This is a genomic window from Ideonella sp., assembly GCF_041918995.1.
GTDB lineage: Bacteria > Pseudomonadota > Gammaproteobacteria > Burkholderiales > Burkholderiaceae_C > Ideonella.
Genome location: NZ_JAYRUN010000006.1, coordinates 167,510 through 219,282, shown reverse-complemented (window position 1 = coordinate 219,282; position 51,773 = coordinate 167,510). Strand labels below are relative to the sequence as shown.

General features: G+C 73.2%; 49 protein-coding genes (1 of these 49 cut by a window edge). 17 read left to right on the top strand and 32 right to left on the bottom strand.

Annotated elements, in window-relative coordinates:
* Positions 1–97: 97 nt before the first annotated feature.
* Together ACE3UN_RS07750 and ACE3UN_RS07745 are read right to left on the bottom strand one after the other, a co-directional pair.
* Complete coding sequence (locus tag ACE3UN_RS07750; protein WP_374674345.1) at positions 98–1,342, bottom strand: sorbosone dehydrogenase family protein; 1,245 nt, start codon at positions 1,340–1,342, stop codon at positions 98–100.
* Between the two features lie 58 nt (positions 1,343–1,400).
* Positions 1,401–2,546 (bottom strand): substrate-binding domain-containing protein, encoded by a 1,146-nt coding sequence (locus tag ACE3UN_RS07745; RefSeq protein WP_374674344.1) that lies wholly within the window; start codon positions 2,544–2,546, stop codon positions 1,401–1,403.
* A 181-nt stretch (positions 2,547–2,727) separates the two neighbouring features.
* Here ACE3UN_RS07745 and ACE3UN_RS07740 point away from each other — a divergent pair, with 181 nt between their 5' ends.
* The 6 genes from ACE3UN_RS07740 to ACE3UN_RS07715 all read left to right on the top strand — a co-directional run bounded on the left by ACE3UN_RS07740 (position 2,728) and on the right by ACE3UN_RS07715 (position 8,543).
* Positions 2,728–3,204: a 4Fe-4S dicluster domain-containing protein gene (locus ACE3UN_RS07740; protein ID WP_374674343.1), complete on the top strand. Its 477-nt coding sequence runs from the start codon at positions 2,728–2,730 to the stop codon at positions 3,202–3,204.
* Positions 3,205–3,233: 29 nt separating this feature from the next.
* Entirely contained in the window at positions 3,234–5,081 is a 1,848-nt protein-coding gene (locus ACE3UN_RS07735; protein ID WP_374674342.1) for an aldehyde ferredoxin oxidoreductase family protein, read from the top strand.
* 19 nt (positions 5,082–5,100) lie between these two features.
* Positions 5,101–6,378, top strand: coding sequence for an NAD(P)/FAD-dependent oxidoreductase (locus ACE3UN_RS07730; protein ID WP_374674341.1), 1,278 nt, complete (start codon positions 5,101–5,103; stop codon positions 6,376–6,378).
* 1 nt (position 6,379) lies between these two features.
* Positions 6,380–6,634 carry a MoaD/ThiS family protein gene (locus ACE3UN_RS07725; RefSeq protein WP_374674340.1) on the top strand — a complete coding sequence of 85 codons (255 nt, stop codon included), beginning with the start codon at positions 6,380–6,382 and terminating at the stop codon, positions 6,632–6,634.
* Positions 6,631–6,951 carry a hypothetical protein gene (locus ACE3UN_RS07720; protein WP_374674339.1) on the top strand — a complete coding sequence of 107 codons (321 nt, stop codon included), beginning with the start codon at positions 6,631–6,633 and terminating at the stop codon, positions 6,949–6,951. The genes ACE3UN_RS07725 and ACE3UN_RS07720 overlap by 4 nt, the downstream gene beginning before the upstream one ends.
* Before the next feature lie 443 nt (positions 6,952–7,394).
* The gene (locus ACE3UN_RS07715; RefSeq protein ID WP_374674338.1) at positions 7,395–8,543 is read left to right on the top strand and encodes an ABC transporter substrate-binding protein; all 1,149 of its coding nucleotides are present in this window, start codon (positions 7,395–7,397) and stop codon (positions 8,541–8,543) included.
* Here ACE3UN_RS07715 and ACE3UN_RS07710 read toward each other — a convergent pair.
* The gene (locus ACE3UN_RS07710; protein WP_374674337.1) at positions 8,533–9,663 is read right to left on the bottom strand and encodes an acyltransferase family protein; all 1,131 of its coding nucleotides are present in this window, start codon (positions 9,661–9,663) and stop codon (positions 8,533–8,535) included. The two genes, ACE3UN_RS07715 and ACE3UN_RS07710, sit on opposite strands and share 11 nt — an antisense overlap.
* 225 nt (positions 9,664–9,888) lie before the next feature.
* Between ACE3UN_RS07710 and ACE3UN_RS07705 the strand changes: the two genes are divergently transcribed.
* Both ACE3UN_RS07705 and ACE3UN_RS07700 read left to right on the top strand, forming a co-directional pair.
* Positions 9,889–10,158, top strand: coding sequence for a hypothetical protein (locus ACE3UN_RS07705; protein WP_374674336.1), 270 nt, complete (start codon positions 9,889–9,891; stop codon positions 10,156–10,158).
* A gap of 7 nt (positions 10,159–10,165) precedes the next feature.
* The gene (locus tag ACE3UN_RS07700; RefSeq protein WP_374674335.1) at positions 10,166–11,176 is read left to right on the top strand and encodes a metal-dependent hydrolase; all 1,011 of its coding nucleotides are present in this window, start codon (positions 10,166–10,168) and stop codon (positions 11,174–11,176) included.
* Positions 11,177–11,192: 16 nt separating this feature from the next.
* On the opposite strand, the gene ACE3UN_RS07695 is transcribed toward ACE3UN_RS07700, so the two are convergent.
* The 4 genes from ACE3UN_RS07695 to ACE3UN_RS07680 are packed head-to-tail and all read right to left on the bottom strand — an operon-like array spanning position 11,193 to position 15,412.
* On the bottom strand, positions 11,193–11,792 hold the full coding sequence (locus ACE3UN_RS07695; protein ID WP_374674334.1) for a DUF2894 domain-containing protein: 600 nt from the start codon (positions 11,790–11,792) through the stop codon (positions 11,193–11,195).
* A 32-nt stretch (positions 11,793–11,824) separates the two neighbouring features.
* Positions 11,825–12,484 (bottom strand): OmpA family protein, encoded by a 660-nt coding sequence (locus ACE3UN_RS07690; RefSeq protein WP_374674333.1) that lies wholly within the window; start codon positions 12,482–12,484, stop codon positions 11,825–11,827.
* Positions 12,485–12,489: 5 nt separating this feature from the next.
* Positions 12,490–14,658, bottom strand: a complete 2,169-nt coding sequence (locus ACE3UN_RS07685) for a hypothetical protein (protein ID WP_374674332.1) — start codon at positions 14,656–14,658, stop codon at positions 12,490–12,492.
* Entirely contained in the window at positions 14,651–15,412 is a 762-nt protein-coding gene (locus ACE3UN_RS07680; RefSeq protein WP_374674331.1) for a DUF3348 family protein, read from the bottom strand. Before ACE3UN_RS07680 ends, ACE3UN_RS07685 begins: the two co-directional genes overlap by 8 nt.
* Positions 15,413–15,556: 144 nt before the next feature.
* On the opposite strand from ACE3UN_RS07680, the gene ACE3UN_RS07675 reads away from it, so the two are divergent.
* The 4 genes from ACE3UN_RS07675 to ACE3UN_RS07660 all read left to right on the top strand — a co-directional run bounded on the left by ACE3UN_RS07675 (position 15,557) and on the right by ACE3UN_RS07660 (position 17,364).
* Positions 15,557–16,159, top strand: a complete 603-nt coding sequence (locus tag ACE3UN_RS07675; RefSeq protein ID WP_374674330.1) for a cytochrome c oxidase subunit 3 — start codon at positions 15,557–15,559, stop codon at positions 16,157–16,159.
* Positions 16,156–16,455 (top strand): cytochrome C oxidase subunit IV family protein, encoded by a 300-nt coding sequence (locus ACE3UN_RS07670; RefSeq protein WP_374674329.1) that lies wholly within the window; start codon positions 16,156–16,158, stop codon positions 16,453–16,455. The genes ACE3UN_RS07675 and ACE3UN_RS07670 overlap by 4 nt, the downstream gene beginning before the upstream one ends.
* Positions 16,456–16,561: 106 nt before the next feature.
* Entirely contained in the window at positions 16,562–17,005 is a 444-nt protein-coding gene (locus tag ACE3UN_RS07665; protein ID WP_374674328.1) for a hypothetical protein, read from the top strand.
* Positions 17,002–17,364 carry a hypothetical protein gene (locus tag ACE3UN_RS07660; protein ID WP_374674327.1) on the top strand — a complete coding sequence of 121 codons (363 nt, stop codon included), beginning with the start codon at positions 17,002–17,004 and terminating at the stop codon, positions 17,362–17,364. The genes ACE3UN_RS07665 and ACE3UN_RS07660 overlap by 4 nt, the downstream gene beginning before the upstream one ends.
* A gap of 22 nt (positions 17,365–17,386) precedes the next feature.
* On the opposite strand, the gene ACE3UN_RS07655 is transcribed toward ACE3UN_RS07660, so the two are convergent.
* The gene (locus ACE3UN_RS07655) at positions 17,387–18,313 is read right to left on the bottom strand and encodes an ion transporter (RefSeq protein WP_374674326.1); all 927 of its coding nucleotides are present in this window, start codon (positions 18,311–18,313) and stop codon (positions 17,387–17,389) included.
* Between the two features lie 139 nt (positions 18,314–18,452).
* Between ACE3UN_RS07655 and ACE3UN_RS07650 the strand changes: the two genes are divergently transcribed.
* A complete protein-coding gene (locus tag ACE3UN_RS07650) occupies positions 18,453–21,959 on the top strand; it encodes an LpqB family beta-propeller domain-containing protein (RefSeq protein ID WP_374674325.1) in 3,507 nt (1,168 codons plus the stop codon).
* 27 nt (positions 21,960–21,986) lie between these two features.
* On the opposite strand, the gene ACE3UN_RS07645 is transcribed toward ACE3UN_RS07650, so the two are convergent.
* The 7 genes from ACE3UN_RS07645 to ACE3UN_RS07615 form a co-directional block, all read right to left on the bottom strand.
* Entirely contained in the window at positions 21,987–23,564 is a 1,578-nt protein-coding gene (locus ACE3UN_RS07645) for a methyl-accepting chemotaxis protein (RefSeq protein WP_374674324.1), read from the bottom strand.
* 128 nt (positions 23,565–23,692) lie between these two features.
* The gene (locus ACE3UN_RS07640; protein ID WP_374674323.1) at positions 23,693–24,589 is read right to left on the bottom strand and encodes a Rossmann-like domain-containing protein; all 897 of its coding nucleotides are present in this window, start codon (positions 24,587–24,589) and stop codon (positions 23,693–23,695) included.
* Positions 24,586–26,097 carry a VWA domain-containing protein gene (locus ACE3UN_RS07635; RefSeq protein ID WP_374674322.1) on the bottom strand — a complete coding sequence of 504 codons (1,512 nt, stop codon included), beginning with the start codon at positions 26,095–26,097 and terminating at the stop codon, positions 24,586–24,588. Before ACE3UN_RS07635 ends, ACE3UN_RS07640 begins: the two co-directional genes overlap by 4 nt.
* A gap of 65 nt (positions 26,098–26,162) precedes the next feature.
* Positions 26,163–27,614 (bottom strand): AAA family ATPase, encoded by a 1,452-nt coding sequence (locus ACE3UN_RS07630; protein ID WP_374674321.1) that lies wholly within the window; start codon positions 27,612–27,614, stop codon positions 26,163–26,165.
* Positions 27,615–27,734: 120 nt separating this feature from the next.
* Positions 27,735–28,589 (bottom strand): substrate-binding domain-containing protein, encoded by an 855-nt coding sequence (locus ACE3UN_RS07625; RefSeq protein ID WP_374674352.1) that lies wholly within the window; start codon positions 28,587–28,589, stop codon positions 27,735–27,737.
* An 8-nt stretch (positions 28,590–28,597) separates the two neighbouring features.
* Positions 28,598–29,419, bottom strand: a complete 822-nt coding sequence (locus ACE3UN_RS07620) for a phosphate ABC transporter ATP-binding protein (RefSeq protein ID WP_374674320.1) — start codon at positions 29,417–29,419, stop codon at positions 28,598–28,600.
* The gene (locus tag ACE3UN_RS07615) at positions 29,416–30,141 is read right to left on the bottom strand and encodes an ABC transporter permease (protein WP_374674319.1); all 726 of its coding nucleotides are present in this window, start codon (positions 30,139–30,141) and stop codon (positions 29,416–29,418) included. Before ACE3UN_RS07615 ends, ACE3UN_RS07620 begins: the two co-directional genes overlap by 4 nt.
* Positions 30,142–30,247: 106 nt before the next feature.
* Here ACE3UN_RS07615 and glp point away from each other — a divergent pair, with 106 nt between their 5' ends.
* On the top strand, positions 30,248–31,561 hold the full coding sequence (gene glp / locus ACE3UN_RS07610; protein WP_374674318.1) for a gephyrin-like molybdotransferase Glp: 1,314 nt from the start codon (positions 30,248–30,250) through the stop codon (positions 31,559–31,561).
* Positions 31,562–31,582: 21 nt separating this feature from the next.
* Here glp and mobA read toward each other — a convergent pair whose 3' ends face one another.
* From mobA to ACE3UN_RS07550, 12 genes are read right to left on the bottom strand one after another with little or no spacing between them, the layout of a single operon-like run.
* The gene (gene mobA, locus ACE3UN_RS07605) at positions 31,583–32,194 is read right to left on the bottom strand and encodes a molybdenum cofactor guanylyltransferase MobA (RefSeq protein WP_374674317.1); all 612 of its coding nucleotides are present in this window, start codon (positions 32,192–32,194) and stop codon (positions 31,583–31,585) included.
* A 23-nt stretch (positions 32,195–32,217) separates the two neighbouring features.
* The gene (locus tag ACE3UN_RS07600; protein WP_374674316.1) at positions 32,218–32,850 is read right to left on the bottom strand and encodes a molecular chaperone; all 633 of its coding nucleotides are present in this window, start codon (positions 32,848–32,850) and stop codon (positions 32,218–32,220) included.
* Between the two features lie 10 nt (positions 32,851–32,860).
* Positions 32,861–35,044 (bottom strand): 4Fe-4S binding protein, encoded by a 2,184-nt coding sequence (locus ACE3UN_RS07595; protein ID WP_374674315.1) that lies wholly within the window; start codon positions 35,042–35,044, stop codon positions 32,861–32,863.
* Positions 34,950–35,615 (bottom strand): DUF3306 domain-containing protein, encoded by a 666-nt coding sequence (locus tag ACE3UN_RS07590; RefSeq protein ID WP_374674314.1) that lies wholly within the window; start codon positions 35,613–35,615, stop codon positions 34,950–34,952. The genes ACE3UN_RS07595 and ACE3UN_RS07590 overlap by 95 nt, the downstream gene beginning before the upstream one ends.
* A complete protein-coding gene (locus ACE3UN_RS07585; RefSeq protein ID WP_374674313.1) occupies positions 35,612–36,151 on the bottom strand; it encodes a DUF3305 domain-containing protein in 540 nt (179 codons plus the stop codon). The genes ACE3UN_RS07590 and ACE3UN_RS07585 overlap by 4 nt, the downstream gene beginning before the upstream one ends.
* Before the next feature lie 20 nt (positions 36,152–36,171).
* On the bottom strand, positions 36,172–37,110 hold the full coding sequence (locus ACE3UN_RS07580) for a formate dehydrogenase accessory sulfurtransferase FdhD (RefSeq protein WP_374674312.1): 939 nt from the start codon (positions 37,108–37,110) through the stop codon (positions 36,172–36,174).
* Positions 37,111–37,135: 25 nt separating this feature from the next.
* Positions 37,136–37,573, bottom strand: a complete 438-nt coding sequence (locus tag ACE3UN_RS07575; RefSeq protein WP_374674311.1) for a hypothetical protein — start codon at positions 37,571–37,573, stop codon at positions 37,136–37,138.
* Between the two features lie 36 nt (positions 37,574–37,609).
* Positions 37,610–38,770, bottom strand: coding sequence for a formate dehydrogenase subunit gamma (locus tag ACE3UN_RS07570; protein ID WP_374674310.1), 1,161 nt, complete (start codon positions 38,768–38,770; stop codon positions 37,610–37,612).
* 34 nt (positions 38,771–38,804) lie between these two features.
* Positions 38,805–39,149 (bottom strand): hypothetical protein, encoded by a 345-nt coding sequence (locus tag ACE3UN_RS07565; RefSeq protein ID WP_374674309.1) that lies wholly within the window; start codon positions 39,147–39,149, stop codon positions 38,805–38,807.
* Entirely contained in the window at positions 39,146–39,787 is a 642-nt protein-coding gene (gene fdh3B / locus ACE3UN_RS07560) for a formate dehydrogenase FDH3 subunit beta (protein ID WP_374674308.1), read from the bottom strand. The genes ACE3UN_RS07565 and fdh3B overlap by 4 nt, the downstream gene beginning before the upstream one ends.
* 17 nt (positions 39,788–39,804) lie before the next feature.
* Complete coding sequence (locus ACE3UN_RS07555; protein WP_374674307.1) at positions 39,805–42,801, bottom strand: formate dehydrogenase subunit alpha; 2,997 nt, start codon at positions 42,799–42,801, stop codon at positions 39,805–39,807.
* A 59-nt stretch (positions 42,802–42,860) separates the two neighbouring features.
* Positions 42,861–43,073, bottom strand: a complete 213-nt coding sequence (locus ACE3UN_RS07550) for a formate dehydrogenase (RefSeq protein WP_374674306.1) — start codon at positions 43,071–43,073, stop codon at positions 42,861–42,863.
* A 169-nt stretch (positions 43,074–43,242) separates the two neighbouring features.
* Here ACE3UN_RS07550 and ACE3UN_RS07545 point away from each other — a divergent pair, with 169 nt between their 5' ends.
* Positions 43,243–44,607: a sigma-54-dependent transcriptional regulator gene (locus ACE3UN_RS07545; protein ID WP_374674305.1), complete on the top strand. Its 1,365-nt coding sequence runs from the start codon at positions 43,243–43,245 to the stop codon at positions 44,605–44,607.
* Positions 44,592–46,610 (top strand): cache domain-containing protein, encoded by a 2,019-nt coding sequence (locus ACE3UN_RS07540; protein WP_374674304.1) that lies wholly within the window; start codon positions 44,592–44,594, stop codon positions 46,608–46,610. Before ACE3UN_RS07545 ends, ACE3UN_RS07540 begins: the two co-directional genes overlap by 16 nt.
* Positions 46,611–46,621: 11 nt before the next feature.
* Here ACE3UN_RS07540 and ACE3UN_RS07535 read toward each other — a convergent pair whose 3' ends face one another.
* A complete protein-coding gene (locus ACE3UN_RS07535; RefSeq protein ID WP_374674303.1) occupies positions 46,622–47,320 on the bottom strand; it encodes an arylesterase in 699 nt (232 codons plus the stop codon).
* Here ACE3UN_RS07535 and ACE3UN_RS07530 point away from each other — a divergent pair.
* Positions 47,319–48,008: an ABC transporter ATP-binding protein gene (locus tag ACE3UN_RS07530; protein WP_374674302.1), complete on the top strand. Its 690-nt coding sequence runs from the start codon at positions 47,319–47,321 to the stop codon at positions 48,006–48,008. The genes ACE3UN_RS07535 and ACE3UN_RS07530 overlap by 2 nt on opposite strands.
* 137 nt (positions 48,009–48,145) lie before the next feature.
* Here the strand turns inward: ACE3UN_RS07530 and chrA are convergent, their stop codons facing one another.
* The 4 genes from chrA to ACE3UN_RS07510 form a co-directional block, all read right to left on the bottom strand.
* A complete protein-coding gene (gene chrA, locus ACE3UN_RS07525) occupies positions 48,146–49,525 on the bottom strand; it encodes a chromate efflux transporter (RefSeq protein WP_374674301.1) in 1,380 nt (459 codons plus the stop codon).
* Entirely contained in the window at positions 49,522–50,472 is a 951-nt protein-coding gene (locus ACE3UN_RS07520) for a chromate resistance protein ChrB domain-containing protein (RefSeq protein ID WP_374674300.1), read from the bottom strand. Before ACE3UN_RS07520 ends, chrA begins: the two co-directional genes overlap by 4 nt.
* 158 nt (positions 50,473–50,630) lie before the next feature.
* Complete coding sequence (locus ACE3UN_RS07515; RefSeq protein ID WP_374674299.1) at positions 50,631–51,428, bottom strand: peptidylprolyl isomerase; 798 nt, start codon at positions 51,426–51,428, stop codon at positions 50,631–50,633.
* A 149-nt stretch (positions 51,429–51,577) separates the two neighbouring features.
* Positions 51,578–51,773 carry the 3' portion of a BolA family protein gene (locus ACE3UN_RS07510; RefSeq protein WP_374674298.1) on the bottom strand. Its footprint extends 80 nt past the window's final position, so only the last 196 of its 276 coding nucleotides appear in the window; its start codon lies beyond the right edge, outside the window; it ends in the stop codon at positions 51,578–51,580.

Here is a 51,773-nt window from a genome sequence, read left to right as displayed (position 1 = left end):
CAGCGTGCGGCACGCGGGGCCCGGCCGCGATCGGCCGGCGGCGGGTGGCCCTGTCGGACAACGCCGCACGCGGCGACGGCGCCGACGGGCGGCGGTGTCAGCGTGGCGGCGTGATGCGGTAGATGCGTCCCAGCGTGTCATCCGACACGAACAACGCGCCGTCGGGGCCGAAGGCCAGGCCCACCGGCCGCCCATGGACCACGCCGCTGCCCTTGTCCAGGAAGCCGGTCAGGAAGTCCTCCACGGCGTTCGGCCCGCCATGGGGGCCGAAGCGCACGCGCACCAGCTTGTAGCCCACCGGTTCGCGCCGGTTCCACGACCCGCGCAGCGCCACCAGGGCGTCGCCCTGCCACGCCTCGGGCCAGCCGCGGCCGAAGGGAACGAAGCGCATCGCCATCGGGGCCGAGTGCGCCGGCAGCGTGAGCGTGGCCGGGGCCGTGAGCGCGCAGTACTCGCTGCGCGGCATGGGGCGGCCGATGGGCGTGGGGTCGCCCGGTCGCAGGGCCATGCGCGCGGGCGGGGCCTGGGTCATGCCGTCCACATGGCGGTCGGCGTAGCAGATCGGCCAGCCGTAGTTGGCGCCGGGCAGGATGTGGTTGAGCTCTTCGGGGGGCAGGGTGTCGCCGCGGAAGTCCGAGCCGTGGTCCATGCCCCAGAGCGCCCGCGTGCTGGGGTGCCAGTCGTAGCCGATGGTGTTGCGCAGGCCGTTGGCCACCACCTCGCGCTGGCTGCCGTCGGGCGCATAGCGGATCAGCGTGCCGCGCTCCAGCTGGTTCTCCTCGGCGCAGTCGTTGCAGCTGCTGCCGATGGACACGTACATCCAGCCATCGGGGCCGAAGCGCACCATGCGGTTGGGGTGCTGGCCGCCGTCGGGCAGGCCGGTGACCAGACGCTCGCGGCCGCCGCCGCCCGCCGGCACGCGCCACAGCGTGGTGGACGAGGCGAGGACCAGTGAACCGTCGCGCCAGGCGATGCCGTGCACCCCCTCCAGACCGCGGACGACGGTGCGCTGCTCGTCGGCCTGGCCGTCGCCGTCGGTGTCGCGCAGCGCCAGCACGTCGCCTTCGTCGCGCCGGGTGACGTACAGGGTGCCATCGGGGCCGGTGTCCAGCATGCGCGGGTGGCCCAGCGCCGACGCGAACACCTGCAGCTGGAAGCCCGGCGGCAGCTGCCACGACGGTGCAGGCGCCCCGAGCCCGGTGGCTGCCGTCTGCAGGGTGTGGCGGTGCACCAGCGCACGCTGGCGTTCTTCAGCCGGCAGCGGCTCGGCCAGGGCCGTGGCGGCCAGCAGGCCGGCCAGGCAGGCCGCGATCGCGGCCGGGGTGAGCAGGGTGGGTGCCATGGGGGCCTCCGGGTGGACGGGCGGAAACGCCCGGCCGTCCCGGCAACCCGCATGCCGTTCACGCCGTGGAGGACACCGGCTCGGGCGGGCGGGCGGGCGACGGCTTGGCCGTGCGGTAGTGCCACCAGGGCAGCGCCCGGGTCAGCGGCAGCACCTCGCCGGCGTGCGGGGCGGGCGTGTAGCCGGGCAGGGCGGCCAGCGCCTCGCGCCACGCGGCGCTGGCCAGCACGGCGCGCAGCTTGGCCACGCCGGGGTGGTCCAGCGCGTCCTTCAGGCAGACCAGGAAGTAGTCCTCGGTCACCAGCGGCACGAAATCCAGGCCGAAGGCGGCGGCCGCGGCCTCCACGCCCAGGCCGGCGTCGCCTTCGCCGCTGGCCACGGCGGCGGCCACGGCGTTGTGGCTGTCCTCGGCCACGCCACGTGCCGCGAAGGGGGCCGCCGGCAGGTGCTGCGAGGCCACGAGGTGGTCGGTGAGCAGCCGCGTGCCCGAGCCCGGCTGGCGCGGCACGAAGCGCACGCCGGCCGCCGCCACGTCGGCCAGGCTGCGCAGCGCCAGCGGGTTGCCGGGCGCCACGATGAGCCCCTGCGTGCGGCGCGTGCAGCCGATGAGCTTGTGCCGTCCCGGCCTGAGCAGCGGCTTCAGGCCACGCGCGAACGGGTTGCTCGCCTCGGCCAGCGGCGGCACGTGGAAGCCCGCCACCAGGCAGCGGCCCTCGGCGAGGTCGCGCAGCGCGTCCAGGCTGCCGGAAAAGCGCAGGTCCACGTGCAGCCGCTCGCTGCGGCTGGCGTGCTCGCGCAGCAGCGGCAGCGCCAGGTCGTGGCTGGCGTGGACGGTGAGCACCTGCTGGCTGCCGTCCAGCGCCTCGGCCAGCACCCGCTCGAGTTCGGCGCGCAGGGCCTCGATGTGCGGCGTCAGCCGCGCCCGGGCGCGCGCCTCGGCCCACAGCAGCCGCTCGGCGAAGGGCGTGAGGCGGGCGGGCTGGCCGCGCACCCAGTGCACCAGCGGTTCGCCCAGCGTGTCCTCCCAGCGCTTGAGCGAGCCCCACACGTGCCGGTAGGACGCCCCCAGCGCCGTGGCGGCGTGCTGGATCGAGCCGCTGTCCCGCACGGCGCTGAGCAGCTCGAACAGCGGGTTGTGCAGGTCGGCGCCGCGCTGGTCCTCGGGTTCAAAGCTGTATTGGAGTCGGACGCCACGGCTGCGCATGCCGGCACGATACCGCAGGGCCCGCGCGCTTCGGCTGTCACAGGATGGAGCAGTTCCCCGCGCGCTCAGGGTTAGCCCTGGGTGGTTGCCCGCTGGCTGTATGCAGATGATTGCATATGCCCTGTGCGCCGCCGGCGTGCCGTGGCGCACCCGAGTGTCTGCAACCCGCGAGTCCACCGTCATGCAGAAGAGCCTTCACATCAACCCCGACAAGTGCACCGGCTGCCTCCAGTGCGAGATGGCGTGTTCCTACGAGAACTACGCCGTGTTCGCGCCGGCGAAGTCGCGCATCAAGGTGTTCAACTTCCACGAGACGGGCCGCAAGGTGCCCTACACCTGCACGCAGTGCGACGAGGCCTGGTGCCTGCACGCCTGCCCGGTGGAGGCGATCACGGTGAACGCGCTCACGGGCGCCAAGGTGGTCAACGACAGCACCTGCGTGGGCTGCAAGGTCTGCACCATCAGCTGCCCCTTCGGCACCATCAACTACGTGCAAGAGACCGGCAAGGTCCAGAAGTGCGACCTGTGCGGCGGCGACCCGGCCTGCGCCACCGCCTGCCCCACCGGCGCCATCACCTACGTGGACGCCAACTGGACCGGCATCGACAAGATGATGGCCTGGGCCGACAAGCTGGGCAACCAGCCCTCTGCCGCCTGAAGCGCGCGCACTCAAGAAGGAGCCACACGATGTCCTGGGCTGGAAAGATCCTGCGCGTCAACCTCACCGAAGGCACGGTCACGAGCGAGCCGCTGCGCATGGACTGGGCGAAGCTGTACCTCGGCTCGCGCGGTCTGGCGAGCAAGTACCTCATCGACGAGATCGACCCCAAGGTCGATCCTCTGTCACCTGCCAACAAGATCATCTGGGCCACGGGCCCGCTCACCGGCACCATGGCCTCCACGGGCGGCCGCTACACGGTCGTCACCAAGGGGCCGCTGACGGGGGCCATCGCCTGCTCCAACTCGGGCGGCTACTGGGGCGCCGAGCTCAAGACGGCCGGCTGGGACATGATCATCTTCGAAGGCGCCAGCCCCAAGCCGGTGTATCTGTACGTCAATGACGATGTCGCCGAGCTGCGCGACGCGTCCGCGCTGTGGGGCCACAGCGTGTGGGAAACCGAGGAGACGCTGAAGAAGCTGCACCAGGACCCGCTGCTGCGCATCAGCTCCATCGGCCTGGCCGGCGAGAACCAGGTGCTGTTCGCGGCCGTGGTGAACGACCTGCACCGCGCGGCCGGCCGCTCGGGCGTGGGCGCGGTGATGGGCAGCAAGAACCTGAAGGCGGTGGCCGTGCGCGGCACCAAGGGCGTGGGCAACCTCGCCGACCCGCCAGGCTTCTTCCGCGTCACCGCCGAGAAGAAGAAGATCCTGCACGACAACGCCGTCACCGGCCAGGGCCTGCCCACCTACGGCACCCAGGTGCTGATGAACGTGATCAACGAGATCGGCGCGCTGCCCACCCGCAACCACCGTGACGTGCAGTTCGAGGGTGCCAAGGACATCTCCGCCGAGGCCATGGCGGCGCCGCGCGCCACCGACGGCAAGAAGCACCTGGTGACCAACCAGGCCTGCTTCGGCTGCACCATCGCCTGCGGCCGCATCAGCAAGATGGACAAGGGCCACTTCACGGTGGAGAACAAGCCGCAGTACTGGGGCGCCTCCGGCGGCCTGGAGTACGAGGCGGCCTGGGCGCTGGGCGCGGCGAACGGCGTGAACGACCTGGAGGCGCTGCAGTATGCCAACCTGCTGTGCAACGAGCAGGGCATGGACCCGATCAGCTTCGGCGCCACCGTGGGCGCCGTGATGGAGCTGTACGAGATGGGGGTGCTCACCCAGGAGCAGCTGGGCATCGATGCCCGCTTCGGCTCCGCCCAGGCGCTGGCCCACTTCGCCGAGATCACCGCCCGCGGCGAGGGCTTCGGCAAGGAGATCGGCCAGGGCTCCAAGCGCCTGTGCACCAAGTACGGCCACCCCGAGCTCAGCATGAGCGTCAAGGGCCAGGAGTTCCCCGCCTACGACTCGCGGGGCATCCAGGGCATGGGCCTGACCTACGCCACCAGCAACCGCGGCGCCTGCCACCTGCGCAGCTACACCGTGGCCTCCGAGGTGCTGGGCATCCCGGTCAAGACCGACCCGCTCACCGCCGAGGGCAAGCCCGAGCTGGTGAAGGCCTTCCAGGACGCCACGGCCGCCTTCGACGCGGCGGGCATCTGCATCTTCACCAGCTTCGCCTGGGGCCTGGCCGACGTGGCGCCGCAGGTGGCGGCCGCGTGCGGCGAGGAGTTCACGCTGGAGAACATGGAGAAGATCGGCGAGCGCATCTGGAACATGGAGCGCGACTTCAACAACCGCGCCGGCTTCACCGCCAAGGACGACAGCCTGCCGCCGCGCCTGCTCAACGAGCCGGCGCAGACGGGCCCGGCCAAGGGCCTGGTGAACAAGCTGCCCGAGATGCTGCCCAAGTACTACGCCGCCCGCGGCTGGACGGCCGAGGGCGAGCTCACCCCCGCCACGCGCGAGCGGCTCGGCCTGTGAGCGCACACGTCCGGACACCATGAAGCACGTGATCCTCGGCGCCGGCCCGGCCGGCGTCATCGCCGCCGAGACGCTGCGCAAGCACGCCCCCACCGACGAGATCCTCATCGTCGGTGACGAGCCGGAACTGCCGTACTCGCGCATGGCCATTCCCTACCTGCTGGTGGGGCAGGTGGGCGAGGACGGCACCCGGCTGCGCCGCGGCGGTGCCTTGCACTACGACCGCCTGCAGGTGGGCCTCATCCAGTCGCGTGCCACGGCCGTCAACACGGCCGCCCGGCAGGTGGTGCTGGACGATGGCCGCACGCTGGCCTACGACCGCCTGCTCGTGGCCACCGGGTCGTCGCCCGCCCAGCCGCCGGTGCCCGGCATCGACGGCCCCGGCGTGCACACCTGCTGGACGCTGGCCGACGCCCGCGCCATCGCGGCCGCCGCGAAGCCGGGCGCGCGGGTGCTGCAGCTCGGCGCGGGCTTCATCGGCTGCATCATCATGGAGGCGCTCGCCACCCGCGGCGTGCACCTCACGGTGGTGGAGATGGGCGACCGCATGGTGCCGCGCATGATGGGCCCGGCGGCCGGCGGCATGATCAAGCGCTGGGTGGAGGGAAAAGGGGTGCAGGTGCACACCGGCGCGCGGGTCGAGGCCATCGAGCGGCCCGGCCCGGACGGCGCGGCCATGGGCGTGCGCCTGTCGAACGGCGCGGTGCTGCCGGCCGACCTGGTGATCAGTGCCACGGGCGTGCGGCCCAACATCGGCTTCCTCGAAGACTCGGGGGTGCGCTGCCTGGTGGGCGTGCTCACCGACGAGCGCATGCAGACCAGCGTGCCGGGCGTGTACGCGGCGGGCGACTGCGCCGAGGCCTTCGACAAGGTCAGCGGCCAGACCATCGTCAGCGCCATCCAGCCGAATGCGGCCGAGCAGGCGCGGGTGGCCGCGATGAACATGCTGGGCCGCGACAGCACGCTCAAGGGCGTCACGCAGATCAACGTGCTGGACACGCTGGGCCTCATCTCGGCCAGCTTCGGCCAGTGGGAGGGGGTGCCGGGCGGCGAGCAGGTGCAGATGACCGACGAGCCGGCCTGCCGCCATCTGAGCCTGCAGTTCGCGGGCGACCGGCTCATCGGCTGCAACGCGGTCGGCTGGACCCAGCACGTGGGGGTGATGCGCGGTCTGGTCGAAGGACAGGTGCGCCTGGGCGCGTGGAAGGATAAGCTTCTGGCTGATCCCACCCTGCTCATGGAGGCCTACCTGGCCAGCGCCCAGGCGCAAGGCGAGCGGGGCCACCTGACGGCCTGACGTGCACATCACCTTCAAGCTCTACGCCAGCCTCACCGCGTACCTGCCGCCCGAGCGGCGCAGTGGCAACCAGATGCCGCTGGAGCTGCCCGTGGGTGCCACCGTGGCCGAGGCCGTGGCACCGTTCGCCCTGCCCATGCACCTGGTGCACCTGGTGCTGATCAATGGGCACTACGTCCCGCCGGAGCAGCGCGCCAGCCGGGTGCTGAACGAGGGGGACGTCCTGGCCATCTGGCCGCCGATCGCAGGCGGATGAGCACGAGCATGGCGCCGTCCAGCCCCCACGCCTTCGAGCGCGAGCACGGGTTCACCGAGGCCGAGTGGCTGCGCTGCCTGCCGCACGCCGTGGGGCCGCATGCGCTGGAGCGCCTGGAGCCGGGGGCGGCGAACGTGCGGCTGCTGGGCGGCGGCCTGCTCACCCTGCGCTGGAAGGTGCTGCCCGACCGGCGCATCGCCTTGCTGCGCATGCCCCGGCTGGGCGTGCGCTACGTGTTCGAGGCCGCGGTGACACAGGTGCAGCGCGACGAGTTCCTGCGCCAGTTCGACCGCTACCTGCAGCGCGGCGGCGGTTGACCGCCCCGATCTGGCGGGCGATCACCCCGCTGATCGTCACATCAGCGTCACGCGGCGCGCCTACACTGAGGACACCGAAGCGCAGAACCGGCCGCACGATTGGGCGGTGGGATGTGAAGTGTCCCTGGGAACCCGTCACCCAGCGCCGAGAGCACCGTCGCCCGTCCATCAGCCCCTGGCTGCATGGCGGGTGTCCGGAAGCGAGCCCGCCGCCAGACATGGCCGCGGGCTTTGTCTTTGGTGGGCCGGGGTGGGGTGGCATGGGGGCCGGTGCGGGCCTTCAGGGCTTTCCCTCGTCGCCGTGCGGCAGTTCGCACCCCACCGTCCGCTGCGTCGCCCATCGTCCCGCAGGTGACAGTCGCGCGCCGCCCGGCTGCCTAGTGTCGCGCCCGGCATCCACCCGCCGGGTGGCTCAACGACCGACCGACACCAGGAGACACGACATGACGGATGGACTTCAGGCGCGCCGCCGCTGGCTGCATGCGGCCGCGGCCGGCGCGGCCACGGCGGCGCTGGGCCCGCTGGCCCGCCCCGCCCGCGCGGCGGGCGACGACATCGTGATCGGGCAGAGTGCCCACCTGTCCGGGCCGCTCGCGGCCACGCTGGCCGCGGTCCTGCGCGGCCAGCAGCTCGCCGTGGAGGAGTTCAACCGCAAGGGCGGGGTGGGCGGCCGCCAGGTGCGGCTGGTGACGCTGGACGATGCGTACGACCCGGCGCGCTGCCTGGACAACGTGCGCCGCCTCATCGACCAGGAGCATGCGACCGCCTTGTTCGGCCTGGCCAGCACGGCCAACGTGGCCGCGGTGCTTCCGCTGCTGGAAGACAGGAAGGTGCCGCTCGTGGGCGTGTACACCGGTGCGCCGTCGCTGCGGCAGAAGCCCCATCCGACCTTCTTCACCGCCATGGCCAGCTACGCCGACGAGGTGGTGGCCATCGTGCGCAACCTGGTCACCGTGGGCCGCACGCGCATCGCGCTGGCCTACCACGACAGCCCGTTCGGCCAGCAGATGCTGCCGGTGGTGGAGGCCGCCTGCAGGCAGCTGGGCGCCACGCTCGTGGCCAAGGCCGCGCTGGACATCCCGGGCCAGCACTCGGTGGCGGTCTGCCAGTCGCTGGCCCAGGGCGCGCCCCAGGCCGTGATCTTCATGGCCTTCGGCCCGGCGCTGGTGCCCTTCGTGCGGGCGGCGCGCACCCACATCAGCGCCCAGGTGTACGGGCCCTCCATCGCCAACTCGGGCCAGCTGCTCAAGGCGCTGGGCGACGACGCACGCGGGCTGTCCTTTGCGCAGACCGTGCCCTACCCGATGCAGGCCACCACGGCCGTCACCCGGGACTACCACGCGGTGATGCAGCGCGCCCGCCTGCCGGTGGACTTCGACCACTTCTTCGGCTACCTCAACCTGCGCGTGCTGCTGGAAGGGCTGCGCCGCGCGGGCCGCCAGGTGAGCCCGCAGAGCCTGGTCACGGCGCTCGAGGCCGCCGGCCGCATCGACCTGGGCGGCTATGCGGTCACCTACGGCCCCGGCCAGCACCATGGCTCCAGCTTCGTGGACCTGCTGATCGTGGGGCCGGGCGGCCGCTTCATCCGCTGACGGCCGGGGCCGGGGCGCCCAGCCGAGGGTGGCGCACCGGGGTGAACCACCCCATGAACAGCCGCTTGAGCGGCCCTTTCTGACGCTCCAGCCGCGCCCCGATGCACCAGACGGCGCCCAGGGAAGCGGCCACCACCCAGGCCGCGCGATGCGCTTCCAGGCCCAGCACCGGCACGCTGGCCGAGAAGAACTGCACCAGGGGGTAGTGCAGCAGGTACAGCGAGAAGGTGAAGCCGGCGAGGTGGCGGACGGCGCGCTCCGCGGCCGCGGGCAGCGCCGACAGGTGGGGCGCCAGGCCGGCCAGGCCCACGAAATGGGCCGCCACCAGGGCACCGATCACGTAGTTGGCCAGGAAGTGGCGCGACCAGGAGAGTTGGTCATGCAGGACCTCCTCGCCCAGGTGGCGCCCGGCCAGTTCCAGCAGCAGCCCAGGGCCGTCGGCTTGTCGGAACGCCGCGTAGGCCACCAGCGGCGCGAAGAACAGCAGCGCCGACATCGCCACGCCCGGCAGGCGACGCTGCGACAGGCGGTAGGCCCACACCCCCATCCACCAGACGGGCAGCAGCAGGAGGATCTTCGGGCCCACGATCAGGCACACGGCCGCCACGGCCAGGGTTCGCCGGCCAGGCGGCAGGTAATGCGCCACGGCGAACAGCACGTAATACCAGAACTCGTAGCCGATGGACCAGAACGGACCGTTCGAGAATGGGCGGGTATAGGAAAACCACAGCTCATTGGTGAATGTCAATCCTGCGGCCATCCGCTGCAAGGGGTGGTCCATTTCATACCAGCGGCCGGTGTACAGGCTCGGGTCCAGCTGCGCGCCCAGGGTATCGAGCACGAAGGTCAGCAGCAGGGCGGGCACCACCACCGAGTACAGGCGCGCCAGGCGGCTGGCGGCGAACTCGCCCAGGTGGGACTCGCGCGTGGCTGCCACGTGGGCGATGACGTAGCCCGACAGCACGAAGAACACCATCACCGCGTCGTTGCCCAGGCCCGCGACCGGCTCGAACAGCGGCACGCCGCCGGTGAAGCGCTGGTAATTGGCATGGGAGGCAAACACCACCATGGCCGCCAGGAAGCGCACAGCGTCGAGATAGATGGACGTGTTCGGATTCAATACAAACTCCTTGTCACGGCGAGTATCAAAATTCCCGTGCGGGTGAGGCGAAAACGCGCGCCGCAAAGCCGCGCAGTCTGCCTGCGCGCAGGGCGAAACCCCTTTACTGCCGCGTCTCATGTGCGCCCAGGTGTGACGGCCGGCCTGCGCGGGCCCGCGGGCGGGGCATGGCGACGTGGCAGATGGCGCGGCCGGGACGGGCGCGCGGCGCCGAAGACGGCAACAATGGTGCCTTCCCCCTGGTGGCCCCTGCCCATGAAGACCTACGAGATCGAGATCCAGCGCCTGAAGTCCGCCCGCCACGACAAGGGGCTCATCGAGCTGGGCGTGGATGTGCTGGTCGCGCCGCGTTCGCCACGCGACGACGATGCCTCCCCGGCCAGCCGGCTGAGCCTGCCGGTGGAGCATGCGCGCACCCTGGTGCTGCTGCTCAAGCAGCAGCTGGCCGAACTGGACAAGCTGCAGCCGCGCAGCCGCCGCTCGGGCCGCGCCTGAGCCCCGCATGGACTCGTTGACGCAGGCCGCGCTCGGCGCGGCGGTGGGGGTGGCCACGCTGGGCCGCCGCACGGCGGTGTGGAAGGCGGCCGCCTGGGGCGCGCTGTGGGGCACGCTGCCCGACCTGGACGCGTTCATCGACCATGGCGACCCGGTGCGCAACATGACCCTGCACCGCGGCGACAGCCATGCGCTGTTCTGGCTCACGCTGCTGGCGCCGGGGCTGGGCGCGCTGGCCGCCCGGGTGCATGGCGAGTGGGGCCACTGGCGCCGCTGGTGGCTGGCCGCGTGGCTGTGCCTCGTCACCCACCCGCTGCTGGACTGGATGACGGTCTACGGCACCCAGCTGCTGCGGCCCTTCACCGACACGCCCTACGGGGTGGGCAGCGTGTTCATCATCGACCCGCTGTACACCGTGCCGCTGCTGCTGGGCGTCGGCGCGGCCTGCGTGTCCCGCTCGCGGGGGCTGGGCCTGAATGCGCTCGCGCTGGGGCTCTCCACGGCCTACCTGGGCTGGAGCGTCGCGGCGCAGGCGCAGGTGCGGGCGGTGGCCGAGGCCGAGCTGGCGCGCCGCGGGGTGGTGGCCACGCAGCTGCTGGTCACGCCCACGCCGTTCAACACCGTGCTGTGGCGCGTGGTGGCCGTCACGCCCGAGGCCTACCACGAGGGCTTCCGCTCGCTGCTCGACGAAGGCGCGGGCATGCACTTCGACCGCTTCGAGCGCGGGGCGGCGCTCGAGGCACCGCTGGCGGGCGTATGGGCGGCCGACCGCATGCGCTGGTTCACGCGCGGCGTGTATGCCTTGTCCACCGTGGGCGACGAGGCGCGCATCACCGACCTGCGCATGGGCCAGGAGCCGCACTACAGCTTCTCCTTCGCCGTTGCCCGGCACGACGGCCAGCGCTGGCTGCCGCTGGACGTTCCCGCATCGCGCGGCGGCCGCCCTGCGGACCTGAAGCCGGCCCTGCAGTGGCTGTGGCGGCGCCTGCAGGGCGAGCCGCTGCCGCCGCCGCGCTGAGCCGCGGCGGGCCGCGTCAGCGCCGGCCGGGGCGCGGCGGCGCGGGCGGGTCCACCGCGTCCAGCCAGCGCAGGGCGTCCACGTGCGCCGTGAAGTGCTGCAGGTAGGCTGGCGACACCTGGTGCATCAGGGTCAGCGCCCGCAGCACCAGCTGCACCGAATTCAGCGGCCCGGCCTGGGCGGGCACCCGCGCGAGGGAGTCGTGCAGGCGCCGCTCGGCGTCCAGCCGCGCCCAGGTGCGGCGCACGTCCTGCAGCGAGGACACGCCGACCATCGGTCCCGGCAGCGCGGGTACGTCCTCGGCGACCGCCGCCTGTCGCGGCTGCAGCGCCTGCCTCAGCCCGCCAAGCGCCTGCACCGCTGGCCGCGGCGGCGACGGGGCCTGCGCGGCCGGGGGCACGCCGTCACGCTCCCAGTCGGGTGCACACATGGCCAGCCAGCGCTGCAGCCGGGCGTCCACCCAGGCCCGCGTGGCGGCCGGCTGCGCGGCGGCGCGCCGCGCCAGCGATTCGACGAGCTGGAAGCGCACCGGGTCGCGTGACGCCACGCCCCGCGCACGCCAGCGGGCCAGCGCGGCGTCGAGCTCCTGGGGGGCGGGCAGCGGGGCGGTGGACATCGCGATGGCTCCGCGGGGCGGCTCGGCGGCGCTCAGGGCGCGACGGCGCTGGCCGCGGCCTCGCGGCGCGGGCGCGGCGTGGGCGCCATCTCCACGCGCCGGTTCTGCGCCCGCCCGGCGGCATCGTCGTTGGACGCCACCGGCTGCTCGGCGCCGAAGGCCGCGGCGAACACGGCGGACGACGGCACGCCCTCGGCGATGAGCGTGCGTGTCACCGTGAGCGCCCGCTGTGCGGACAGCTCCCAGTTGTCGGCGAAGGGCGCCTGCTTGCCGGCGCGTACCGCGCGGTCGTCGGTGAAGCCGCTGACCATCAGCACCTGGTCGCGTGCCTGCAGGTAGGCCGCCAGCGGCGCCGCCAGGCTGTGCAGCAGCTGGCGGCCCTCGGGCTGCAGCTCGGCCGAGTTGAAGGCGAACAGCAGGCTGCCGCTGATGCCGATGCGGCCGTTGTCCAGCGTGATGCGGCCGGCGGCCAGCGGGCCCGCAAGCGCCTGCTCCAGCGCCTGGCGCTGCTGCGCCTCGGCCTGGGCGCGGGCGGTCTCGGCGCGCAGGCGCTCGGCCAGGTCGAACTGGATGCCCAGCGCGCACACCAGGATGAGCACGAAGGCGCCCAGCAGGCCGGCCATCAGGTCGCCGAACACCGCCCACACGGGCGTGGCCTCGTCGTGCAGGCCGGTGGCGTCGAGCTCGTCCATGGCGATCAGGAGGCGTCCAGCGCCGGCGTGCGGCCGGCCAGCTGCTGCAGCTGGTCGATGATGTGCTTCTGCGAGGCCACGCTCAGGTCGATCAGCTCACGCGCCTGGGCCACGTAGTAGCCGAGCTGCTCGTCGCTGCGCTCCATGTGCTGGCCCAGCGCGGCCTCCACCCGGCCCAGCTGCTCGGCCAGCTGCTGGCCCGTCTGGCCGAACTGCAGCACGGCGGTGCCGAAGGCCTCGCCCACGCTGGCCAGCTCCACCACGCTGCCCGTGGCCTGCGCGGCGGCGGCCGCGATCTTCCCGGCCTCGGCCGAGGCCTGCTCGGCGAAACGCGCGCCGGCCTGCTCCAGCACGCCGGCGGTGGCGGCGATGAGGGCGTCGATGGCGCCGCGCTGCTCGTGCGACGCGCGGTTCACCGCGTCGAGCAGGGTGGCCAGCGTGTCCATGAGGCGGGTGCGCTCCTCCAACGCTGCCTGGTCGCGCGCGACGCTGTCGCTGAAGCGCTGGCGCATCTCGGCAATGACCTCCGCCGCCATCCGCGGCGCCTGGGCGGCCTGCTCGACCAGCTCGCCCAGCCGGCCCAGCGTGTCGCGCGCCTGTGCCTCGGACCGGGCGCTCAGCGCCTGGGCCGTCTGCTCCAGCGTCTGGCAGATCTGGCGCTGCTGGGCCAGGGCCTCGGCGCTGCCGGCGCGTGCCTGCTGCTGCAGCTCGCCCGCCCAGTCGCGCAGCGCCTGCTGCCAGCCGGCCAGGCGCTCGGCGTCCTGCGTGGCCTGCAGCGCCAGGGCGCGTTCCTGCGCCGCCTGCACGGCCTGCAGCAGCGCCTGCTGTTGCTGGCTGAGCCGGTCACCCGCGGCGGCCAGCTGCTCGCGCAGCGACTGCGTGATGCCGCCCAGCTGGCCGCGCAGCTCGCTGGCGATCGCGCCCAGGTGCTGCTCGGCCGCTTGCGACAACGCGGCGTGCAGGCCCGCGGTCTCACGGCCGAGCTGGGCCAGCGTGCCCTCGACCACCGGCTGCAGCGACTGGGTGGCCAGGCGGGCGCTCTCCTGCACGCTGGTGCGCACGCTGTCGTCCAGCGTGCGGGCCACCGAGGCGGCCAGGCCGGCGTAGGCGGCCGTGGTGTCGGCCTGCCAGGCCGCCTGCTGGCCCGCGATGCGCGCGGCCAGTGCCTCGTGCTGGCCCGTCAGGCGTTCGCCCAGCTCGGCCTGCCGGGCCCCCAGCGTGTCGGCCAGTGCGCCGTGCTGTTGCTGCAGGCGTTCTGCCAGGGTGCCATGCTGCTGGTGCAGGCGCTCTGCCAGCGTGCCGTTCTGCGCCTGCAGGCCATCGGCCAGCGCGCGGTGCTGCGCCTGCAGCGCATCGGCGAGGCGGCGGTGCTGGTCGTGCAGGTGCTGCGCCGTGGCCTGCTGGCCGTGGGCCAGCTGGGCGTCCAGCGTGCGGGCCCGTTCGTCCAGCCGCTCCATCAGCCCGCGCAGGCCGTCCACCAGGGCCGGCATGTGCTGCGCCTGCTGCTGCAGCACGTCCACCTGGCGCTGCATCAGCCGCAGCATGTCCTCGCGCTGCTGCAGCCGGGAATGGGCGCGCAGGCCGGAGTGGGCGAGGGCGCGGTCCAGGGCCTGCGACACGCGCTGGCGCTCGCGGCGCCGCAGCGCCACCAGCAGGCCCAGGGCCGTGGACGCGGCGATGCCGGCGACCGAGGTGCCGAACGCCAGGCCCAGCCCGCGCACCGGAGCGGCCAGGGTGTTGCGCACCGCCTCCACGCTGGTGGCGCTGTCCAGCGCCGCGCCGGTGCCGTTGAGCGTGGCCACCATGCCGAGGAAGGTGCCCAGCATGCCCAGCAGCACCAGCAGCCCGGTGAGATAGGGGGCCATGGCCGGGCCGGGCAGGCTCGTGCGTTCGGTCTCGACGCGCGCGCGCACCGGCTGCTGCAGTGGCGCGGGCAGGCCGGCCAGCCAGTCCGCCAGCGACGGCAGCTCGGCCGGCACGGTGGCCAACGCGCCGGCCAGCGCACGGGTGTCGCGGCCGAAGCGGTGCAGCTCCACCACGCCGGCGGCATAGGCGGCGGTGATCCCTGCCGTCAGGGCCAGCGCGAAGGGGTGGCTGCCGAGGTAGCCGGCGCCGATCCAGCCGAGGGCGGCGAAGCCGGCGGCCAGCGTGGCGGGGTAGAGCAGGTTAGGCATGGCGGTGTGAAGAAGGGGCGGCGCTGGAGGGGGCGGCGCTGCGCAGGGCGGCCAGCAGGCCGTCCACGGGCTGCAGCCGCGTGTCCAGCTCGGCCCGCAGCAGCGCCTGCAGCGTCTGGGTGAAGGCCGCCAGGCCGGCGCTGGCGGTGGCCGCGTCGGTGAGGCTGCGCTGGCGCAGCAGCTGCTGGAAGCGGGGCTCCAGGCGCTGGGGCACGCTGGCCAGCAGGGCCTGCTCGCGCGGGCCGAGCACCTGTTCCATCACGGCGTCGAGTGCGGCCAGGCGGGCATGGGCGGGCGACAGGGTGGCCAGGGTGGCCCGCAGGCGCTCGCGCAGCGGGCCGACACGGGCCGCGAAGGTCTGCTGGGCCGCCTGGTAGCGCTGGCGGTGGGTGGCCGGGTCCCAGGGGTCCGCCGGCGCCACCGCGGGCCGCGCCGGCGACCAGGCGCGGCGCGCCGGGCGGGGCGCCGGTGCGGCGTCGCCGCGGGCCACGGCGCCGAGCTCATCCCGCACGCGCTGCACCTCGGTCTGCGCGGCCTCGGCCAGCGCCGCGGCGGCCTCGGCCGGCACGGCCACGACGGCCGGCGTGGTGTTCAGCGCCGTGGCCAGCTCGATCGCGTCCGTCCAGCCGAGCCATTGGCTCAGTTCCTCGGCAAAGGTCTGTGTCGAGCCCGGGGCGTCGGCATCGGTCAGCCGGGCAAGCTGGCGGATCAGGTCGGAGCTGGGAAGGCGGGTGCGCGGTGTCCCTCGGGCCATGGTGCCTGAAGGCGGAAAAGGGCGGGCGAAAAAAGGGCGGAGTCTACCCGGTCGCCCCCGGCCGACCACCGGCCCCGGCCTTGGCGCGCGTCAAAACCACACGCCCGGCAGGTGCCTACGCTGGCCGGGACTTCCCTGAGCCCCATGACCCTGCCCCTTCCCTTGCCACCGCGCCACACCGCCCCCGCCACTGCCCTGCGCCTGCCCGGCGACGGGGTGATGTGGCTGCTCGTGCTGGTGGAGCTGGCCACCTTCGGCCTGATGTTCGCCGCCTTCGCGGTGGTGCGCGCCACGCACCCCGAGCTGTTCGACCGCTCCCAGGCCATGCTCGACGCCAGCAAGGGAGCGATCAACACCTGGCTGCTCATCGGCGGCAGCGGCTGCGTGGTGCAGGCCGTGCGGGCGGCGGCCGCGGGCCGCGGCCGGGCCGAAGCCGGCTGGCTGGTGGCGGCGCAGGCGAGCGGCCTGGCCTTCGCCGCGCTCAAGCTGGGCGAGTACGCCGCGCTGTCGGGCCAGGGCATCGACGTGGAGACCAACGTGTTCTTCACGCTGTACTTCCTGCTCACCGGCTTCCACTTCCTCCATGTGCTGGCCGCCACGGTGCTGCTGGGGCTGGTGCTGCCGGCCGCCTGGCGCGGCGGCGGCGGCGAGCGCCATGGGCATGCGGTGGAGACGGTGGCCACCTTCTGGCACCTGGTCGACCTGCTGTGGCTGGTGCTCTTTCCCCTTGTCTACATCCTGCGATGAGCGCTTCTTCGTCCCCCGAGTCCCCCGGCCGCGCCCGCTGGCGTGACACCGCGCACCTGGCCTGGCTCGCCCTGTTCCTGGCCACGGGGCTCACCCTTTGGCTGGGTGAACGGGCGCCCGGCCGCCTCGGCACGGGCACCGCATCGGCCGTGCTGGCGCTGGCCGTCTTCAAGGGCTGGCTGGTGGCCGACGGGTTCATGGGCCTGCGCCAGGCGCCGCGGCTGTGGCGCTGGCTGGTGCGCGGGTGGCTGCTGGCCGTGTGCGGGTTCATCGCCACACTGCGCCTGCTGGGATGAGGGTCGTTGACCAAGCTCCCCGGATGCGCCGCCGGCCGCGCGCGGGATCCTCACCACCGGGACGCTATGCTGCCCGCCTGTTTCCGATCCACGAGGGAGATCTCACATGAGGGCATCGAAGACCCTGGCCGCACTGGCCATGGCAGCGATTCTTGGCGGCTGCGCGTCCAGCGTGCCGCTGCAGCAGGGCCAGGTCGGCGCCATCACGCGCGATGCCGCGCCGGCACAGATCGACCAGGCGCTGGGCCAGGCCACCGTCGTGGCCCAGTACGAGTTCAAGGAGCGTGAGGGCCACTACACGGCGCGGCACTGCAACCTGCAGACCGGCACCCAGCAGCAGATGACCATGGTGTGCACCCCGACCTGCATTCCCATCTTCATCACGGTGCCGGTGCTGACCGAGTACGTGGTGATCCAGTCCCTGCCGGAGCGCAAGGTGCACGCATGGGGCACGCTGGAGGAGCTCAGCAAGGACGCGGATCCGTCGGTCAGCGGCCTGATGCCCACGGTCAAGCAGCGCCTGGCCGACGCCAAGGCGGCCAAGAAATGAGCGCGCGGTTCCTGCATCGCGCGCTCGCGGCCGCCCTCGTCGCGACGGTGGCGGCCTGCGCGGCACCCCAGATCTACCACGGCCAGCTGTCCGCGCTCGACAAGGGCCTGAGCCCCGCCGAGGCCGTGGCCCGGCTGAAGCTGCCGCCCACCTGGACCGACACCGCCACCGTGGAAGGCCGCACCTTCACCTTCCAGCGCTATGCGCTGAACAATGGCATCCAGACCGACCTGTACCTGCTTGCCTACGAGAAGGAGCGGCTGGTGTTCTGGGGCTACGTGGCCGAGTTCCGCCGGCAGGCGGACCGGGATCTCAGCGCTGCCGTGGGCCAGGTGCTCGCCAGGCACCCGGGCGGCTGAGCGCAGGTGAGTCTGCCGGCGCTCAGCCGGTCGTCCCGGCCTCGTCGCGCTGGTAGGCGGGCAGGCGCTCGCCGCACTGGCTGCAGAAGCGCGCCTGCGGCGGCAGGCCCTCGGTGAGGCAGGCGGGGCAGGTGCGCGTGGTGTGGGGCACCAGGCCGCGGCGCTGCAGCGTCATCTCGGCGGTGACGATGCCGGTGGGCACCGCCAGCACGCCCCACCCGAGCAGCATCATGACCGAGGAGATGGCCCGGCCCAGGTCCGTCTTGGGCGTGATGTCGCCGAAGCCCACGGTGGTCATGGTGGTCACCGCCCAGTACATGGCGGTGGGAATGCTGGTGTAGCCGTTCGACGGGCCCTCCACCACGTACATCACGGTGCCCGCCACCAGCACCATCATCAGCACGAAGGACAGGAACACCAGGATCTTGCGCCGGCTGGCATACACCGCGTCGACGAGCGCGGTGTACTCCTCCACATAGCGGGTGAGCCGCAGGATGCGGAACACGCGCAGCAGCCGCAGGATGCGCACGTCGATGAGCACGCCCGCCTCGGGCACGAAGAAGGCGATCCAGGTCGGCAGCATGGCCAGCAGGTCGACGATGCCGAAGAAGCTGGTCGCGTAGCGCAGCGGGTGCTGCACGCAGGCCAGGCGCGCGATGTACTCGAGCGTGAACAGCGCGGTGAAGATCCACTCGAGCAGTGCGAAGCTCTGCCGGTGCTGCGCGTGCAGCCCCTGCACGCTGTCGGCCACCGCCACCGCCACGCTGAGCAGGATGGCCGCGATCACGGCCAGGTCGAAGGCGCGGCCGGCGCGGGTGTCGGCCTCGAAGATGACCACGTACATCCGGTGGCGCCAGCCGGAGCTGGGGCGCCCGAGGCGCCGGGCGTCGGCCGCCTGGGCGTCGGCCAGCGGGCGAGAGGGGGCAGTGGAGCGGTCGAGCGTGGCCATCGACCGCCATGTTAGGGGAGTGCGCCGGTCCCGCCGTGGCGCGTTTCGTCGGCGCGACGGCGCGGTTCGTCGCGCGGGATGCCCCGGCCGGGGCGCCTGCGGCATCATCGCGCGCTTTCGCGCTGCCCCCCTGAGGATCATGACGACGAGACGCCCGATTCCCTTCCGCCTGGCCACGCTGGTGCTGGCCTGCGCCGTGGCCGCGCCGCTGGCCGCCCAGGCACAGACCGCTGGCAAGGCCACGCCGAACGCTCAGTCGGCGCAGGCCACGCAGAGCCCGCCGCTGGGGCCGCTGCAGCAGCCGCTGTGGATGCGCTACCCGGCGATCTCGCCGGACGGCGCGCAGATCGCCTTCTCGTTCCAGGGCAGCCTGTATGTGGTGCCGACCGCGGGCGGCGTGGCACGCCTGCTGGTGTCCAACGGGCACCACAGCTTCGCGCCGGTGTGGTCGGCCGATGGGCGGCGCATCGCGTACGCGTCGGACGTCTACGGCAACTTCGACGTGTTCGTGGTGGACGCCCAGGGTGGCCCGTCGCGCCGCCTGACCACGCATTCCAACGGCGAGCGGCCGCTCGGCTTCACGCCCGACGGGCAGCAGGTGCTGTTCTCCGCCACGCGCCAGGACACCCGCACCAACGTGCAGTTCCCCAGCCGCGCGGTGGGCGAACTCTACCGCGTGGCGGTGGACGGCGGGCGCCGGCCGCAGCAGGTGTTCAGCACGCCGGCCGTGGCCGGGCAGCTCGATGCGCGCGGCCAGCGCCTGGTCTACGAGGACTGGAAGGGCTACGAGAGCGACTGGCGCAAGCACCACATCTCGCCGGTGGCGCGTGACGTCTGGTTGTACGACATGGCCAGCGGCCGCCACCGCCAGCTCACGGGCTTCGGCGGGGAGGACCGCAACCCCGTGTGGTCCGCCGACGGCCAGTGGGTGTACTACCTGAGCGAGAAGAGCGGCTCGTTCAACGTCTGGCGCATGCGCGTGGGCGAGACGGGGCTCGCGGACGGGCAGGCGGAGCAGGTCACCCGCTTCACCACCCACCCGGTGCGCTTCCTCAGCCTGGCGGCCAACGGCACCCTGAGCTTCGGCCACGACGGCGAGCTCTACACCCTGGCGCCCGGCGCCACGCAGCCCGCCAAGGTGGCGGTGCAGATCGCGTCCGACACCCGCGTGGACCGGGTCGAGAACGTCAAGCTCAAGGAGGGCGTCACCGAGGTCGCCGTGAGCCCCGACGGCGCCGAGATCGCCTTCGTGATCCGCGGCGAGGTCTTCGTCGCCTCCACCGAGTTCGGCGACACGCGCCGCATCACCGACACCCCCGCGCAGGAGCGCTCGGTGAGCTTCAGCCCCGACGGCCGCCGCATGCTCTTTGCCGGCGAGCGCGAGGGCTCGTGGAACCTGTACGAGGCCCGCCTGCCCGGCAAGAAGAAGGACCAGCCGTACTTCTTCGCCGCCTCGGGCGTGCAGGTGAAGACCCTGCTGAAGAACGGCAAGGAGAACTTCCAGCCGCGCTACTCGCCCGACGGCAAGGAGGTGGCCTACCTGGAGAACCGCACGACGCTGAAGGTGCTCAACCTGGCCAGCGGCCAGAGCCGCACCGTGCTGCCGGGCGACATGAACTACTCCTATGCCGACGGCGACCAGTGGTTCGACTGGTCGCCCGACGGCACGCGGCTGCTGGTGAACTTCGTGGACCGCAACCGCTGGAGCGCTGAGGCCGGCCTCATCGATGCGCAGGGCAAGGGCCCGCTGGTCAACCTGACCAAGAGCGGCTACGAGGACTACCGCCCGATGTGGGGCCCCAAGGGCCAGTCCATGCTGTGGTTCAGCGACCGCCAGGGCCTGCACGGCACCGGCGGCGCCGCCCAGATGGACCTGTTCCAGATGTTCTTCACCCAGGAGGCCTTCGACCGCTTCAACCTGGACAAGGCCGAGTTCGCGCTGCTGAAGAAGCAGGAAGACAAGGACGAGGACGGCAAGGACGGCGAGAAGGACGGCGACAAGAAGGACGGCGACAAGAAGGCCGAGGCCAAGAAGGGCGACAAGGACGCCGACGCCCGCGAGGCCAAGCGCGAGGGCAAGCGCCAGGGCAAGGGCGACGAGGACGCGGACGACCAGCCCATCAAGCTGCCCAAGCCGGTGAAGATCGACACCGAGGGCCTGGAGCACCGGGTGGTGCGCCTCACCCCCAACTCGGGCCGGCTCACCTCGGCCGCCATGACGCCGGACGGCGACTCCGTCTTCTACACGGTGGAAGTGGCCGACGGCCACGAGCTGTGGCAGCTCAAGCCGCGCGAGAAGGAGGTCAAGAAGCTCGCCGACCTGGCTGGCGGCGCCGGTGGCGCCGGTGGCGATGGCGACGGCCCGGGCGCCGAGGTGGTGCTGGACGCCAAGGGCGAGCAGGGCTTCGTGCTCACGGCCGGCGGCCTGCGCAAGTTCAAGGTGCCCCAGGGCGAGGGTGAGGTGAAGCTCGCGCCGGTGGAGTTCCAGGCGGAGATGCGCCTGAACCGCGCGGCCGAGCGCGCCGAGATGTTCGAGCACGTGTGGCGCCAGACGCGCGAGAAGCTCTACGTGGCCGACATGGAGGGCGTGGACTGGGCGGCCTATGGCAAGTCGTACCAGCGCTTCCTGCCCTACATCGCCAACAACCACGACTTCGCGGAGATGCTGTCGGAGCTGCTGGGCGAGCTGAACGTGTCGCACACCGGCTCGGGCTACCGGCCCAAGCGCAAGGACGCCGACGCCACGGCCGCCCTGGGCGTGTTCTTCGACGAGGCCCACACCGGCGCCGGGGTGAAGATCGCCGAGGTCATCGAGGGCGGCCCGCTGGTGGGCGCCAAGCTCAAGGCCCGGGCCGGCATGGTCATCGAGAAGATCGACGGCGTGGCCATCGAGCCGGGCGCGGAGTTCGACTCGCTGCTCAACCACAAGGTGGGCAAGCGGGTGGAGCTGGCCGTGTTCGACCCGGCCACGGGCAAGCGCTTCTCGGAAGTGGTGCGGCCCATCGCGCAGGCGGCCCAGGGCGAGCTGCTCTACAAGCGCTGGGTCAAGGCCCAGCGCGAGATGGTGGACAAGCTCTCCGGCGGCCGCCTGGGCTACGTGCACGTGCGCGGCATGGACGACGAGAGCTACCGCGACGTCTACGCCGAGATGCTGGGCCGCCACAGCGGCAAGGAAGGCCTGGTGGTCGACACCCGCTTCAACGGGGGTGGCAACCTCACCGACGCGCTGGCCAACCTGCTGTCGGGCGCCAAGTACCTCGAGTTCCTGCCACGCGGCCAGTCGCTGGGCTGGGAGCCCACGGGTCGCTGGACCAAGCCCTCGGTGGTGCTGATGAGCGAGAGCAACTACTCCGACGCGCACCTGTTCCCGTGGGTGTACCGCCACCAGAAGATCGGCCAGCTCGTCGGCATGCCGGTGGCCGGCACGGGCACGGCGGTGTGGTGGGAGACGCTGCAGGACGACACCCTGTACTTCGGCATCCCCGAGGTGGGCATCCGCGACGCCAAGGGCGAGTTCATGGAGAAGGCGCTGGTGAAGCCGGACGTGCAGGTCGCCCACGACCCCGCGCAGCTGGCCGCGGGCCGGGACGCGCAGACGGAAGCGGCGGTGAAGGCCCTGCTCGACCAGCTCGGGGCGAAGCGCTGAGGCGGCCCGCCGCCGGCCAGCCGCCCGTCAGGCGGCGGCCGGCTGCACGCCATCCAGCCGGAACGTGGCCACCAGACGCGCCAGGTCGTCGGCCTGCCGGCGCAGGCTTTCCGCGGCGGCGGAGCTCTCCTCCGCGAGTGCCGTGTTCTGCTGCGTCACCCGGTCCAGCTCGGCCACCGCACTGCCGACCTGGCTGATGCCGGCGCTCTGCTGGCCGCTGGAGTGGCTGATCTCGCGGATCAGACCACCCACCTCGCGCACCTGCTCGACGATCTGCGTCATCGTGCGGCCGGCGTCGGTCACCAGGCGGCTGCCGGCCTCGACGCGCTGCACGCTGTCGGCGATCAGGGCCTTGATCTCCCCGGCCGCCTCGGCGCTGCGCTGAGCCAGGCTTCGCACCTCGCCGGCCACCACGGCGAAGCCACGGCCCTGCTCGCCGGCGCGGGCGGCCTCCACGGCGGCGTTCAGCGCCAGGATGTTGGTCTGGAACGCGATGCCGTCGATCACGCCGGTGATGTCGGCGATCTTGCGTGAGCTGGCGCTGATGCCATCCATGGTCGCCACCACACGGCTCACCACGGCCCCGCCTTCCTCGGCCACCTGCGACGCGCGCAGGGCCAGGCCGGAGGCCTGCTCGGCGTGCGCCGCGTTGTGCTGCACGGTCGCGGTCAGCTGTTCCATCGATGCGGCCGTCTGCTCCAGGCTGCCCGCCTGCGCCTCGGCGCGCTGGCTCAGCTCGGAGCTGCCCATGGCCAGCTGGGACGACCCGCTGGCGATGGATTGGCTGGCGTTGCGCACCTGGCTGACGATCCGGACGAGACCGTCATTCATGCGCTGCAGCGCGCCCAGCAGCTGGCCGGTCTCGTCGGTGCCCTGCGCATCGATGCGCGAGCTGAGGTCGCCCGAGGCCACTGTCTCTGCCACGGCCACGGCGCGGTGCAGCGGCCGCGTGATGGACCGGGTCACCAGGCCGATGCTCAACGCCGCCAGCGCCATGCCGAGGGCGGTCAACGCCAGCTGCCAGCGCACCGTGGTGTCGCGCACCTGCTCGACCTGCGCGAGCACCGCGCTGGCGCGCGCCATGGCCCGCTCGTTGATCGTGTGCACGGCGGACTCCATCCCGCGCACGGCCGCCTTGTGGCGGTCCATGGCGGTATTGGCGTCCTCGGGCGAGCCGATCGCGCCCTCGTCGACGCGCGCGCTGACCTCCCGGAAGCCGGTCACATAGGCGGTGAAATGCTGCCCCACCTGGTTCAGCACCTCCTGATCCTCGGCGGGCATGTCGTGGCCCCGTGCCGCCTGCAGCACGGTGCGCAGCCGCCCCGCGGCGTCTTCCCACTTCGCCAGGTAGTCGGCTCGCTTGTCCGCCTGGCCGATCTGGAAGAACGAGTCCTTCTCGTAGCGGCGCTCCATCAGCGTGAGCGCCTGCAGGTCGGCCGCGTGCTGGGCCAGCGAGACGTCGCGCTGAAGTGCCTGCTCGGTCATGCGGAACAGGCTGTCGACACCCCACACGCCGAAGCCGGCGATGGCCGCCATCAGGGCGAGGGCGCCGGCCAGGACGAGAGTCAGTCGGGTGGCGATGCGGGCGTGCAGCAGGGTGAACATGGAAGCTCCTGGGCGGCGCTGGGGGGCGGCGCGCCGAGGCCGCGTGGGGCGCGGGTATGCGACCCATGATGGCTTTTCGACGCTGGCGGGCGACGCGCCACCACCAGATCCGAATGGCAGATATTCGGTCAGGCGGTGGTTGCCAGTGCGCTCCAGCCCGGATAGTCCGCGGGTCGGAGCACGGACTTCCGGGCGTACGGGCGCGTGGGCTCGCCGCGTCGCAGTGCCTCGACGAACGCATCGGGGTCGGTCACCCAGCTGCCTCCCAGGCAGGTGATGCCGCGCGCGAACAGCGGGTCGGGCGGGCCGCCCACGCTGGGCCCGACGAGGGCGATGTGCGTGGCCGCGCGGCAGTGCGCGAGCATGGTGTCCAGCGTGCCGTTGAGCAGCAGCGTGCCGGTGGCCAGCACCTGCCGACAGGTGGCCAGCTCGGTGGCGTCCAGCGTGACGCGCACCTGGCCGTCGTCGCGCACCAGCTCGGGCCGCAGCTCCACCACCACCACCCGGGCGCCGCGCTCGCGCAGCCGCGGCAGCAGCGGGGCGAAGTGGCCGATCATGCCCACGGTGTCGCCTGCCTGCGGAGCCAGCCCGCCGAGTGAATCGTCGCTGCCGGGGGGGACGAAGCCGGCGCGGTCGAACACCCAGCGGGTGAGGGCGTTCACGGCGGCGAACCCCACGGTGCGACGCAAGGCGTCGGTGCTGAGGAAGCCCCGCGCCAGCTCGAGTGCGGGCTGGCCCGCCACGCCCAGGCCGGCGGCCGAGCGCGCGGCCGCGTCCAGCCGCCGCCAGGTGTCGTCCAGCAGCACGTAGCTCTGGCCGAGCGCGCCGCCTTCGAGCGCCAGCGCACAGAACTCGCCGCGCTCGCCGCCGGGCGGCGGCGCGGGCGGCAGGTGCAGGGCCTGCACGCGGGGCAGGCGCACCTGCGCGGCCAGCGCCTCCAGCAGCGCGAGCATCTGCGCCGCGACCGTCAGCGACGTGGGGGACGGGGCGGTGGGCGGGGCAGGGGACAGCGCCGGTGGGGTCATGGTCGGCTGCCCGGCGTGCCGCGGTGGCGGGCTGCGCGGGCGGACAGGGCATTGGCGAAGTACAGCGCGGTGAGGCTGCGGCTGTGCACGGGCGGCTCCGCGTGGCGGCGCTCCGCCGGGGCGGAGCCTTCGGCGAAGCGCCGCCAGTCGTGCACCCAGTGGATCGCGTCGCACACCTCCAGCAGGCCCAGCGTCTCACGGTCGCCCACGAGCACGCCTTGCACACGCAGGCCCAGGCGCTCGCGTGCGTCGTCCAGCAGCGCGAGGGTGGCGGGCACGCAGCCGAATTCGCCGTCGCTCACGACCAGCAGGTCGGCCGCGCGCCAGCGCGCCTCGTACACCCGCGCCACGGCACGCTCGATCGGTGTCTGGATGTCGGTGCCGCCGTCGAAGGCCTGGTCCATCAGGGCGAGCAGGGCGGCCAGGCCGGCTTCGCCACGGCCCAGCTCATGCTCGATCAGCTCGCCCGGGCCGCCATAGGCCAGCAGCAGGCAGGCGCGCCCGGTGTCGCGCACGGTGCGCAAGGCCGCCACGGCCACCGCCTTGGCGATGCGCTCAGGCGCGCCGCGCATCGAGCCCGAGGTGTCCAGGCAGAGGATGACGGGGCCGCGGGTGTGTGGATCCGGCGCGTTCGACGGGGCCGGCGCGACCGTGAGCGCATCGGGGTCGGGCCGCCAGTCGGTGAGCACGGCCGCGGTGTCCCAGCCGAGCAGCCGCGCCTCGGCATGGCGGGCGCGCCAGAGCTTGCGCAGCAGCGGATGGGTGAGCATCACCGCCTCGCTGGCCAGCATGCGTTCGGGCCGGCCGGTGAAGCGCACGCCGGTGATCTCGCCCGGGGCGCCGGGCAGCCGCGTGACCACCGGGCGCAGCGGCTGCCGCTCTCGCGACGGTGGCGCCGAGCCGGGCGCCGGGCTGGGGGGCACATGCTTGTCACGCGCCTGGCGCCCCAGCCGCTCGACCAACCGGGCAAGCGCCGGCAGTTGATCCAGCAGCTCGCCGGCCTCGCGCACGGCCGCCCAGGGCCGCGAACGCAGCTGGCCGCACAGCCGGTCCCAGGGCAGGTCGGCGAAGTCGCCCAGGCCGAGCAGCAGCTGCAGGTCCTCGTCCAGGCCCACGGTCTGGGCGGCCCAGCCCTCGTGGAACTCGCGGGCGAGCTGCACGATGGCGGTGTCGCGGTCCTGGGCCGGTTGGCGGTCGGCCAGCTGGTCCAGGTGCCACAGCAGGCTGCGCAGCACCTGCTCGGCCAGGGGCGGCGTGGCGCGGCAGAACGCCGGCAGGCCCAGCTCGCCCACCACGGCGCGCAGCGGGCCGCTGGCGACCCGGTCGCCAAAATCGGCGTCTGGCGGGGGCAGCTGGCCGGCCTGCAGGCTGTCCAGCCACGCACGCGCGTGCGCCAGCCGGTGGGCGGGCGTGCCCACGCCGGTGACCAGGGCACCGCGCCACACCGTGCGCGGCAAGGCGGCCAGCCGGTCGTAGGGCGGGTCGGCCGGGTGCAGCGCGGCTGTCATGGCGCGGCTGTCATGGCGGGGCCGTCATGCGGGGCCGTCATGGGGGGGGCCGTCATGGGGGGGCGTCACACGGCGGGCGTGAGCGAGTCCAGCGCGGGCAACGCCACGGGCTCGGGCGCGACCGGGGGCGCGGCCTGCGACACAGGCAGCGCCGCGAAGGCCTCGCGCGCCGCCTGCAGCCGCGTGGTGAGGGATTGCAGGCGCGCCAGCGAGCCCGCGTGCGCTGCCTGCCAGCGTGCGGACACGCTCGTCGCGATCCACAGCCGCCCCGCCAGGCGGGCGTCCAGCGCCGCCGCCTGCGCGGCCAGGGCCTGGTGATGGCGCGCCACGTGGTCCAGCAGGTCGTCGACCTGCGCCAGGCGGCTGGCCACATGCACGGGGCTGTAGTGGCGGCGCTGCGCCGCCTCCAGGCCGGCCAAGGTGAGGCGCGCCATGGCCGCGGTGCCCGGCGCGTCCGCGTTGCCGTCGGCGGGGTGCCCCTCGCCCCAGCCGATGGCACGGGCGAGCGCGAGCTTGCCCGCGGCGTCGTCCGGCCCGGCCGCGCCGGGGGCGGGTGCGCTGTGCTCCAGCTCGGCCTGCTGCTCGAAGGCCTGCACGGCGTGGCCGAGCGGCGCGAAGTCGTGCGCCACCGCGCCCAGCACCTCGTGGGCGAACCACTCCGCGACCGCCTGCATCTGCACCGCGTCCGCGCCGGCGACGTACGGCGCCAGCCACAGGTCCAGCACATCCACGTCGGGCCGGCCCTCGGTGGCGGCGGCAGTGCGCATCAGGCCGATCCACTGCCGCCAGCGGCGGTCGGAGACGGTCCAGCCGCGCGCAGCCAGCCAGGTGCGCAGGGCGGCGCAGGCCTGCAATGCGTCCTGGCCGAGGGACACGGCCGATGCGGCGGTGGCGACGGCGCTGCGCTCCGCCTCGTCCAGCGGGGCGGCGTGCGGCAAGGCGCTGCCAGGTGTCGGCAGGTGCAGCAGGGCGGCGAAGGCGGCGTCGCTCACCGGCGCCACCGGCACGCGCACCAGGAAGCGGTCGAAGAAGGCCTGCAGTGCCTCGTCGGCGGGCAGCTCGTTGCTGGCGCCCACCACGCTCACGAGCGGCACCGCTTCACGCCCTCTGCCGTTGTCGAAGGCGCGCTCGTTGAGCAGGGTGAGCAAGGCGTTGAGGATGGCCGAGTTGGCCTTGAACACCTCGTCGAGGAAGGCGATGCCGGCCGTGGGCAGGAAGCCGGTGGTCAGCCGCTCGTAGCGGTCGGCCTCCAGCGCCTTCAGCGACAGCGGGCCGAACAGCTCCTCGGGCGTGGAGAAGCGGGTGAGCAGGCGCTCGAAGTAGGGTGCTGCGGCAAAGGCGGTGTGCAGGCGCCGCGCCAGCTCGCTCTTGGCCGTGCCGGGCGGGCCGATGAGCAGCACGTGCTCGCCGGCCAGGGCGGCCAGCAGCACCAGCCGCACGGCGGCGTCACGCTCCAGCAGGCCGGCCTCGAGCCGGGCGATGAGGGCGCGCAGGTGGGCGGCGTCGGGCAGCGTCATGCGCTGCGATTCTGCGGGCCGCCGCCGGGGCCGTCCAATGAAGCAGTTCAAGGACACGCTGCCCGCCCGGCGCACGGCGGGCCGCGTGGTGGGCCGCTGGGTGGGCCGCGTGGTGGGCCGTCAGCGCGGCGCGTTGGGGAAGAACAGCGGCTCGCCGTTGATCTTGTAGGCGGCGATGGCGGCCTGGCCGGCCGGGCCGGTGAGCCAGTCGGCGAAGGCCTGGGCCAGCGCCTGCTTCACGTGCGGGTGCCTGGCCGGGTTCACCACCATCACGCCGTAGGGGTTGAACAGTGACTTGTCGCCTTCGACCACGATGCCGAGCTCACCGCGGTTCTTGAACGCCAGCCAGGTGCCGCGGTCGGCCAGCACATAGGCGTTGGTGCTGGCGGCCATGTTCAGCGCCGGGCCCATGCCGCAGCCGCACTCGCGGTAGCCGGCGGGCCGCGCCGCCGACAGGTCCACGCCGGCCGCCTTCCACAGGCGCAGCTCGGCGGCGTGGGTGCCGCTCTTGTCGCCGCGCGAGACGAAGCCCGCGCCGGGCGTGCGGGCCACCTTGGCCAGGCCGGCGGCGATGTCCGCACCGCGGGCCTGGGCCGGGTCGGCCTTGGGGCCGACCAGGATGAAGTCGTTGTACATCACCGGCTTGCGCGCGTTGGACCAGCCCTCGGCGACGAACTTCTCTTCGGCCGCCGTGTCGTGCACCAGCACCGCATCGGCGTCGCCGCGGCGCGCCGTGTCCAGCGCCTGGCCGGTGCCCACCGCCACCACGCGCACCTCGATGCCCGTGGCCTGGCGGAACAGCGGCAGCAGGTGGCCGAACAGGCCCGACTGCTCGGTGGAGGTGGTGGAGGCCAGCACGATGAACCTGCCCTCGTCGGCGGCCTGCACGGCGGTCGCGCCGGCCAGCAGGCCGACGGTGGCGGCGGCCGCACCCAGGGTGCGGGCCAGCAGGCCGCGGCGGGACAGGGGGCGCAGGAACGGGTTCAGCGGGTCCAAGCCAATTCTCCTTTGAGGAACAGCTGTGCCTGCGGCGGCAGGCGGTCGGTATCGAAGAACGTGTGCACGGGCAGGTCCACCACCACCTGGCCCGCCTCCAGGTAGGCCACGCGCGTGGCCAGGCGCTTGGCCTGGCCCAGGTTGTGGGTGGCCAGCACCACGGTGAGCCCTTCGGCGGCGAAGGACTCGATGACGTGCTCCACCTCGCGCTTGGCGCCCGGGTCCAGGCTGGCCGTGGGCTCGTCCAGGAAGAGGATGTCGGGCCGCAGCGCCCACGCGCGCGCCAGCGCCAGGCGCTGCTGCTGGCCGCCGGACAGCGCGCGCGCCGGCCGGTGCGCCAGGTCGTCCAGGCCGACGCGGCGCAGCGCGTCCAGGGCCCGGGCCCGGCGCTGTGCGCGCGGCACGCCATGCAGCCACAGCGCCAGCGACACATTGCGCCACGCCGACAGCGACAGCAGGAAGGGCCGCTGGAACAGCATGGCTGCGACGGGCGCGCGCCCGGTCGACGGCAGCGCGTGGCGCTCGGCCCGGCCGGCGGCCAGCGGCACCAGGCCGTGCAGCAGGCGCAGCAGGGTGGTCTTGCCGGAGCCGTTGGCACCCACCAGCGCCAGGCGGTCACCGGCCTGCAGGGCGAGGTCCACGCCGTGCAGGGCCGTCACGCCGCCCAGCCGCACGCTGGCGCCGTGCAGGGCGATGAGCGGGGGCCGAGCCGCCGTGTCGGGGCCGGGGGCCGGCGCCGCGGGCGGCGCGGCCGGGGCCAGGCGCGGCAGGCGTTCGGCCACGGCACCGGCGGCGTCGGAGGGGCTCATGCCGCCACCACCTCGGGCCGTTGCCCGGCGGCGTTGGTGGCGCCCTGGGCAGCGGCGATGAGCAGGTTGACCAGCGCCACCACGCCCAGCAGCACCGCGCCCAGCGCCAGGGCCAGCGGCAGGTCGCCCTTGCTCGTCTCCAGGGCGATGGAGGTGGTCATCACCCGCGTGACGTCAGCGATGTTGCCGCCGACGATCATCACCGCGCCCACTTCGGACACGGCGCGGCCGAAGGCCGTGAGGCCCACGGTGAGCACCGCGCGGCGCTCGTGCAGCAGCATCAGCAGGGCCGAGAGCAGCGGCCCGGCGCCCAGCGAGCGCAGCTGGTCGCCGCCCTCGGCCAGGGCATCGATGACCAGGCGGCGCGTCAGCGCCGTGACCAGGGGCGTGACCAGCACGGCCTGGGCAATGACCATGGCCGTGGGCGTGAACAGCAGGCCCAGGTCACCCAGCGGGCCGGCGCGCGACAGCAGCAGGTAGATCAGCAGGCCCACCACCACCGAGGGCAGGGCCAGCAGGGTGTTGAGCACCCAGACCACCGCACGCCAGCCGGGAAAGCGCGCCACGGCCAGCCATGCCCCCAGCCACAGCCCCACGATGCCGCCCAGCAGGCAGGCGGTGAAGCTCACGCGCAGCGACAGCGCGACGATGCGCCACAACTCGGCATCCCCCTGGGCGACGAGTCGAACGGCAAGCTGCAGGCTGTCGGCCAGGGTGGACATCGCCGGCGATTCTCCCCGTGGGCGCCGCGGGCCGCGATATGTCGGTGTGTGCATAGCCGCCGGCGCGGCCGACAATGCGGGCCTTGTCTTCCTGCTTTCCTCCGTCATGAGCGCACCCTCGGCACCCTCTTCGGCACTTGGTCCGTCTCCCCTGGCCCAAGGGGACGCGCAGCTCAGCGTGGCCGAGGCGCGGGCGCGCATCGCCGCCAGCCTGCAGCCCATCCACGGCGAGGAGCCCGTGCTGCTGGCGCAGGCGCTGGGCCGCGTGCTGGCGCAGGACGTCATCTCGCCCATCGACGTGCCCGCGCACGACAACTCGGCGATGGACGGCTACGCCCTGCGTGGCGCCGACCTGCGCACCGACGGGCCCACCGTGCTGCGCGCCGCCGGCACCGTGATGGCGGGCGATGCCCACCCCGTGACGGCGGGCCCGGGCGGCTGCGTGCGCATCATGACCGGCGCGGTGATGCCCGCCGGCCTGGACACGGTGGTGCCGCTGGAGCTGTGCCGCGTGCAGGGCGACGAGGTGCACATCGAGCCGGGCGTCATCCGCCCGGGCGAGAACCGCCGCCTGGCCGGCGAGGACCTGGCGCGCGGCAAGCCCGCGCTGCGCCGCGGCCGGGTGCTGCGCCCCGCCGACCTCGGCCTGGCCGCCTCACTGGGCCTGACCACGCTGCCCGTGGTGCGGCGGCTGCGCGTGGCGCTGTTTTCCACCGGCAACGAGCTGCGCGACGCCGGCCAGCCCCTGGACCCCGGCTGCATCTACGACAGCAACCGCCACAGCCTCGCGGCCGCGCTCACCCGCATGGGCGCGGAGGTGGTGGACCTGGGCCTGGTGCCCGACGACCCGGACGCGCTGCGCGCCACGCTGGCCACCGCGCTGCACGACGCGGATGCGGTGGTCACCAGCGGCGGCGTGAGCATGGGCGACGCCGACCACACCCGCGACCTGCTCACGCACATGGGCGAGGTGGCCTTCTGGAAGGTGGCCATGCGCCCGGGCCGGCCATTCGCGTTCGGCCCGCTGCGCCGGGCGGCCGACGGCCCGCGCGGCACCGCCCCGGCGTGGCTCTTCGCCCTGCCGGGCAACCCGGTGGCGGCGCTCGTCACTTTCCACGTCTTCGCCCAGGAGGCCCTGTGGACCCTGGCCGGCGCCACCCAGCCGCCCATGCCGCCGCGCCTGCAGGCGCGCAGCGCCGCGCCCATCCGCAAGCGCCCGGGCCGCACCGAGTTCCAGCGTGCCATCGCCGAGCCCGCGGCCGACGGCAGCGGCTGGCAGGTGCGCCTGACCGGCTCGCAAGGCGCCGGCATCCTGCGCAGCATGAGCGAGGCCAACGCACTGGCCGTGCTCGGCCACGACCAGGGCAGCGTCGCCGCGGGCGACCCGGTGGAGGTGTGGCTGTTCGACGGGCTGGTGTGATCCGGGCAAGGCGCCCGGGCGTCAACGCTGCAAGGACTGCAGTTCGGCCAGCGTGTTCGCGTTGAAGAACGCGCCCGCGTCCTCGAACTCCGTCTGCGCCAGGCGGTGGCGGGCGGCCCAGCGGTCGATCTTGCGCTCGCCGGCCTGGGTGGCCTGCACGAGACTTTCCAGCAGGCTGGCGCGCAGCAGGCAGAACACGGGCTGCGGCTGCAGGCTGCCGTCGGCCTCGCGCGTGGCGGCGATGACGATCTCGGCGTCCTGCGCGGCGGCGGTCTCGGCCAGGCGCTGCACCAGGTCGGCGGGGAAGTTCGGCGTGTCACACGGCACGGTGACCAGCCACGGGGTGTCGCACTGCTCCAGCCCCGCCAGGAAGCCGGCGAGCGGGCCGGGGTAGTCGGGCAGGGCGTCGGGCCACACGGGCACGCCCATGGATTCGTAGGCCGCCAGGTTGCGGTTGGCGTTGATCATCACGTGGCCCACCTGCGCGCCCAGGCGCAGCAGCGCGTGCAGCGCGAGCGGCATGCCCTGGTGGTTCTGCAGGCCCTTGTCCACGCCGCCCATGCGGCTGCCGCGGCCGCCGGCCAGCACCAGGCCGGTGATGTCGTCGCGCGGGATCGGGTGCGTCGGGTGCATCGAGGTCTCCATGGCGACAGCGCTCACTCCATCAGGTCGAAGGCCTGCGTCTCCACCTCGATGAAGGCGCGGGTGAAGCCGGCGATGGCACCCCAGGTGACGGCGGCCGGGTGGCCCTGCACGGCGTCGCACAGGCGCTCCACCCAGGTCTGCAGGTGGGCGCGGAAGAAGCGCCGCTGCTGCTCCAGATTGCACACGGCGGCATCGTCGCCGGCGATCAGCCAGCGCATCACCTCGAAGCCGAACGCGATGTGGTCCTCGGTCTGCGCGCTGTCGGGGTCGCGCGCCAGGCCCAGCGCGGCCAGGTCGGTGCGCAGCGCCACCAGCGGCTTCTCGTTCAGGAAGCCGGCCAGGTAGTAGGAACCATAGAGGAACACCTCGGGCTTGCCCACGCCGCCGAACAGCGCGTCGTACTCGGCTGCGGCGCGCGGTTCGTCGGTGGCGCGCAGGGCGGCCACCATCGCCTGCCAGGGTTCCTCCAGGTGGCCGCCGCGCTCGGGCGGCTCGGTCACCGCCACGCGGAACTGCTGCAGCAGCGCCTCGTCGGGCGGCGCGAACCATAGCCGCGCCAGCAGGCCGTAGAGCTCGGCGCGGGCGATCTCCTCCTGGAAATCGGGGCGGGCGAAATGCAGGGCCTGGGCGGGGGCGTCGGGCATGAACGGGCGATTACAGGTCGGTGATGCGGACTTCGTCCACGCGGGTGTGCAGGTCGATCACCCGGCAGTCGCCGCACATTTTGAGCCGCTCGGCCGCCGGGCCCTGGAAGGCCGCGTGCGTGGCCAGCTTGGCGACCATGGCCTCGATGGCGCGTGCGGTGCCGAAGGGCTTGCCGCAGCGGATGCAGCCGAAGGGCTGGGCCTCGTTGAGCACACGCGGCTGCTTGCGCGCGCGGCCCTCGTCGGCCAGCCACAGCCGCGGCTCCAGCGTGATGGCCTGCTCGGGGCAGGTGCCGGCGCACAGGCCGCACTGCACGCAGTTCTTCTCGATGAACTTCAGCTGCGGGCGGTCGGGGTTGTCGGCCAGCGCGTTCTCGGGGCAGGCGCCCACGCAGGCCAGGCACAGCGTGCAGCGCTCGGCGTCCACGCGCAGGCTGCCGAAGGGCGAGCCGGCCGCGGGCAGGGCGATGGCCTCGGGCACGGCGGCCGGCGCCTCGGCGCGCAGGTGCTCGATGGCGAGCTCCAGCGTGCTGCGCTTGTCGGCCTGGGCGGCGAAGCTCGCCGGCCGGCGCACGCCGGTGGCGGCCGGGGCGCGCAGCGCGGCGTCCAGCGTGGCCAGGTCGCGTGCGTCTCGCGCCTCGATCAGGCGCAGGTGGCCGCTGCCGTAGCCCAGGCCTTCGAGGATGGCCTGGCCCACGGCGAGCTGCTCGGCCAGCGCCACGCGGTACTCGGGCGCCTCCTCGTCGGTGAGCAGCAGCCACACCTGGGACGCGCCCTGGGCGATGGCGGCGAGCCACAGATCCAGCCCCACGCTGGCGGTGTGCCACAGCGGCACGGGAATGACCCGCGCCGGCACGCCGTGCAGGCTGTCGTCCAGGCGCGCGGCGCGGCCCAGGTCGTCGATGAGCCGCTGGCCAGCGCCCTGGCTGTGCAGCAGCAGGGCCGGGGGGGCAATGCGCGGCCCGCTGGCGGCCGCATAGGCGGAGAGCAGGGTCTTCAGGCGCTTGCCCTGGTCCACCGGGTTGGGCGCGGCGTACGACAGCGCGCCGCTGGGGCACACGGTGGTGCAGGCGCCGCAGCCCACGCACAGGTGCGGCTCCACGATGATGCCGCCGGCCGGCTGCAGGCTGTTCTTCGCGCGGCCCTTGGCCGAGGCGTCGCTGCGGATGGCGCGCGCCGAGCACACCTCGATGCAGGCGTCGCAGCCGACGCGCTCGTTGCGGCTGTGCGCGCACAGCTTGGCGCGGTACTGGAAGAAGCGCGGCTTGTCGAACTCGCCCACCAGCTCGCGCAGGCGCAGCACGGCGTCGAACAGGCGGCGCTCGTCGCTGGCGACGTGGAAGTAGCCCTGCGGCGGCTGGTGCTGGGTGAACGCGGGCTCGGCGCGCAGGTCCAGCACGGTGTCGAAGGGCTCGGTGTGCAGCACCGGGTCGCGCTGGAAATCGATGGCGCCGGCCGCCTCGCACACGCGCACGCAGGCGCGGTGGCCGGTGCAGCGGTCCAGGTCCACCTGCCAATCGAGCCCGATGGCGCCCTCCGGGCAGGCGGCCACGCAGGCATTGCAGCGGGTGCACAGCTCGGGGTCGATGGGGTTGCGGCTGTCCCACTCGGCCTCGAAGGCACCCAGCCAGCCGGACAGGCGCACCAGGCGGCCCGTGTGCACCACCTGCTCGCGGGCCTGCGGCAGCGCGCCGCCGGTGCCGGTGACGAGCAGGGTGACGGCCAGGCCGTCGCCCAGCAGGGCGGCGGCGCGTGCGGCCGCATCGGCCGGGCCGACGACCAGCGTGCGGCCGCTGGCGCGGTAGGTGACGGTGCCCACCGGCTCGGGGTCGGGCAGCTGGGCCGCGGCGAGCAGGGCGGCGATCTTGGGCGTGGCCTGGGCCGCGTCACGCGACCAGCCGCCCGTCTCGCGGATGTTCACGAAGCGGATGGGCCGCTCCTGGAGCGCAGGCGCACCGGCCGTCTCGGCATGCAGCGCCTGGAACAGCCGGGCCTCCTGCGTGCAGGCCACGACCAGGGCCTCGCCCTCGGCCTGGGCGGCGCGCTGGAACGCGCCGGCCTCGCGCCGGCACAGCACGCTGTGGGTGGCCTCCAGGCCGTCAGGGCTGGCGCCCGGCGTCGCTGCCAGGGCGCGGGCCAGGGCCGGCGCATCCAGCGGCATCGTCCGGTTGCAGTCGCAGATCAGGGTCTTCATCGGGCGGGGCAGGGCAGGTGGGGTCGGCGGCGGTGGCCGGGCCGGCGGACGGGTCGGGCGCGGGGGCCGGTGGGGTGGCCGCGGAGGCGGCAGGCGAAGGGGCGGTGGCCGGCTCGTCCTCGGTGAACAGGCCGAGGAACTGCGCCTGGGCCATCTGGCGCAGCATGCCGGCCGGCAGCGGGTCGGGCCGGCCGTAGTCGTCGATGTAGGTGTCCAGGCCGTCCATCACGTTGAAGTGCGGGTCGGCGAAGAGCTTCTTGAGTGCCGTGTTGCGCACCGCCGGTTCCACGTCCGGCGCCACGAAGCGGGAAAAATCGGCGTCCGGCGTGAGCGCGGCGGCCTCGTCCAGCGTGGGCGGCGGGGGCGCGGGCGCGGCGGCCTCGCCCGGCACCGGTGCCGCCAGCGGGGCCGCGTGCGGCGGGAGGGCCGGGCGGGCGACGGGCGGGCGGGCGACGGGCGGCTGCGCCAGCGGCGTGGGGGCCGGGGCGGGAGGCGGCTCGGCCGGCTGCACGCCGCCGCGCACCTGCGCCTTGCGCTGCGACCAGCGCGAGAAGAAGCCGGTGTCGCTCACCGCGGCCCCCGCTCGCCCGGCGCGCGGAAGGACGCGGGGCGCTGGCGCTTCTTGGGCTCGGGCCGGTAGTGCGCCTCGGTGTAGCCGGCCAGCATGTCCACCCAGTCGGGCGGCAGCGGCCAGTTGTCCACGCGCTCCTGCGCGTCCAGCAGGCGGCCGGCCTCGTGGTACGACAAGGTCACCCGCTCGGGCCAGGCCTGCGAGGGCTCATCCTCGTCGGTGCGCCACATGACGAACCACACCGGCGCGCCGCTGGTGAGGTTGAGGTGGTAGCCCTCGCCCTCGTCGGGGTGCAGGCTCACCTCCAGGCCGGGGAAGGCCCACAGCGCCGTGCGGCCGTCGTCGCGCAGCACCCGCGGCTGCGGGCGCGCCGCGCCGGGGGCCGGCACGCCGAGGTGGCCGTCGTCGGGCTCGACGCCGGCCAGCACGAAGCGCCAGTCCTCCCAGCGGTTGGGCTGGTGCTGGCGTTCCAGCAGCACGGTGGCGCGCAGCGTCAGCAGACGCGGCGCCTGGTCGTCCAGGCGAGGCTCGTCCATGGCAGGAGGCGGCAGCGGGATCAGCGGGGCGCCGAGGACACCACGCGCATGGGCGAGGGCTCGGGCAGCGGCTCGGAATCGAAGCGTTCGAAGCCGGTATAGCAGAGGAAGTGCTTGTTGGCCGCCCGGCCGAAGAGTGTCATGCCCAGCCGCGTGGCCAGCTCGTGGCCCATCTGCGTCACGCCGTTGCGCGACACCACGATGGGCACCCCCATGTGCGCGGCCTTCATGACCATCTCGCTGGTCAGCCGGCCCGTGGTGTAGAAGCACTTGTCGGCACCGTCCACGCCCTGCAGCCACATCCAGCCGGCGATGGTGTCAATGGCGTTGTGGCGGCCCACGTCCTCGACGAAGTGCAGCAGCTCCGCCTGGCGGTCGGCCACACGGAACAGCGCGCAGCCGTGCACCGAGCCGGCCTGGCGGTGGATGCTGTCCTGCTGGCGCATGGTCTCGAGCATGGCCGCCAGGGTGGACTGGCGGATGCGGGCCTGCCCGGGCGGCGGCAGGTGGATGCCGGCGGTCTGCTGCATCAGGTCGCCGAACACCGTGCCCTGGCCGCAGCCGGTGGTGACCGTGCGGCGCGCGGTGCGCGCGCCCAGGTCGGGCAGGCCGTGGCGCGTCTTCACCGCGGCGGCGTCGACGTCCCAGTCCACGGTGATGGACTCGATCTCGTCCATCGAGGCCACCAGGCGCTGGTTGCGCAGGTAGCCCAGCACCAGGCGCTCGGGGTCGGCGCCCAGCGTCATCAGCGTGACGAGCTCGCGCTTGTCGACGAAGACGGTCAGCGGCCGCTCGGCCGGGATGTGCAGCGGGCGGTGGTTGCCGTACTCGTCGAGGATGCGGATCTCGCGCAGCAGCGGCTGGCGCGCGGCGGTGAGCCGGGGCGCGCGCACGCACTCCGGCGCCCGTGCGTCCGACGGGGCGGGCGGCGGCGGTGCCGAGGGGTGCGGGTGGGCCATCGTCAGGCGGCGCGGTGCAGGTCGTTCAGGGCTTGGACGCCGGCTTGCCGGCCGGTGCCGGGTTCACCACGGCGTCGGGCCGGTTGCTGCTGGGCGGCTGCGTGGCGGTGCGGGCCGGCGAGTGGGCGCCGGACGCCTCCAACGGCGGCTTGGCCTCGGCCGAGGGCACGTAGGCGAACGGGCCCGGGTCGGCGCAGGGCGGGGTCTCCACCGGGGCGGAGGCCGGCCGGCCGGCGGCCTTGGCGTGGGACAGGTAGCCGGCGGCCACCTTGTCCTGCGCCTTGCACAGCTGGTAGGCCGCGACCTTGTCGGTCCAGGCGGTCTTGGCGGCGGTCTCGGCGGCCTTGGCCTTGGCCTCGTCGCTGGGCGGCGGCAGCTTGGCGGCGGCGGTGCCGGCCAGCAGCAGGGCGCCCAGGGCCACAGCGGTGGCCGACACAGGAAGGGACGTGCGGGAGGTCGTCATGGCGGGGTGCGTCTTTCGTCTGTCTCGACCGACCGGTCAGGCGCCGGCACGCGGCGTGGCCAGCGGGGCGGCGGTGGGCCCGGGGGCCGGCTGGGCGGAGCGCTGCGCCGGGATCTTGCCGGCGCGGATGTCGTCGTACCAGAGCTCGTGGTGCTCGTGCGCCCAGGCTTCGTTGACGTAGCCCGTCTTCATGGCGCGGTAGGCCCCGCGCACGCCCAGCGTGCCCATGTAGATGTGGCCGATCATCACGCACATCATGGCCACGGCGACCACGGCATGCACCATGTGGGCGACCTGCATCTGGCCGCGCGTGTCGCCCAGGCCGGGGATGAGGCCGTCCAGCACCAGGCCGGAGGCCACCACGACCAGGCCGGGGAAGAACGCGCCCCACCAGTAGATGCCCTTCTCGCCCGCATTGAAGCGGTGCGAGGGCACCTCCTGGTGGCCCAGCATGCCGCCGGCCTTGGACAGCCAGACGAAGTCGGCCTTGTTGGCGATGTTGTCGCGGAAGAACACCACGAGCACGATCAGCAGCGACACCGCGAACAGCGGCCCGACGAAGTTGTGGGCGGTCTTCAGCGCATAGGTGAGCCAGCCGAACAGCGTGCCGCCGATCAGCGGCAGCAGCAGGAACTTGCCGAAGGCCATCACCAGGCCCGAGACGGCCAGCACCACGAAGGCACCGGCATTGGCCCAGTGGGCCGCGCGCTCGAAGGGCGTGAAGCGCTCGATCAGGCGGCCGCCGTCGCCGTGCTCGCGGCCGAGCGGGCCCTTGCGCCAGTAGAAGATGGCCACGGCCAGCGCCACGATGAACAGCAGCGCGCCGCCGTAGGGCAGGATCCACTGGTTGCGCACCTGGCGCCAGGCTTCGCCGGCGTTGGTGCGGTCGGAGCCGGGGTACTGCACGAAGGGCTGGATGAGCACGCCCTTCTCGGCGCCCGGCAGCGTGCTGCTGCCGCCCACGTCGCGCACCGTGCGCCACATCGGCGCGTTGTTGCCGGGCTGGCTGCGGGCCCGCTCGGCGTTGGTGTCGTCGGGGCGGGGCGGCGGCTGGGTGGCGGACGACGCCGGGGTGGCCACGGCGCGCACGGCGGGCGCGGCGTCCGCGGCCGGCACGCTGGCGGGCGCCTGGGCGCCGGCCTGGCCTGCGGCCGCGCAGGCCAGGGCCAGCGCGGTGGAACGGATGAGGCGCAGCATGGTGCGGTCCTTCACGGCGAGCGGGCCGGCGCCTTCAGGGCGCCGACGCGGGTCGGGCGGCGGGCATCGTGGCCGGCATGGGGGCAGCCACGACGCCGCCCGTGGCGGACGGCGAGCTCGACTGCACGCGGCTGTACTCGTTCTGCCCCTGGGTGCGCGCGCGGATCTGGTTCTGCCAGCTGGCGTCGTCGCCGGCCTTCCAGCCCGCGGCGGTGTAGGCGGCGTCGGCCCCGGCGGACGGGCGGGCATCCGCCTGCTTGCGCGGCCCCGGCTCGGTGGCCGACTGCGGGCGTTCGCCGCAGGCCGAGAGCACCAGCCCGGCGACCAGTGCCGCCAGGGCGGCCAGGGTGAGCGATGCGGTGGAGCGCGGGCCCATCACGACTTGGCCCCCTCGGTGGTGGCGGGCGCGGCCGGCGCGGCCTGGCCCTGGGCCGGCTTGCCGTAGGCGGTGCCCCAGCCCCAGACCTCGCTGCCCTTGCCGCGCACCAGCACGCGGTTGCGGAAGATGTCCGCCACCACGTCGCCGTCGCCGCCCAGCAGCGCCTTGGTCGAGCACATCTCGGCACAGGCCGGCAGCTTGCCTTCGGCCAGGCGGTTGCGGCCGTACTTCTCGTACTCGGCCGCCGAGCCGTTGTCCTCGGGGCCGCCGGCGCAGAAGGTGCACTTGTCCATCTTGCCGCGCAGGCCGAAGGTGCCGTTGCTCGGGAACTGCGGCGCGCCGAACGGGCAGGCGTACGAGCAGTAGCCGCAGCCGATGCAGACGTCCTTGTCGTGCAGCACCACACCCTCGTCGGTGCGGTAGAAGCAGTCCACCGGGCACACCGCCATGCAGGGCGCGTCGGAGCAGTGCATGCAGGCCACCGAGATCGATTTCTCGCCCGGCAGGCCGTCGTTGAGGGTGACCACGCGGCGGCGGTTCACGCCCCAGGGGACATCGTGCTCGGCCTTGCACGCGGTGGCGCAGCTGTTGCACTCGATGCAACGCTCGGCGTCGCAGATGAACTTCATTCGTGCCATGGATGTCGTCTCCCGGGTCAGGCCGTGGCCTTCTCGATCTGGCAGATGGTGGTCTTGGTCTCTTGCATCATGGTCACGCTGTCGTAGCCGTAGGTGGTGGCCGTGTTGACGGCCTCACCGCGGACCACCGGCATCGCGCCCTCGGGGTAGTACGGCGCCAGGTCGACGCCGCCCCAGCGGCCGGAGAAGTGGAAGGGCAGGAACACGGTCTCCGCGTCCACCCGCTCGGTGACCAGCGCCTTGACCTTGATGCCCTGGAAGCCCGGCGCGGCGGCCATGGGCGGGGTCTTCACCCACACCCAGTCGCCGTGCCGGATGCCGCGGTCGTTGGCGGCCTTGGGGTTGAGCTCGACGAACATGTCCTGCTGCAGCTCGGCCAGCCAGGGGTTGGAGCGCGTCTCCTCGCCGCCGCCTTCGTACTCGACCAGGCGGCCCGAGGTCATGATCAGCGGGAAGTCCTTGTGCAGGCCGACGTTCTTCTCCTGCACCGTCTTGTACAGGGTGGGCAGGCGCCAGAAGGCCTTCTTGTCGTCGTGCGTCGGGTACTTGGCCACCAGGTCGGGCCGGGTGCTGTACAGCGGCTCGCGGTGCTTGGGGATGGGGTCGGGGAAGTTCCAGACGATGGCGCGCGCCTTGGCGTTGCCGAAGGGGTGGCAGCCGTGGTTCTTCATGGCCACGCGGATGATGCCGCCCGAGGGGTCGGTCTTCCAGTTCTTGCCCTCGGCCGCGGCCTTCTCGGCCTCGGTCAGCTCGTTCCACCAGCCGAGCTTCTTCAACAGCAGGTGGTCGAACTCGGGGTAGCCGGTGGTGAGGTCGGCGCCCTTGGAGTGCGAGCCGTCGGCCGCCAGCAGGGACACGCCTTCACGTTCCACGCCGAAGTTGGCGCGGAAGTTGCCGCCGCCTTCCATCACGTGGCGCGAGGTGTCGTACAGGTTGGGCGAGCCGGGGTGCCTGAGCTCGGGCGTGCCGTAGCAGGGCCAGGGCAGGCCGAAGTAGTCGCCGTCGAGCGAGTAGCCGGTGGCCTTGTCCACCCCGCCGCGGGCGCGCAGGGTCTTGACGTCGAACACATGCATGTTGCGCATGTGGGCCTTCAGGCGCTCGGGGCTCTGGCCCGTGTAGCCGATGGTCCAGACGCAGGTGTTGATCTCGCGGAGGATGGATTCGGGCTCGGGCTCCATGCCGCCCTTGCCCTGCACCATCTTGTAGTTCTTGACCAGCTCCTTGGCGAAGCCGAGCTTCTCGGCCAGCTGGAACATGATCATGTGGTCGGTGCGGCTGTCCCACAGCGGGTCGATGACCTTCTCGCGCCACTGGAGGGAGCGGTTGGAGGCGGTGCAGGAACCGCTGGTCTCGAACTGCGTGGTGGCCGGCAGCAGGTAGACCGCGCGCTTGGGGTTCAGGTCTTCCGGGCGGCCGGGCATGGCCGCCATGGCGGCGGTGGCGCTGGGGAAGGGGTCGACCACGACGAGCAGGTCGAGCTTGTCCATCGCCCGCTTCATCTCCAGGCCGCGCGTTTGCGAGTTGGGCGCGTGGCCCCAGAAGAACAGGCCGCGCAGGTTGGAGTCCTGGTCGATCAGCTCGTTCTTCTCCAGCACGCCGTCCACCCAGCGGGAGACGGTCATGCCCGACTTGGTCATCATGCCGGGCGCGTACTGCTTCTTCATCCACTCGAAGTCGACGCCCCAGGCCTTGGCGAAGTGCTTGTGCGCGCCTTCGGCCAGGCCGTAGTAGCCGGGCAAGGAGTCGGGGTTGGGGCCCACGTCGGTGGCGCCCTGCACGTTGTCGTGGCCGCGGAAGATGTTGGTGCCGCCGCCGGACTTGCCCACGTTGCCCAGCGCCAGCTGCAGCAGGCAGGAGGCGCGCACGATGGCGTTGCCGATGGTGTGCTGGGTCTGGCCCATGCACCAGACGATGGTGCTCGGCCGGTTCTCGGCCATGGTCTTGGCCACCTTGTAGGTGGTGGCCTCGTCCACGCCGCAGGCTTCCTGCACGCGGTCGGGCGTCCAGAAGTTCAGCGCCTCCTCGCGGACCTTGTCCATGCCGTAGACACGGTCCTCGATGTACTTCTTGTCTTCCCAGCCGTTCTTGAAGATGTGGTGCATCACGCCGAACAGGAACGGGATGTCCGAGCCGGAGCGGATGCGCACGTAGTCGTCGGCCTTGGCGGCCGTGCGGGTGAAGCGCGGGTCGACCACGATCACCTTGCAGCCGTTCTCCTTGGCATGCAGCAGGTGCAGCATGGACACCGGGTGCGCCTCGGCGGCGTTCGACCCGATGTACAGCGCCGCCTTGGCGTTCTGCATATCGTTGTAGGAGTTGGTCATCGCGCCATACCCCCAGGTATTGGCGACGCCGGCGACGGTGGTGGAGTGGCAGATGCGCGCCTGGTGGTCGCAGTTGTTGCTGCCCCAGAAGCTCATCCACTTGCGCAGCAGGTAGGCCTGCTCGTTGTTGTGCTTGGACGAGCCCACCACGAAGATGGAATCCGGGCCGCTGGCGGCGCGCAGCTCCTTCATCCTGGCGGCGATCTCGTCGAGGGCCTGGTCCCAGGTGATCTTCTGGTACTTGCCGTCGACCAGCTTCATCGGGTGCTTGAGCCGGTACTCGCCGTGGCCGTGCTCACGCAGCGCGGCGCCCTTGGCGCAGTGCGCGCCCAGGTTGATGGGCGAGTCGAACACCGGCTCCTGGCGCACCCACACGCCGTTCTCGACCACCGCGTCCACCGCGCAGCCCACCGAGCAGTGGCCGCACACCGTGCGCTTGACCTCCACCTTGGCGGCGGCGCCGTCGGCCTTGGGGGCGGCGTCGGCCGCGCGCGCCTTGCGCACGAGCAGCAGCTCGGACGCGGCGATGCCGGCACCCACGCCCAGGCCCGAGCGGCGCAGGAAGGCGCGGCGGTCCATGGTGGGCATGGCGCGCGCGACGCCACGCGCCAGGCTGGCGACGAAGGGGGACGAGGCCGCGCCAGCGGGCGACGCGGCGGGCGAGACGGGGGTTCTGCGGGTGAGCAGCATGCGTTTCTCCTCGGGCATGCCGGGCGTGGTGGCGCCGGGCAGGCGGGGGCGGGGAAGCCTCAGACCTTGGCGGTCTGGTAGTAGCGCTGGATGTGGGCGGTGAGGCGGTAGCCGGTGGCCGGCTCCGGCTGGGCCGGCTCGGCGGCCGGCTGGGGCTCGGGTTCACGCACCAGCGGCAGCGCGGCAGCCGCCGCGGCGAGGGCGCCGACGGTGCCGGCACCGGCGAACAGGCGCCGGCGCGACAGGCCGGGCGAGGAGGGTTGGTCACTCATGGCGGTGTCTCCAAATCCTGAATCGCCCCCCGGCCATGGGGGGCGACGAACCTAGTTTATTGGGGCACGAGGCACGAGCCTTGCCTATGGGTTGGAACCCGCGTGCATATCGGAGTATCCCGCCCCGAGTGCGACAAATTGTCGCGGCGCTCCCTAGAATGCGCGGCTCGTGACAACCGAGGCAATTTCGAGCGAGGCCGTGCCGGCCAGCCAATGGCATCTGGCCAGCGTGCTGGTGGTCGACGACGAGCCGGGCATGCGCAGCTTCCTGGCCAAGACGCTCGCCTCGCGGGTGGGGCTGGTGCACACGGCCGCCAGCGCGGACGAGGCCGACGGCCTGGTGCGCCGCCACCGCTACGACCTGGTCATCCTGGACGTCGCCATGCCCGGCCGCAGCGGCATCGCCTGGCTGCGCCAGCAGCGCGCCGAGGGCAACGCCTGCGAGGTGGTGCTCATCACCGCCTTCGCCGACCTGGACACGGCCATCGAGGCCCTGCGTGCCGGCGCGGCCGACTTCATTCTCAAGCCCTTTCGCGTCACGCAGATCCTCAACGCCGTGCACCACGGCCTGGAGCGGGCGCTGCTGCGCCGGGAGAACTGGCTGCTGCGCCGCACGGTGTCCCAGCGCACGCCGCCGGCCGATGGCCTGGTGGGCAGCTCCATCGCCATCCGGGGCCTGCAGGCCGCCATCGCCAAGGTGTCGGCGGTGGACAGCACGGTGCTGCTCACCGGCGAGTCGGGCACCGGCAAGGAGCTGGCGGCGCTGGCCCTGCACCGGCGCAGCCCGCGGGCCGACGGGCCGTTCGTGCCGGTCAACTGCGCCACCCTGTCGCCGGAGCTCATCGAGGCCGAGCTGTTCGGCCAGGCCTGGACGGGCCAGGGCCGGGGCGGCCGCGACGGCCTGTTCGTCTATGCCCAGGGCGGCACGCTGTTCCTGGACGAGATCGGCGAGTTGCCGCTGCCGCTGCAATCCACCCTGCTGCGGGTGCTGGAGGACCGGCGCGTGCGGCCGGTGGGCAGCGAGCAGCAGATCCCCGTGGACGTGCGCATCGTCGCCGCCACCCACCGGCCGCTGGGGCGCGAGGTGAGCGCCGGCCGGTTCCGGGCCGACCTGTACTACCGCCTGCAGGTGGTGGAGATCCACCTGCCGCCGCTGCGCTCGCACAAGGAGGACATCCCCGAGCTGGTGGAGCATTTCGTGGCCACGCTGGCCCCGCAGCTGGGCGTGCCGCCCATCGCGGTGACGGCCGACGAGCTGGCCTTCCTCGGTCAGTACGACTGGCCGGGCAACGTGCGTGAGCTGCGCAACCTCATCGAGCGCTCGCTGATCCTCGGCGCGCTCAACGTGTCGGCCCTGTACCAGCGGCCCGCGCGGGCGGCCGCGCCCGTGCCCACGGACCTGCAGACGCTGGAGAAGCAGCACATCCTGGCCGTGCTGGCCTCCGTGGACGGCGACAAGACCCGCGCGGCGCAGCTGCTGGGCATCTCGCGGCGCACGCTCGAGCGGCGCGTGGCCGAATGGGGCGTGACCTGACGCGGCCGGCCGGGCTCGCCCGCCTGGCGTTCCGCCGCTGGCCCATCCGCCGCAAGCTGCTGGCGATGGTGCTGCTGCCGCTGCTGGTGGTGCTGCCGCTGCTCGGCCTGGCGCTGCTGTGGTGGGGCAACATGGCCCTGGACCGCCTGCTCGTGACCAAGGTGCGCGCCGACCTCGCCGTGGCGCACGGGTACTTCGACCGCATGCTGGACCAGGTGGGGGCCAGCGCAGCCGCCGTGGCCGATTCGCACACCCTGGCGCAGGCGCTGCGCGGCGGCGCCACGCCGGCCGAACTGCAGGGGCTGCTGGCCCGCTGGCGCGAGCGCGAGGGGCTGGACACCGTGGAGCTGCGCACGCCCGAGGGCCGGCGCGTGGCGAGCGACTGGGCCGAGGGCGGCATGGCCTTGCCCTTCGTCGAGCCGCCGGCGGGCCGCCGGTCGGCCACCGTGGAGGTGCTGTCACCCGGCCAGCTGGCGGCACTGGCGCCGGCCCTGCGCGACCGCGTGCCCGTGCCGCTGCTGCCCACGCGCAACGCCGTGCCCACCGAGCGCCACGACGAAGACCGGGCCATGGTGGCGCTGGCCAGCGCGCCGGTGCGCGACGACACCGGCCGCCTGCTGGGCCACGTGCAGGCGGGCCTGCTGCTCAACCGCAACCTGCCCTTCATCGACCGCCTCAACGACATCGTCTACCCCGAGGGCTCGCTGCCCTGGGGCAGCGTGGGCACGGCCACCCTGTTCCTGGACGACGTGCGCATCTCCACCAACGTGCGCCTGTTCGGCGGTGAGGGCCGCGAGCGCGCCATCGGCACCCGCGTGTCGGCCACGGTCCGCCAGGCGGTGCTGGGCCAGGGGGCCACCTGGCTGGACCGTGCGTTCGTGGTGAGCGACTGGTACGTGAGCGGCTACGAGCCCATCGCGGACCACACCGGGCGGCGCGTGGGCATGCTGTACGTGGGCTTCCTGGAGCGGCCCTTCACCTGGCTGAAGTACGCGGTGCTGGCCAGCATCGGCCTGCTGTTCTTCGCGGTGATGGTGGCCGCCAGCGTGGTGTCGCTGCGCTGGGCGCGCGCCATCTTCAAGCCGCTGGAGCAGATGAGCCGCACCATGCAGCGGGTGGAAGCCGGCGACGCGGCGGCGCGGGTGGGCCCGGTGGCCAGCCGCGACGAGATCGGCGAGCTCGCCGCCCACTTCGACCACCTGCTCGACACGCAGGCCGAACAGACCGAGGCGCTGCGGCGCTGGAACGCCGAGCTCGACGCCAAGGTGGCCGAGCGCACGCGCGAGCTGCAGGCGGCGCAGCGGCAGCTGGTGCGCGCGGAGAAGCTCGCCGCGGTGGGCCAGCTGACGGCGGGCGTGGCGCACGAGGTGAACAACCCCATCGCCGTGATCCAGGGCAACCTGGATCTGGTGCGTGAGCTGCTGGGCCCGGCGGCCGCGCCAGTGTCTGGCGAACTCAAGCTCATCGACGAGCAGATCGAGCGCATGCGGCTGATCGTGACGCAGCTGCTGCAGTTCGCCCGCCCCACCGAGTACGCCGGCTACGTGGAGTCGCTGGCGCCTGCGGCGCTGCTGGAGGCCAGCCTGGTGCTGGTGGCGCCGCTGCTGGCCAAGGCCGGCATCGCCGTGACACGCGATTTCCGTGCGGCAGGCACCGTGGCCATGAACCGGCACGAGCTGCAGCAGGTGCTGGTCAACCTGCTCGTCAACGCCCTGCAGGCCATGCCCGACGGCGGCGAGCTGCACCTGTGCACGCGCGACTGGCCCGATGGCGGCGGGGTGGACCTGGTGGTGGCCGACACCGGCCCGGGCCTGCCCGACGAGCTGCGTGCGCAGCTGTTCCAGCCCTTCGTCACGCGCAAGCCCGATGGCACGGGCCTGGGCCTGTGGATCAGCCAGAGCCTGGTCGAGCGCTACGGCGGCGAGATCCGCGCGGCCAACCGCCCCGGCGGCGGCGCCGAGATCACGGTGGCGCTGCGCGCCGACGTGCCCCCGGTGGGCTGACGGCGTTCCCGTCAGCGCGCGCCGAGCAGCGGCCGCAGCACCGGCCACACGTTGTCCAGCATCACCGGGTGGGCCCTGGCCAGCGGGTGGATGCGGTCGGGCTGGAACCAGGCGTCGGCCTCGGGCCGGTCGGCCACGCCGGCCAGCAGGAAGGGCACGAGCGCCGTCTTCTCCGCGCGCGCCACGTCGGCGAAGCTGCGCGCGAAGTCCTCGTTGTACTGGCGGCCGTAGTTGGGCGGCACCTGCATGCCCACCAGCAGCACGCGGGCCCCGGCCTCGCGCGCGGCACGTGCCATGGCGGCCAGGTGCTCGCGCGTCTGCGCCAGCGGCAGCCCGCGCAGGGCGTCGTTGCCGCCGAGTTCGATGACCACGACCGCGGGCGCGTGGGCCTTGAGCAGCGCCGGCAGCCGTGCGCGGCCGCCGGCCGTGGTGTCGCCGCTGATGCTGGCATTCACCACCTCGTGTGGCAGCTTCTCGCGCTGCAGGCGCGCCGCCAGCAGGGCCACCCAGCCGGTGCCGCGGGCCAGGCCGTACTCGGCCGACAGGCTGTCGCCCACCACCAGCAGCTTGGGCGCGGCGGCGCGCGCGGGCGGGGCGGTGCCCGCGGTGAGCGCGGCACCCAGCCCGATGCCCAGCGCCAGCAGGCGCCGCCGCGAGCCGCTACAGTCGCCAGCGCCGGCGATCCTGCCTGCTGCCCACCATTTCTGCATGTCCGAACCCATCATCTGCGTTGAGCACCTCACCAAGCGGGTGAGCGATTCCACCGGCACGCTGACGATTCTCCACGACATCTCCTTCACCCTGCGGCCGCAGGAGTCGGCGGCCATCGTGGGCGCGTCCGGCTCGGGCAAGAGCACGCTGCTGGCGCTGATGGCCGGCCTGGACGTGCCCAGCGAGGGGCGGGTGCTGATCGAGGGCGAGGACCTGTTCGCGCTCGGCGAGGACGCGCGGGCGGCCCTGCGCGCCCGCAAGCTCGGCTTCGTGTTCCAGAGCTTCCAGCTGCTGGCCAATCGCACCGCGCTGGAGAACGTGATGCTGCCGCTGGAGCTGGCCGGCCGGCGCGATGCGCGCGCCCTGGCCACCGAGATGCTGGGCCGCGTCGGCCTGGGACAGCGGCTGGGCCACTACCCGCGCGTGCTCTCCGGCGGCGAGCAGCAGCGGGTGGCCCTGGCGCGGGCCTTCGTGGTGCGGCCGCGGCTGCTGCTGGCCGACGAGCCCACCGGCAGCCTCGATTTCGCCACCGGAGAGACCGTGATGCAGCTGATGATGGAGCTCAACCGCGAGGCCGGCACCACGCTGGTCATGGTGACGCACGACCGCGCGCTGGCCGAGCGCTGCGAGCGCCAGCTGCACATCGAGGCCGGGCGGCTGCTTGACGCAGCCGCCCGTGGCGGCTAACGCCTGCTCCCCCAGCCCCCTCCGGGAGGGGGCTCCAGCACGTTTGGCGGCACCCTCCAGCCTCCCTCCGGGAGGGAGGCTCCAGCCAGTTGGACGAAGACGTAGCCCGGCGCGGGCGCGCCGCGACGGCCGCCGACTCAGCCGGCGAGGCGGGGCGCGATGGCCAGGCTCCAGGCGAGGCCTGCCAGCGCGGCGCCCGCGATGACGGGGATGACGCCGGCCTTGAAACGGAACAGGGCGATGGCCGCGCCCACCCCGATCACGGCGGCCGCCCACTCGAAGCGGCCGGCCCAGCCCTGCGGCCACAGCACGTGCCAGGCGAAGAACACGGCGAGGTTCACGATCACCCCCACCACGGCGGCGGTGATGCCGGTGAGCGGCGCCGTGAAGCGCAGCTGGCCGTGGGTGGTCTCGATGAAGGGCGCCCCCAGCAGGATGAACAGGAACGAGGGCAGGAAGGTGAAGAAGGTCACCACCGTGGCCGCCACCGCGCCCGCCAGCAGGGTGTGCTCGGGACCGAACAGCGCCTGGTTCCAGCCGCCCACGAAGCCCACGAAGGCCACCACCATGATCAGCGGGCCGGGGGTGGTTTCGCCGAGCGCCAGCCCGTCGATCATCTGGGTGGCGGTCAGCCACTGGTAGTGGTCCACCGCGCCCTGGTACACGTAGGGCAGCACCGCGTAGGCGCCGCCGAAGGTGAGCAGGGCGGCCTTGGTGAAGAACCAGCCCATCTGGGTGAGCGTGCCCTGCCAGCCGTACACGGCGACCAGCCCGCCCAGGACGAGGACCCACAGGCCGAGGAACAGCACCAGCACGCGCCAGAAGCGGCCCCAGCGGAAGCGCGCATGCGGCGGCACGGGGGTGTGGTCGTCGATCACCGCGGGGCCGGCGCTGGCGTGCTTTCCGCCGTGGCCGCCGCCGGCACGGAAGTGCTGCGGCGCGAGCCGCCCGCCCAGGGCGCCGGCCAGGCCGGCGGCCAGCACGATGAGCGGGAACGGCACGTCGAGCGCGAAGATCGCCACGAAGGCGGCCGACGCGATGGCCCACAGCCAGGCATTGCGCAGGGTGCGCGAGCCGACGCGCCAGGCCGCATGCACCACCAGCGCCGTGACGGCCGGCTTGATGCCGTAGAACAGGCCGGCCACCGCGGGCACCTGGCCCCAGGCCATGTACACCCACGACAGCGCGATCAGGATGAACAGCGAGGGCAGCACGAACAGGCCGCCGGCGACCACGCCGCCCCAGGACCGGTGCATGAGCCAGCCGATGTAGGTGGCCAGCTGCTGCGCCTCGGGCCCGGGCAGCACCATGCAGTAGTTCAGCGCGTGCAGGAAGCGGCCCTCGGAGATCCAGCGCTTGCGCTCGACCAGCTCCTCGTGCATGAGCGCGATCTGGCCCGCCGGCCCGCCGAAGCTGATGAAACCCAGGCGCCACCAGTAGCGCAGTGCCTCGCCGAAGCTGGGCGGGGGCGGGGGCGCGGGCGGGGCAGTGTCGGGCAGGGCGGCCGGGTCGGTCATCGGGGGGGCTCCAGGGCAGCGTGCAGGGTGTCGAACAGGGGCAGGGCGGCGGCCAGCAGGGTGTCGTCGTCGGCATGGCGGGCGTGCAGGCCGCGCACCATCAGCTCGACGCCGGCGGCCTCGTCCTGCGGGGCGCCGGCACCGGTGTCCAGGCAGCGCACGATGGCGCCCAGCCGGGCGATGGCCGGCTCGTCCGCCAGGCCGAAGCTGGCGGCGACCACCTCGAAGCTCACCCGCTCGCCCACATGGGTGAAGCGCGCCCCGTCGAAATCGAAGCCCAGGGCATCGGGCGGGCAATCGGCGGGGCGGTCCAGCCACAGGAAGCGTGCCTCGGGGTCGACCCGGCGCTGGATCAGCCAGGCGGTGGCCAGCCGGTCCACCCAGGGCCGGCGCCGGGTGGCCCAACGCCGGCCCTGGTGATCCGCCCGCGCCAGGCGCGGCATGGGTGTCGCCGGCTCGCCCGTGGGCTCGCCGGGGCTGTGCCGCCGGTCGATCTCCTGCTGCAGCGCCTCCAGGCCGGCGTCGGCCTTGGCGGCGGCATGGCCGGGGAAGAAGTCGATCGCCCGCAGCTCCGCCACCTGGCGCGACAGCGTGCGCCACAGGCGCCGCGCCTCCGTGGCGCCCAGCTCGGGCAGCTGCTGGCGCGCATCGCGCAGGGCCTGGTGCAGCACCGCATAGGCGTCGGTGCGGTCCACCAGGGAACGGAAGACGGTGTCCTGCGCCGCGTCCACGGGCTGCACGGACAGCAGGTGGGCGGTGGCGCCATGGCCCGTGACCGTGGCCGCCAGCTCGCGCAGCACCGCCGCGCCCGGCGCGTGCGCGGGCAGCAGGTACACGCCGTCGCGCAGGGTGCCCGCCCCGGTGGCCTTCAGCGCACGCCACACCCGCACACGCAAGGCGCTCGGGTGGGTGGGCAGGGTGGCGGCGAGGACAAGCCAGTCGGTCATGTAGCAGTCATCACGAACAGCGATGGATGATACATGCGGTCCCGGCTGGCGCCGCGGCGTCGCGCGCGTCCCCCCAGAAACGCACACGGCGCCCAGAAGGCGCCGTGCGGGAGGGTGAGCCGCGCCCCGGTGGACAGGCGCGTGGGCTCAGCGGCCGGTCATTCGGCCATGAACTGGTAGTTGTTCGTCTTGGCCGCCTTCTTCAGGCTCTCCTGGTACTTCTGCACCTTCATCTGCTCCACGCGGGCCATCAGCTGCGGCTTCACCTCGTCGAACGCCGGGAAGCTGGCTTCACGGGTGTCGTCGAGCTTGATGATGTGGAAGCCGAACTGGCTCTTGACCGGGGTCTCGGTCATCTCGCCCTTCTTCAGCTTGGTCATGGCGCCGCTGAACTCGGGCACGTAGTTGTCGGCCTTGGCGAAATCGAGGTCGCCGCCGTTCTCGGCCGAGCCGGTGTCCTTGGAGTGCTTCTTGGCCAGGTCCTCGAACTTGGCGCCGCCCTTGATCTCGGCGATCAGCTTCTTCGCCTCGTCTTCGGATTCCACCAGGATGTGGCGGGCGCGGTATTCGGTGCCGCTCTGGGCGGCCTTGAACTGGTCGTACTCCGCCTTGGCCTCCGCCTCGGTGGCGGGGTTCTTCTTCTTGAAGTCCTCGAACAGCTCGCGGATCAGCACGCTCTGGCGCAGCAGTTCCATCTGTTCCTTGTAGGCGGCCGACGCGGCGATGCCGCGCTTCTCGGCTTCCTGCACGAAGATCTCGCGCATGACGACCTCGTCGCGCGCGCGCTGCTGCAACTCGGGCGTCACCGGCTGGCCGCCGCGGGTGGCCTGCTTGAGCAGGGCGTCGACGCGGGACTTGGGAACGGCCTTGCCGTTGACCACGGCCACGTTCTGCGCGTGCACGGCCAGCGGCAGCAGCAGGGCAGCGGCCAGGGCAGCGGAGGATTTCAGCTTCATGCGTGTCGCCTTCGTAGGGTCGCTCGTGACGAGGGTGTCAGCGATGGACGAGAGGTTGAGAAAGGGGAGAGTATGACCTGACGCCCAGGGTGTGCGGCAGGCGGCCCACGGTGGGAGCGACGCCCGGCGGGGGAGCCGGCGCCGCGCCATCAGGGCTCGGCAGGCGCGCGTGCGTCGATCGCCAGCGCGTGGATGCCCTGGGGCATCAAGGTGCTCAAGGCATCATACACGAGGCGATGGCGCGCCACGCGCCCCAGCCCGGCGAAGCGCGCGCTGACGATGCGCACGCTCAGGTGGCTGCCTTCGCGCGCGCCCGCGTGGCCGGCGTGGGCCGCGCTGTCGTCG

Coding starts and splice junctions, on each gene's coding strand:
- ACE3UN_RS07550 (WP_374674306.1), bottom strand. CDS start 43,073: ATGAGTGACCAACCCTCCTCGCCCGGCCTGTCGCGCCGGCGCCTGTTC.
- ACE3UN_RS07665 (WP_374674328.1), top strand. CDS start 16,562: ATGAGGGCATCGAAGACCCTGGCCGCACTGGCCATGGCAGCGATTCTT.
- ACE3UN_RS07675 (WP_374674330.1), top strand. CDS start 15,557: ATGACCCTGCCCCTTCCCTTGCCACCGCGCCACACCGCCCCCGCCACT.
- ACE3UN_RS07680 (WP_374674331.1), bottom strand. CDS start 15,412: ATGGCCCGAGGGACACCGCGCACCCGCCTTCCCAGCTCCGACCTGATC.
- ACE3UN_RS07600 (WP_374674316.1), bottom strand. CDS start 32,850: ATGCCCGACGCCCCCGCCCAGGCCCTGCATTTCGCCCGCCCCGATTTC.
- fdh3B (WP_374674308.1), bottom strand. CDS start 39,787: ATGGCACGAATGAAGTTCATCTGCGACGCCGAGCGTTGCATCGAGTGC.
- ACE3UN_RS07720 (WP_374674339.1), top strand. CDS start 6,631: ATGAGCACGAGCATGGCGCCGTCCAGCCCCCACGCCTTCGAGCGCGAG.
- chrA (WP_374674301.1), bottom strand. CDS start 49,525: ATGACCGACCCGGCCGCCCTGCCCGACACTGCCCCGCCCGCGCCCCCG.
- ACE3UN_RS07750 (WP_374674345.1), bottom strand. CDS start 1,342: ATGGCACCCACCCTGCTCACCCCGGCCGCGATCGCGGCCTGCCTGGCC.
- ACE3UN_RS07670 (WP_374674329.1), top strand. CDS start 16,156: ATGAGCGCTTCTTCGTCCCCCGAGTCCCCCGGCCGCGCCCGCTGGCGT.
- ACE3UN_RS07695 (WP_374674334.1), bottom strand. CDS start 11,792: ATGTCCACCGCCCCGCTGCCCGCCCCCCAGGAGCTCGACGCCGCGCTG.
- ACE3UN_RS07630 (WP_374674321.1), bottom strand. CDS start 27,614: ATGACGCTGCCCGACGCCGCCCACCTGCGCGCCCTCATCGCCCGGCTC.
- ACE3UN_RS07645 (WP_374674324.1), bottom strand. CDS start 23,564: ATGTTCACCCTGCTGCACGCCCGCATCGCCACCCGACTGACTCTCGTC.
- ACE3UN_RS07635 (WP_374674322.1), bottom strand. CDS start 26,097: ATGACAGCCGCGCTGCACCCGGCCGACCCGCCCTACGACCGGCTGGCC.
- ACE3UN_RS07650 (WP_374674325.1), top strand. CDS start 18,453: ATGACGACGAGACGCCCGATTCCCTTCCGCCTGGCCACGCTGGTGCTG.
- ACE3UN_RS07555 (WP_374674307.1), bottom strand. CDS start 42,801: ATGCTGCTCACCCGCAGAACCCCCGTCTCGCCCGCCGCGTCGCCCGCT.
- glp (WP_374674318.1), top strand. CDS start 30,248: ATGAGCGCACCCTCGGCACCCTCTTCGGCACTTGGTCCGTCTCCCCTG.
- ACE3UN_RS07715 (WP_374674338.1), top strand. CDS start 7,395: ATGACGGATGGACTTCAGGCGCGCCGCCGCTGGCTGCATGCGGCCGCG.
- ACE3UN_RS07735 (WP_374674342.1), top strand. CDS start 3,234: ATGTCCTGGGCTGGAAAGATCCTGCGCGTCAACCTCACCGAAGGCACG.
- ACE3UN_RS07615 (WP_374674319.1), bottom strand. CDS start 30,141: ATGTCCACCCTGGCCGACAGCCTGCAGCTTGCCGTTCGACTCGTCGCC.
- ACE3UN_RS07640 (WP_374674323.1), bottom strand. CDS start 24,589: ATGACCCCACCGGCGCTGTCCCCTGCCCCGCCCACCGCCCCGTCCCCC.
- ACE3UN_RS07745 (WP_374674344.1), bottom strand. CDS start 2,546: ATGCGCAGCCGTGGCGTCCGACTCCAATACAGCTTTGAACCCGAGGAC.
- ACE3UN_RS07660 (WP_374674327.1), top strand. CDS start 17,002: ATGAGCGCGCGGTTCCTGCATCGCGCGCTCGCGGCCGCCCTCGTCGCG.
- ACE3UN_RS07575 (WP_374674311.1), bottom strand. CDS start 37,573: ATGACGACCTCCCGCACGTCCCTTCCTGTGTCGGCCACCGCTGTGGCC.
- ACE3UN_RS07580 (WP_374674312.1), bottom strand. CDS start 37,110: ATGGCCCACCCGCACCCCTCGGCACCGCCGCCGCCCGCCCCGTCGGAC.
- ACE3UN_RS07700 (WP_374674335.1), top strand. CDS start 10,166: ATGGACTCGTTGACGCAGGCCGCGCTCGGCGCGGCGGTGGGGGTGGCC.
- ACE3UN_RS07595 (WP_374674315.1), bottom strand. CDS start 35,044: ATGAAGACCCTGATCTGCGACTGCAACCGGACGATGCCGCTGGATGCG.
- ACE3UN_RS07530 (WP_374674302.1), top strand. CDS start 47,319: ATGTCCGAACCCATCATCTGCGTTGAGCACCTCACCAAGCGGGTGAGC.
- ACE3UN_RS07690 (WP_374674333.1), bottom strand. CDS start 12,484: ATGGACGAGCTCGACGCCACCGGCCTGCACGACGAGGCCACGCCCGTG.
- ACE3UN_RS07540 (WP_374674304.1), top strand. CDS start 44,592: ATGGGGCGTGACCTGACGCGGCCGGCCGGGCTCGCCCGCCTGGCGTTC.
- ACE3UN_RS07685 (WP_374674332.1), bottom strand. CDS start 14,658: ATGCCTAACCTGCTCTACCCCGCCACGCTGGCCGCCGGCTTCGCCGCC.
- ACE3UN_RS07585 (WP_374674313.1), bottom strand. CDS start 36,151: ATGGACGAGCCTCGCCTGGACGACCAGGCGCCGCGTCTGCTGACGCTG.
- mobA (WP_374674317.1), bottom strand. CDS start 32,194: ATGCACCCGACGCACCCGATCCCGCGCGACGACATCACCGGCCTGGTG.
- ACE3UN_RS07620 (WP_374674320.1), bottom strand. CDS start 29,419: ATGAGCCCCTCCGACGCCGCCGGTGCCGTGGCCGAACGCCTGCCGCGC.
- ACE3UN_RS07535 (WP_374674303.1), bottom strand. CDS start 47,320: ATGCAGAAATGGTGGGCAGCAGGCAGGATCGCCGGCGCTGGCGACTGT.
- ACE3UN_RS07570 (WP_374674310.1), bottom strand. CDS start 38,770: ATGCTGCGCCTCATCCGTTCCACCGCGCTGGCCCTGGCCTGCGCGGCC.
- ACE3UN_RS07740 (WP_374674343.1), top strand. CDS start 2,728: ATGCAGAAGAGCCTTCACATCAACCCCGACAAGTGCACCGGCTGCCTC.
- ACE3UN_RS07705 (WP_374674336.1), top strand. CDS start 9,889: ATGGTGCCTTCCCCCTGGTGGCCCCTGCCCATGAAGACCTACGAGATC.
- ACE3UN_RS07730 (WP_374674341.1), top strand. CDS start 5,101: ATGAAGCACGTGATCCTCGGCGCCGGCCCGGCCGGCGTCATCGCCGCC.
- ACE3UN_RS07655 (WP_374674326.1), bottom strand. CDS start 18,313: ATGGCCACGCTCGACCGCTCCACTGCCCCCTCTCGCCCGCTGGCCGAC.
- ACE3UN_RS07515 (WP_374674299.1), bottom strand. CDS start 51,428: ATGAAGCTGAAATCCTCCGCTGCCCTGGCCGCTGCCCTGCTGCTGCCG.
- ACE3UN_RS07520 (WP_374674300.1), bottom strand. CDS start 50,472: ATGACCGACTGGCTTGTCCTCGCCGCCACCCTGCCCACCCACCCGAGC.